54 protein-coding genes and 1 pseudogene (1 of these 55 only partly in view) are annotated in these 54,795 nt (G+C 71.9%); 35 read left to right on the plus strand and 20 right to left on the minus strand.

Annotated features, from left to right (window positions below):
- Positions 1 to 114 precede the first annotated feature (114 nt).
- From ACFW47_RS05150 to ACFW47_RS05185, 8 genes are all read left to right on the plus strand, one after another.
- Positions 115 to 762, plus strand: coding sequence for an HAD family hydrolase (locus ACFW47_RS05150; protein ID WP_386282128.1), 648 nt, complete (start codon positions 115 to 117; stop codon positions 760 to 762).
- A gap of 73 nt (positions 763 to 835) precedes the next feature.
- Positions 836 to 2,083, plus strand: coding sequence for an MFS transporter (locus ACFW47_RS05155; RefSeq protein ID WP_386304848.1), 1,248 nt, complete (start codon positions 836 to 838; stop codon positions 2,081 to 2,083).
- Positions 2,034 to 3,206 carry an acetoin utilization protein AcuC gene (locus tag ACFW47_RS05160; RefSeq protein ID WP_386304850.1) on the plus strand — a complete coding sequence of 391 codons (1,173 nt, stop codon included), beginning with the start codon at positions 2,034 to 2,036 and terminating at the stop codon, positions 3,204 to 3,206. The genes ACFW47_RS05155 and ACFW47_RS05160 overlap by 50 nt, the downstream gene beginning before the upstream one ends.
- Before the next feature lie 243 nt (positions 3,207 to 3,449).
- The gene (locus ACFW47_RS05165; protein WP_386282121.1) at positions 3,450 to 4,265 is read left to right on the plus strand and encodes a phosphatase; all 816 of its coding nucleotides are present in this window, start codon (positions 3,450 to 3,452) and stop codon (positions 4,263 to 4,265) included.
- A gap of 129 nt (positions 4,266 to 4,394) precedes the next feature.
- Positions 4,395 to 4,607 (plus strand): helix-turn-helix domain-containing protein, encoded by a 213-nt coding sequence (locus tag ACFW47_RS05170; protein WP_004984898.1) that lies wholly within the window; start codon positions 4,395 to 4,397, stop codon positions 4,605 to 4,607.
- 108 nt (positions 4,608 to 4,715) lie between these two features.
- Positions 4,716 to 4,814, plus strand: coding sequence for a 30S ribosomal protein bS22 (locus ACFW47_RS05175; protein ID WP_003948845.1), 99 nt, complete (start codon positions 4,716 to 4,718; stop codon positions 4,812 to 4,814).
- 211 nt (positions 4,815 to 5,025) lie between these two features.
- Complete coding sequence (locus tag ACFW47_RS05180; RefSeq protein ID WP_386304851.1) at positions 5,026 to 6,087, plus strand: NAD-dependent epimerase/dehydratase family protein; 1,062 nt, start codon at positions 5,026 to 5,028, stop codon at positions 6,085 to 6,087.
- A gap of 14 nt (positions 6,088 to 6,101) precedes the next feature.
- Complete coding sequence (locus ACFW47_RS05185) at positions 6,102 to 7,187, plus strand: lysophospholipid acyltransferase family protein (protein WP_386304853.1); 1,086 nt, start codon at positions 6,102 to 6,104, stop codon at positions 7,185 to 7,187.
- A gap of 42 nt (positions 7,188 to 7,229) precedes the next feature.
- On the opposite strand, the gene ACFW47_RS05190 is transcribed toward ACFW47_RS05185, so the two are convergent.
- From ACFW47_RS05190 to ACFW47_RS05200, 3 genes are all read right to left on the minus strand, one after another.
- Positions 7,230 to 8,474, minus strand: coding sequence for a DUF5667 domain-containing protein (locus tag ACFW47_RS05190; protein WP_386304854.1), 1,245 nt, complete (start codon positions 8,472 to 8,474; stop codon positions 7,230 to 7,232).
- 244 nt (positions 8,475 to 8,718) lie between these two features.
- Positions 8,719 to 9,510 carry an ECF subfamily RNA polymerase sigma factor, BldN family gene (locus tag ACFW47_RS05195; protein WP_386282109.1) on the minus strand — a complete coding sequence of 264 codons (792 nt, stop codon included), beginning with the start codon at positions 9,508 to 9,510 and terminating at the stop codon, positions 8,719 to 8,721.
- A gap of 333 nt (positions 9,511 to 9,843) precedes the next feature.
- Positions 9,844 to 10,773: an HAD family hydrolase gene (locus ACFW47_RS05200; protein ID WP_386304856.1), complete on the minus strand. Its 930-nt coding sequence runs from the start codon at positions 10,771 to 10,773 to the stop codon at positions 9,844 to 9,846.
- A 105-nt stretch (positions 10,774 to 10,878) separates the two neighbouring features.
- Between ACFW47_RS05200 and ACFW47_RS05205 the strand changes: the two genes are divergently transcribed.
- The 5 genes from ACFW47_RS05205 (at position 10,879) to ACFW47_RS05225 (ending at position 16,651) form a co-directional block, all read left to right on the plus strand.
- Positions 10,879 to 11,229: a glutaredoxin family protein gene (locus ACFW47_RS05205; protein WP_386304858.1), complete on the plus strand. Its 351-nt coding sequence runs from the start codon at positions 10,879 to 10,881 to the stop codon at positions 11,227 to 11,229.
- A 274-nt stretch (positions 11,230 to 11,503) separates the two neighbouring features.
- Positions 11,504 to 12,274 (plus strand): redox-sensing transcriptional repressor Rex, encoded by a 771-nt coding sequence (locus ACFW47_RS05210; protein WP_386282102.1) that lies wholly within the window; start codon positions 11,504 to 11,506, stop codon positions 12,272 to 12,274.
- Positions 12,271 to 14,001 (plus strand): glutamyl-tRNA reductase, encoded by a 1,731-nt coding sequence (locus tag ACFW47_RS05215; protein ID WP_386304859.1) that lies wholly within the window; start codon positions 12,271 to 12,273, stop codon positions 13,999 to 14,001. Before ACFW47_RS05210 ends, ACFW47_RS05215 begins: the two co-directional genes overlap by 4 nt.
- Entirely contained in the window at positions 13,998 to 14,957 is a 960-nt protein-coding gene (gene hemC / locus ACFW47_RS05220) for a hydroxymethylbilane synthase (protein WP_386282098.1), read from the plus strand. Before ACFW47_RS05215 ends, hemC begins: the two co-directional genes overlap by 4 nt.
- Positions 14,954 to 16,651 (plus strand): uroporphyrinogen-III synthase, encoded by a 1,698-nt coding sequence (locus ACFW47_RS05225; RefSeq protein ID WP_386304861.1) that lies wholly within the window; start codon positions 14,954 to 14,956, stop codon positions 16,649 to 16,651. Before hemC ends, ACFW47_RS05225 begins: the two co-directional genes overlap by 4 nt.
- A gap of 148 nt (positions 16,652 to 16,799) precedes the next feature.
- Here ACFW47_RS05225 and ACFW47_RS05230 read toward each other — a convergent pair whose 3' ends face one another.
- Positions 16,800 to 17,258, minus strand: coding sequence for a MarR family winged helix-turn-helix transcriptional regulator (locus ACFW47_RS05230; RefSeq protein WP_386304863.1), 459 nt, complete (start codon positions 17,256 to 17,258; stop codon positions 16,800 to 16,802).
- A gap of 111 nt (positions 17,259 to 17,369) precedes the next feature.
- Here ACFW47_RS05230 and hemB point away from each other — a divergent pair, with 111 nt between their 5' ends.
- Positions 17,370 to 18,362, plus strand: a complete 993-nt coding sequence (gene hemB, locus ACFW47_RS05235) for a porphobilinogen synthase (RefSeq protein ID WP_386282089.1) — start codon at positions 17,370 to 17,372, stop codon at positions 18,360 to 18,362.
- A gap of 46 nt (positions 18,363 to 18,408) precedes the next feature.
- Here hemB and ACFW47_RS05240 read toward each other — a convergent pair whose 3' ends face one another.
- Positions 18,409 to 19,134, minus strand: a complete 726-nt coding sequence (locus ACFW47_RS05240) for a DUF4232 domain-containing protein (RefSeq protein ID WP_386282086.1) — start codon at positions 19,132 to 19,134, stop codon at positions 18,409 to 18,411.
- A gap of 207 nt (positions 19,135 to 19,341) precedes the next feature.
- Here ACFW47_RS05240 and ACFW47_RS05245 point away from each other — a divergent pair, with 207 nt between their 5' ends.
- From ACFW47_RS05245 to ACFW47_RS05255, 3 genes are all read left to right on the plus strand, one after another.
- A complete protein-coding gene (locus tag ACFW47_RS05245; RefSeq protein WP_386282083.1) occupies positions 19,342 to 20,658 on the plus strand; it encodes a helix-turn-helix domain-containing protein in 1,317 nt (438 codons plus the stop codon).
- A gap of 90 nt (positions 20,659 to 20,748) precedes the next feature.
- Positions 20,749 to 21,651, plus strand: coding sequence for an SAM-dependent methyltransferase (locus tag ACFW47_RS05250; protein WP_386282081.1), 903 nt, complete (start codon positions 20,749 to 20,751; stop codon positions 21,649 to 21,651).
- 77 nt (positions 21,652 to 21,728) lie between these two features.
- On the plus strand, positions 21,729 to 22,943 hold the full coding sequence (locus ACFW47_RS05255; RefSeq protein ID WP_386304864.1) for a PLP-dependent aminotransferase family protein: 1,215 nt from the start codon (positions 21,729 to 21,731) through the stop codon (positions 22,941 to 22,943).
- A gap of 46 nt (positions 22,944 to 22,989) precedes the next feature.
- On the opposite strand, the gene ACFW47_RS05260 is transcribed toward ACFW47_RS05255, so the two are convergent.
- On the minus strand, positions 22,990 to 24,195 hold the full coding sequence (locus tag ACFW47_RS05260; protein ID WP_386304866.1) for an acyltransferase family protein: 1,206 nt from the start codon (positions 24,193 to 24,195) through the stop codon (positions 22,990 to 22,992).
- Positions 24,196 to 24,528: 333 nt separating this feature from the next.
- Between ACFW47_RS05260 and ACFW47_RS05265 the strand changes: the two are divergent.
- Together ACFW47_RS05265 and ACFW47_RS05270 are read left to right on the plus strand one after the other, a co-directional pair.
- A pseudogene (locus ACFW47_RS05265) lies at positions 24,529 to 24,764 on the plus strand (hypothetical protein); the annotation flags it as partial.
- A gap of 31 nt (positions 24,765 to 24,795) precedes the next feature.
- Positions 24,796 to 25,635, plus strand: coding sequence for an arylamine N-acetyltransferase (locus ACFW47_RS05270; protein ID WP_386304867.1), 840 nt, complete (start codon positions 24,796 to 24,798; stop codon positions 25,633 to 25,635).
- Positions 25,636 to 26,028: 393 nt separating this feature from the next.
- On the opposite strand, the gene argS is transcribed toward ACFW47_RS05270, so the two are convergent.
- Positions 26,029 to 27,786 (minus strand): arginine--tRNA ligase, encoded by a 1,758-nt coding sequence (gene argS, locus ACFW47_RS05275; protein ID WP_386282171.1) that lies wholly within the window; start codon positions 27,784 to 27,786, stop codon positions 26,029 to 26,031.
- A 153-nt stretch (positions 27,787 to 27,939) separates the two neighbouring features.
- On the opposite strand from argS, the gene lysS reads away from it, so the two are divergent.
- On the plus strand, positions 27,940 to 29,679 hold the full coding sequence (gene lysS, locus ACFW47_RS05280; protein WP_386304868.1) for a lysine--tRNA ligase: 1,740 nt from the start codon (positions 27,940 to 27,942) through the stop codon (positions 29,677 to 29,679).
- A 37-nt stretch (positions 29,680 to 29,716) separates the two neighbouring features.
- On the opposite strand, the gene ACFW47_RS05285 is transcribed toward lysS, so the two are convergent.
- From ACFW47_RS05285 to ACFW47_RS05300, 4 genes are all read right to left on the minus strand, one after another.
- A complete protein-coding gene (locus tag ACFW47_RS05285) occupies positions 29,717 to 30,100 on the minus strand; it encodes a hypothetical protein (protein ID WP_386282073.1) in 384 nt (127 codons plus the stop codon).
- A gap of 62 nt (positions 30,101 to 30,162) precedes the next feature.
- Positions 30,163 to 31,485, minus strand: coding sequence for a DUF2637 domain-containing protein (locus ACFW47_RS05290; protein WP_386282071.1), 1,323 nt, complete (start codon positions 31,483 to 31,485; stop codon positions 30,163 to 30,165).
- 89 nt (positions 31,486 to 31,574) lie between these two features.
- Positions 31,575 to 32,405, minus strand: a complete 831-nt coding sequence (locus tag ACFW47_RS05295) for a DUF3558 family protein (RefSeq protein ID WP_386304869.1) — start codon at positions 32,403 to 32,405, stop codon at positions 31,575 to 31,577.
- A gap of 117 nt (positions 32,406 to 32,522) precedes the next feature.
- Positions 32,523 to 33,395, minus strand: a complete 873-nt coding sequence (locus tag ACFW47_RS05300; RefSeq protein ID WP_386282066.1) for a DUF3558 domain-containing protein — start codon at positions 33,393 to 33,395, stop codon at positions 32,523 to 32,525.
- 203 nt (positions 33,396 to 33,598) lie between these two features.
- Here ACFW47_RS05300 and ACFW47_RS05305 point away from each other — a divergent pair, with 203 nt between their 5' ends.
- Positions 33,599 to 34,792, plus strand: coding sequence for an RtcB family protein (locus tag ACFW47_RS05305; RefSeq protein WP_386282062.1), 1,194 nt, complete (start codon positions 33,599 to 33,601; stop codon positions 34,790 to 34,792).
- 12 nt (positions 34,793 to 34,804) lie between these two features.
- Here the strand turns inward: ACFW47_RS05305 and ACFW47_RS05310 are convergent, their stop codons facing one another.
- Both ACFW47_RS05310 and ACFW47_RS05315 read right to left on the minus strand, forming a co-directional pair.
- The gene (locus tag ACFW47_RS05310) at positions 34,805 to 35,584 is read right to left on the minus strand and encodes an SDR family NAD(P)-dependent oxidoreductase (protein ID WP_386282059.1); all 780 of its coding nucleotides are present in this window, start codon (positions 35,582 to 35,584) and stop codon (positions 34,805 to 34,807) included.
- 53 nt (positions 35,585 to 35,637) lie between these two features.
- Positions 35,638 to 35,976 carry a YnfA family protein gene (locus ACFW47_RS05315; RefSeq protein ID WP_386304871.1) on the minus strand — a complete coding sequence of 113 codons (339 nt, stop codon included), beginning with the start codon at positions 35,974 to 35,976 and terminating at the stop codon, positions 35,638 to 35,640.
- 104 nt (positions 35,977 to 36,080) lie between these two features.
- Between ACFW47_RS05315 and ACFW47_RS05320 the strand changes: the two genes are divergently transcribed.
- From ACFW47_RS05320 to ACFW47_RS05340, 5 genes are all read left to right on the plus strand, one after another.
- A complete protein-coding gene (locus ACFW47_RS05320; protein ID WP_386304873.1) occupies positions 36,081 to 37,181 on the plus strand; it encodes an LLM class flavin-dependent oxidoreductase in 1,101 nt (366 codons plus the stop codon).
- Positions 37,178 to 37,792: a CE1759 family FMN reductase gene (locus ACFW47_RS05325; protein WP_386282051.1), complete on the plus strand. Its 615-nt coding sequence runs from the start codon at positions 37,178 to 37,180 to the stop codon at positions 37,790 to 37,792. The genes ACFW47_RS05320 and ACFW47_RS05325 overlap by 4 nt, the downstream gene beginning before the upstream one ends.
- A gap of 61 nt (positions 37,793 to 37,853) precedes the next feature.
- A complete protein-coding gene (locus ACFW47_RS05330; RefSeq protein ID WP_386282049.1) occupies positions 37,854 to 38,597 on the plus strand; it encodes a response regulator transcription factor in 744 nt (247 codons plus the stop codon).
- Positions 38,598 to 40,025, plus strand: coding sequence for an ATP-binding protein (locus ACFW47_RS05335; protein WP_386282047.1), 1,428 nt, complete (start codon positions 38,598 to 38,600; stop codon positions 40,023 to 40,025).
- Between the two features lie 149 nt (positions 40,026 to 40,174).
- On the plus strand, positions 40,175 to 40,465 hold the full coding sequence (locus ACFW47_RS05340; protein WP_386282045.1) for a heavy-metal-associated domain-containing protein: 291 nt from the start codon (positions 40,175 to 40,177) through the stop codon (positions 40,463 to 40,465).
- A gap of 81 nt (positions 40,466 to 40,546) precedes the next feature.
- On the opposite strand, the gene ACFW47_RS05345 is transcribed toward ACFW47_RS05340, so the two are convergent.
- From ACFW47_RS05345 to ACFW47_RS05355, 3 genes are all read right to left on the minus strand, one after another.
- The gene (locus ACFW47_RS05345) at positions 40,547 to 41,002 is read right to left on the minus strand and encodes a DUF4396 domain-containing protein (protein ID WP_386304875.1); all 456 of its coding nucleotides are present in this window, start codon (positions 41,000 to 41,002) and stop codon (positions 40,547 to 40,549) included.
- Positions 41,003 to 41,100: 98 nt separating this feature from the next.
- Positions 41,101 to 41,748: a DUF305 domain-containing protein gene (locus tag ACFW47_RS05350; protein WP_386304877.1), complete on the minus strand. Its 648-nt coding sequence runs from the start codon at positions 41,746 to 41,748 to the stop codon at positions 41,101 to 41,103.
- A gap of 86 nt (positions 41,749 to 41,834) precedes the next feature.
- Positions 41,835 to 42,251, minus strand: coding sequence for a DUF6153 family protein (locus tag ACFW47_RS05355; protein WP_386282036.1), 417 nt, complete (start codon positions 42,249 to 42,251; stop codon positions 41,835 to 41,837).
- A 189-nt stretch (positions 42,252 to 42,440) separates the two neighbouring features.
- On the opposite strand from ACFW47_RS05355, the gene ACFW47_RS05360 reads away from it, so the two are divergent.
- The gene (locus tag ACFW47_RS05360; protein ID WP_386304879.1) at positions 42,441 to 43,718 is read left to right on the plus strand and encodes an APC family permease; all 1,278 of its coding nucleotides are present in this window, start codon (positions 42,441 to 42,443) and stop codon (positions 43,716 to 43,718) included.
- 6 nt (positions 43,719 to 43,724) lie between these two features.
- Here ACFW47_RS05360 and ACFW47_RS05365 read toward each other — a convergent pair whose 3' ends face one another.
- Positions 43,725 to 44,054, minus strand: a complete 330-nt coding sequence (locus ACFW47_RS05365) for a PadR family transcriptional regulator (RefSeq protein WP_386282031.1) — start codon at positions 44,052 to 44,054, stop codon at positions 43,725 to 43,727.
- A gap of 325 nt (positions 44,055 to 44,379) precedes the next feature.
- Here ACFW47_RS05365 and ACFW47_RS05370 point away from each other — a divergent pair, with 325 nt between their 5' ends.
- The 7 genes from ACFW47_RS05370 to ACFW47_RS05400 all read left to right on the plus strand — a co-directional run bounded on the left by ACFW47_RS05370 (position 44,380) and on the right by ACFW47_RS05400 (position 50,772).
- Positions 44,380 to 44,805, plus strand: a complete 426-nt coding sequence (locus ACFW47_RS05370; RefSeq protein ID WP_386282168.1) for a fluoride efflux transporter FluC — start codon at positions 44,380 to 44,382, stop codon at positions 44,803 to 44,805.
- Positions 44,802 to 45,176, plus strand: a complete 375-nt coding sequence (crcB, locus tag ACFW47_RS05375; protein WP_386282028.1) for a fluoride efflux transporter CrcB — start codon at positions 44,802 to 44,804, stop codon at positions 45,174 to 45,176. The genes ACFW47_RS05370 and crcB overlap by 4 nt, the downstream gene beginning before the upstream one ends.
- A 245-nt stretch (positions 45,177 to 45,421) precedes the next feature.
- Positions 45,422 to 45,511 carry a K(+)-transporting ATPase subunit F gene (kdpF, locus tag ACFW47_RS05380; protein ID WP_386282025.1) on the plus strand — a complete coding sequence of 30 codons (90 nt, stop codon included), beginning with the start codon at positions 45,422 to 45,424 and terminating at the stop codon, positions 45,509 to 45,511.
- Positions 45,512 to 45,519: 8 nt separating this feature from the next.
- Positions 45,520 to 47,184 (plus strand): potassium-transporting ATPase subunit KdpA, encoded by a 1,665-nt coding sequence (kdpA, locus tag ACFW47_RS05385; protein WP_386304881.1) that lies wholly within the window; start codon positions 45,520 to 45,522, stop codon positions 47,182 to 47,184.
- On the plus strand, positions 47,181 to 49,301 hold the full coding sequence (gene kdpB / locus ACFW47_RS05390; protein ID WP_386304883.1) for a potassium-transporting ATPase subunit KdpB: 2,121 nt from the start codon (positions 47,181 to 47,183) through the stop codon (positions 49,299 to 49,301). Before kdpA ends, kdpB begins: the two co-directional genes overlap by 4 nt.
- A gap of 5 nt (positions 49,302 to 49,306) precedes the next feature.
- The gene (locus tag ACFW47_RS05395; protein ID WP_386282016.1) at positions 49,307 to 49,993 is read left to right on the plus strand and encodes a potassium-transporting ATPase subunit C; all 687 of its coding nucleotides are present in this window, start codon (positions 49,307 to 49,309) and stop codon (positions 49,991 to 49,993) included.
- A gap of 59 nt (positions 49,994 to 50,052) precedes the next feature.
- Positions 50,053 to 50,772 (plus strand): hypothetical protein, encoded by a 720-nt coding sequence (locus ACFW47_RS05400; protein ID WP_386304885.1) that lies wholly within the window; start codon positions 50,053 to 50,055, stop codon positions 50,770 to 50,772.
- Positions 50,773 to 50,898: 126 nt separating this feature from the next.
- Here the strand turns inward: ACFW47_RS05400 and ACFW47_RS05405 are convergent, their stop codons facing one another.
- From ACFW47_RS05405 to ACFW47_RS05415, 3 genes are read right to left on the minus strand one after another with little or no spacing between them, the layout of a single operon-like run.
- The gene (locus tag ACFW47_RS05405; protein ID WP_386282012.1) at positions 50,899 to 51,603 is read right to left on the minus strand and encodes a phosphodiesterase; all 705 of its coding nucleotides are present in this window, start codon (positions 51,601 to 51,603) and stop codon (positions 50,899 to 50,901) included.
- 8 nt (positions 51,604 to 51,611) lie between these two features.
- Positions 51,612 to 52,787: a zinc-dependent alcohol dehydrogenase gene (locus ACFW47_RS05410; RefSeq protein ID WP_386282010.1), complete on the minus strand. Its 1,176-nt coding sequence runs from the start codon at positions 52,785 to 52,787 to the stop codon at positions 51,612 to 51,614.
- Positions 52,784 to 53,248 carry a hypothetical protein gene (locus ACFW47_RS05415; protein ID WP_386282008.1) on the minus strand — a complete coding sequence of 155 codons (465 nt, stop codon included), beginning with the start codon at positions 53,246 to 53,248 and terminating at the stop codon, positions 52,784 to 52,786. The genes ACFW47_RS05410 and ACFW47_RS05415 overlap by 4 nt, the downstream gene beginning before the upstream one ends.
- Positions 53,249 to 53,547: 299 nt before the next feature.
- On the opposite strand from ACFW47_RS05415, the gene ctaD reads away from it, so the two are divergent.
- On the plus strand, positions 53,548 to 54,795 hold the 5' portion of the coding sequence (gene ctaD / locus ACFW47_RS05420) for a cytochrome c oxidase subunit I (RefSeq protein ID WP_386282006.1). 465 nt of this gene lie beyond the right edge of the window; the window shows 1,248 of its 1,713 coding nt (coding positions 1-1,248); its start codon is at positions 53,548 to 53,550; its stop codon lies off the right edge, out of view.

Consider the following 54,795-nt stretch of genomic DNA (forward strand, 5'->3'; position numbering starts at 1 on the left):
CAGGGGGGACCCTGTGGGAGAGTAGGACGCCGCCGAACAATTATTGCGAGAGAGCCCCGCACCGGGAACGGTGCGGGGCTTTCTGCATTTCAGGGTTCGTTTAGTGTCTCCCGTATGCGCTACGACCTGGTTATCTTCGACAACGACGGCGTCCTCGTCGACAGCGAGCCGATTTCGAACCGGCTCCTGGCCGGCTACCTGAGTGAGCTGGGGCACCCGACGTCGTACGAGGACTCCCTGCGGGACTACATGGGTGCCGCGATGCACCGGGTGCATGACCTCGTACTGGAGCGGACGGGGCGAAAGCTGCCCGAGGACTTCGACGATGTGTTCCACCGCCGGGTCTTCGCCGCTTTCGAGGAGGACCTGGAGGCCGTGCCCGGGGTTGTCGGCCTGCTGGAGAAACTGGCGGTGGACGGGGTGCCGTACTGCGTGGCGTCCTCCGGGAGCCACGAGCGGATTCGGGTGGGGCATCGGAAGACCGGGCTGGACCGGTGGTTCGGCGAAGAGCGCATCTTCAGCTCCCAGGACGTGGGGCGGGGGAAGCCCGCCCCGGACCTCTTCCTGTACGCCGCGGAGCGGATGGGCGTCGCGCCCGAGCGGTGCGTCGTCGTGGAGGACAGTCCGCTGGGCGTGCGGGCGGCGGTCGCGGCCGGGATGGACGTGTACGGGTTCACGGCGATGACGCCAGCCGGGAAGCTGGCCGGGGCCACCCGTCTCTTCCAGGACATGGGGGAGTTGGCTGGGTTGCTGACGACCTGACCGAAAAAGCTGAGCAGAATTCATCTCTGGCTGGATCTACCCACGGGTAAGCGGGAGCTCTACGCTCGCCGCCATGACGGATGTGCTGCGGCGCGGCAGGGTCTCGTTGGCGTTCGGCTTCTTCGCCCAGGGCGTCGCCTTCGCTCTGCTGGTGACGCGGATCCCGGCCATTCAGGACCGGTACGGCGTCTCCGACGCGGTGCTGCCCGTCTTCCTGGCTGCCGTTCCCGTCCTGGCGGGGGTCGGAAGTGTAGTGACCGGGCGCCTGGTGCGGCGGGTGCGGGCGAGCGGGCTGCTGCGGTGGTCCCAGCCGGTGGTGCTGCTGGCGCTGCTCGGCGTCGGGGCGGGGGACGGGGTGGCGGCGCTGGCCCTGGCGCTGGGCTTCTTCGGGCTCGCCGTGGGGGCGCTGGACGCCTCGATGAACATGCTCGGGGTGAGTCTCCAGCGGGCGTACGGGCGCAGCATCATGCTGGGGTTCCATGCGGCGTACAGCCTGGGCGGGATCCTGGGGGCCTCGCTGGCCTGGGCGGGGGCGCACTGGGACCTGGCGTTGTGGGTGTCGTACCTGCCGGTCGTGGTGGTGCTGTCGCCGCTCGCACTGGTGGGGAGCCGGTGGTACGTCGACGGGGAGGGTGGCGGCCCCGGCGAGGCCGGGGCGGAGGGGCCGCGGAAGGCGGTGGGTGCGGGCGTCGGGTTCAAGGTGCTGCTGCCGTTGTGCCTGGTGATGACGTTCGCGTACATCGGGGACTCGACCGTTTCCAATTGGAGCGCCAAGTACCTCCAGGACGTGCTGGGGAGTTCGGAGCAGCTCGCCACCGTGCCGTACAACGTGTACATGGTGACCACGCTGGTGGGAAGGGCCGTGGGGGACTTCGGAGTTCGGCGGTTCGGGGCTGTGGCGGTGGTGCGGGGTGGGGCCGTGGTCGCGGCGGGTGGGTTCGCCGTGGTGGCGGGGGCGCCGGGGGCCTGGGCGGGGATGCTCGGGTTCACGTTGCTGGGACTGGGGTTGTGCGTGCTGGTGCCGCAGACGTTCGCGGCGGCGGGGCGGCTGGCCGAGGAGCGGGACGGCCGTCCGGGGGCGTCCGACGCGGCGGTGGCGCGGCTCAATGTGTTCAACTACGTCGGTTTCCTGATCGGTTCGCCGTTGGTGGGGGCGCTCGGGGACGCCTGGAGCTATCGCGGGGCGATGCTCGTGCCGATGGTGTTGGTGCTGGTGACGGTCGTGTACGCCAGGTCGTTCGAGTCTCAACCGGACCGATACGGTGGCGGGCATGAGCGGCCGCGCACAGCTGATGTGGGACGAGGCAGTAACGGGCTATGACTTCGGTCCGGAGCATCCGATGGATCCGGTCCGGCTCGCCCTGACACGCAGTCTGGTCGGTGCCCTGGGGCTCGACCGGGAGGTGGAGGCCGTCGCGGCGCGCGCGGCGGGGGAGTCGACGCTGCGGCTCGTGCACCGGCAGGACTACATCGAGGCGGTGAAGGCGGCGTCGCTGGAGCCGGGCACGGCGGACGTGTCGTACGGGCTCGGGACGGTCGACGACCCGGCCTTCGCGGGGATGCACGAGGTGTCCGCGCTGATCGCCGGGCAGTCGGTGGGGGCGGCGGAGGCGGTGTGGCGCGGGGACGCGCCGCACGCGGTGAACTTCGCGGGCGGGCTGCACCACGCGATGCCCGGGGCGGCATCCGGTTTCTGCGTGTACAACGACGCGGCGCTGGCGATCGCGCGGCTGCTGGAGCTGGGGGCCGAGCGGGTCGCGTACGTGGACGTGGACGTGCACCACGGGGACGGGGTGCAGGCGGCGTTCTGGGAGGACCCGCGGGTCCTGACGGTGTCGCTGCACGAGCACCCGCGGACGCTGTTCCCGCAGACCGGGTGGCCGGAGGAGACGGGGGCGGAGAGCGCGGAGGGGACGGCGGTGAACGTCGCGTTGCCGGCCGGGACCGGGGACGCGGGGTGGTTGCGGGCGTTCCACGCGGTGGTGCCGGAGGTGCTGGCGGACTTCCGGCCGCAGGTGCTGGTGACGCAGCACGGTGCGGACACGCACTTCGAGGATCCGCTGGCGCACCTGGCGGTGTCGCTGGACGCGCAGCGGGCGGTGCAGGTGGCGTGTCACGAGCTGGCGCACGAGTACGCCGGGGGGCGGTGGGTGGCGCTGGGGGGCGGAGGTTACGCCGTGGTGGATGTGGTGCCGCGGTCGTGGACGCATCTCGTGGGAATCGCGGCGGGGCGGCCGGTGGAGCCGGAGACGGTGATTCCGGAGGGGTGGCGGCAGGAGGTGTTCGCGCGGACGCGGCAGCTCGGGCCGATGCGGATGACTGATGGGCGGTGGCCGGTGGGGTGGGCGCCGTGGGAGGCGGGGTACGACCCCGCGGATCGGTTGGATCAGGCGGTGCTGGCGGCTCGGCGGGCGGTGTTTCCGTTGCGGGGGCTGTTGGCGTAGCGGGGGCTGAGTTGTCGGTTGCGTGGTGTTGGTGCCGGCCGGGGGCGTCGCAGCCCGGCGTGGCGGCGTGCCGCTGCGCCCACCCTCCCGCACTCTCGGCTTCGCTCGAGCGGGGCGGGGGACCCCCATCGCCCCAGCGGCACGACTGCCCGCGGCTGCGGGGAGCGGGAACGTTACGCCGACCGTGGGTAGATTGCCGCGTTCCTCACCCGCAAGACGGGTGGACCCGGCAGCATCGGGTTCGTGCTGACCCGCCGAGCTCTTCGGGCTCATCTTCTCGACGCTCGTCTTGCCGGGGTGGTGGCGACTTCCCGGGAGGTGAGCCTGCGGAGCTACCGGTTGTTCGCGGCGCGGGACCCGCGGGTGCTGATCGGGATCGATCCGGAGCGGGACTGGGGGCACCGGGAGCTGCTCGGGCTGATGGCGGACAGGTGCGGGGTCTCCGCCGATCCGCGGCAGACCGCGGGTCAGGACGTGATCGATCCGGACCGGACGCTGGCGGCTCTGGACGCGTTCGCCGGACGGCTCGCGGCCGTCGCTCAGCGTCGCGGGCCGGTGCTCCTCGGTACCGGGCACCCGCACCGGCTGCTCGGCTTCTACGTCGCCTTGGCCGAGGCGTTGTCGGCGGCGGGATGTGCTGTCCTCACCCCGGCGCAGGGTCGCTGTGTCGACATAACGACCCGGTTCGGTCTACGCACGTACAACCTCGACTACGTCCGGGGAGTCGCGTTGGTGCGGGAACCCGGCGCCGGGCGCGCCGGTGGTGAGCCGGGCGCACACACGCATTCTCCGCTCCCGGTTCGTACCGCGCTGGCTGCCGCCGTCGAGGCCGGAGGACCGCTTCCCGAGCTGGTGATCGGGGACCATGGTTGGGCCTGCGGTGCAGGTCAGCTGGGATTCGAGGCGATCGGGCCGGCCGATACGGACGATCCCGCGCTCTTCGTCGGGCAGGCCGAGGGGTCCGTGTCCGTCGTCGTTCCACTTGATGACGCCGTGCGGTCTGAGTACTACCGGCCGCTTACCCGCTACGTACTCAATCGGGCGTGTCTGTCACGGTAGGGAAGCGATGGGTGCACCTCTTCCCCATTCGCATCACCCGCCCCTACATTGGGGAGTGAGCACGCAGCGACGAAGAGTCACCGGAAGGGGAAGCCGGTGGCCGTCGAGTGCGGAAGGTTCAGGTGTGTCATGGCTGCAGCTGGCGAAAGGCCTCTGAACGAGGTTCAGTTCCTTACCGTGGCGGAGGTCGCCTCGGTGATGCGCGTGTCCAAGATGACCGTGTACCGGTTGGTGCACAGCGGTCATCTGCCCGCGATCCGGGTGGGACGGTCGTTCCGCGTCCCGGAGCAAGCGGTTCACGAGTACCTCCGGGAGAGTTACGTGGGGGTGGAAACGGCCTGACGACCTCGATTACGACCTCAGCGCTCGGGCGGGTAGGCTGGCCCCTCGTAGGTCGTGTGGGCCCATGGCGCTCACCAACCGAGTGATGAGAAGTGAGCGAGGGTAGTCGTGGGCTCTGTTATCAAGAAGCGGCGCAAGCGGATGGCCAAGAAGAAGCACCGCAAGCTGCTGAAGCGCACGCGCGTTCAGCGTCGCAACAAGAAGTAAGCGACGCTGCGCCGTCAGCGTGGTCTGTGGCCCCCCACCGCATCCGGTGGGGGGTCACAGTCGTCTTCGGGGGCGGGAGCGCGGGGTGACCGCGAAATCTCGTCACTTGCCGCGTCCGTCGGTCATCACAGCGCAACACCGACCGGCTAAGTTGGCCCGCAGGCGGGGAACGCGGCAGGGTACGCAGCAGGGCGGAAGGAAGGCGCTGATCTTGGGCAAGGTCGTGCTCGTGACCGGAGTGGCCCGTCAGCTGGGCGGCCGGTTCGTCCGGCGCATCCAGCGTGACCCCGACGTGGACCGGGTCGTCGGCGTGGACGCCGTCGCGCCGGAGCACCATCTGGGCGGCGCCGAGTTCGTCCAGGCCGACATCCGCCAGTCGGCGATCGGGCGCATCCTCGCGGAGACGGGTGCCGACACGGTGGTCCACCTGGACGTCACGGGCACCCCATTGGGCAGCGGCAGCCGTACGTCGGTCAAGGAGACCAACGTCATCGGCACGATGCAGCTGCTCGGTGCCTGCCAGAAGTCGCCGGCCGTGCAGCGGCTCGTGGTGAAGTCCAGTACGAACGTCTACGGGTCCGCGCCGCGTGACCCGGCCGTCTGCACGGAGACCACCGCGCCCAAGTCGCTGCCCAGCGGGGGCTTCGCCAAGGACGCCGTCGAGGTCGAGGGGTATGTGCGGGGCTTCGCCCGGCGCCGTCCCGACGTCGCGGTGACCGTGCTGCGGTTCGCCAACATCCTCGGTCCGGCCGCGGACACGCCGCTCGCCTCGTACTTCGGGCTGCCGGTGCTGCCGACGGTGTTCGGTTACGACCCGCGGCTGCAGTTCGTGCACGAGGACGACGTGATCGAGGTGCTGCGGATCTCCTCGCACGAGCCGCGGCGGGGCACGCTGAACAGCGGCACCTTCAACATCGCGGGCGACGGTGTCCTGACGCTCTCCCAGTGCTCGCGCCGGCTGGGCCGCCCGACGGTGCCGTTGCTGCTGCCCGCGGTCACCTGGGCGGGCTCGCTCGTGCGTACGCTGGGGATGACGGACTTCTCCCCCGAGCAGATCCGGCTGCTCACCCACGGGCGGGTGGTGGACACCACGCAGATGCGCGAGACCCTGGGTTTCCGGCCGAAGTACTCGACGGCCGGGGCGTTCGCGGACTTCGCGAGCGGCCGTGGCGCGGGTCTGCTGCCGCCCGAGGCCCTCGCGGGGGCCGTCGACCGGCTCGCGGAGCTGTCCCTGCGGGGCAGCGGCCACCTCCCGACGCAGAGCGCCAACTGAGGAGCGCATCAACGATGGCGGACGCCAAGGTCATTCCGTTCGACGACGACCGGTCGCGGGGGAGCGGCGGCAGCGGGGGGAACGCGGCCCAGCGCCCGGCCCGGCGCCGCGGCGCGGGGAGCCGGCGCAAGAGCTCGGCGGAGTCCGTGCCGGTCCGGGAGGTGCAGCCGCTGCCGGTGCGGGGGGCCGCCGAGGACGGTGACGCCGTGACGCCCGAGCCGCGGTCGTCCGAGGACGGGGGCGTGGGCTTGGGCGCGGACGGCGGGCTGGAGCGGCGCATCGCGGGCGGCCTGGCCTTCCTGCGCCGCCGGCTCACCGGTGACTACGAGGTCGACGACTTCGGCTACGACGCCGAGCTCACCGACCAGGTGCTGATGTCCATGCTCCGCCCGGTGTACGAGAAGTACTTCCGGGTCGAGGTGAGGGGCGTGGAGAACATCCCGGCCGAGGGCGGGGCCCTGATCGTGGCGAACCACTCGGGGACGCTGCCGCTGGACGGCCTGATGATGCAGGTGGCCGTGCACGACCACCATCCGGCCGACCGGCACCTGCGGCTGCTGGCGGCGGACCTGGTGTTCGTGCTGCCGGTGGTCAACGAGCTGGCCCGCAAGCTGGGGCACACGCTGGCCTGCGCGGAGGACGCCGAACGGCTGCTCGCCCAGGGTGAGCTGGTCGGCGTGATGCCGGAGGGCTTCAAAGGCATCGGCAAGCCGTTCAGCGAGCGTTACAAGCTCCAGCGTTTCGGGCGGGGCGGCTTCGTGTCGACGGCGCTGCGGCAGGGGGTGCCGATCATCCCGTGCTCGATCGTCGGTGCGGAGGAGATCTACCCGATGATCGGAAACGCGAAGACGCTGGCGCGGCTGCTGGGCTTCCCGTACTTCCCGCTGACGCCGACCTTCCCGTGGCTGGGGCCGCTGGGAGCCGTGCCGTTGCCGACCAAGTGGACGATCCAGTTCGGTGAGCCGATCCCGACGGACGGCTACCCGGCGGAGGCGGCCGAGGATCCGATGCTGATGTTCAACCTGACCGACCAGGTGCGGGAGCAGATCCAGCACACGCTGTACAAGTTGCTGGTGCAGCGGAGGTCGGTGTTCTTCTGAGGCGGTGACGGGGGCGCCCCGGGTGCCGGGGCGCCCCCGTGCTCACTCCGCGTCGTCCGCCTCGATCCCCAGGCCGGGCAGGAGGCCCGGGAGGAGGGGCGGGAGGGTGACGTCCGGCTCCGCGGGCGGGGTGTTGCCGCCCGTGGAGGGGGAGGCGGGGCTGCTGTCCTTGGGCGGGTCGAGCAGGCCGCCCGTGCCGCCGCCGAGCAGGCCGTCGTTCTCCTGGCCGGAGCCGGTGGACTCGCTGGGCCGGCCGCTGTCCGTGCGCCCGCGCTCGGAGGTGCCGTCGTCGCCGGTGCTGGGCGCCGACGAGTGCCCGCCGGAGCCGGGGGCGTCGCTGGTCGCCGATCCGGAGCTGCCCGGGCGGCCGTCGTCCGCGCCGCCGGTTTCCTGGTCCGGCGGCTGCGGCAGCATGGACCGCAGCGGCGCCACGTCGTCCTCTATGGCGTCGAACACCGACGACACCTGCTCGCTCACGTCCCCGAGCTGCACGGGCAGCCGGTCGCGCAGGGCTCCCCAGGTCTCCCGGTGGGAGCGGGAGAAGGTGGAGAGGGCCTGCATGGGGGCCAGGGAGTCGGGGTCGCGGGCGTACACCGCGCTGAGCAGCCGGTGGCCCTCGGAGGCGTCGTGCCGCATGCCGGAGAGGGCGCGGCGGATCTCGCCGAGGGACTCGTGGTCGAGGGAGCCGCTGCGGCCGCGCTCCATCAGCCTGCGTGCCTCGTTCAGCCGGGTGGACGCCAGGTCCAGGTAGGCCCGGCCGCGCTCGTCGTCCCCGTCGGCGAGGCCGAGGCGGAAGTCCTCTATGCCGCGCTTGAGGCCGTAGAGCGAGTCGCCGGGCAGGGCGTCCGAACTGGCTGCGGCGACTCCGCCGAAGGCTCCGGCGGCCACGCTCACGCTCAGCCCGCCCGCGGTGAGGCCCTTCGCCAGCCGCGAGCGCGGCCGGAACCTCTTCAGCGGGGCCGCCCGGTGGGTGCCGCGCGCCCGGCGCTGTTCGGGAACCGAAGGGTCCGCCGCTCCGCCCGCGGTGCCCTCCTGGAGCATGGCCTCGAACGCGGCCACCAGCTGGGCCCGCTGGACGACCTTGACCTCGGGATCAAGCTCGGGCCGGGGCAGCGTCTCCAGGCCGGCGGCGAGGGTCAACAGACGACCCTGCTCGGTCTGTTCCCCGGTGGTTCCGGCGGCTGCCGGACCTCCGGACTGCTCGGCCGCCGCCCCGGGATCGGACTGCTCCTCCAGAGCCTGGGCGAAGGCGTTCGCCCGCCGGTGTGCCGATACGTTCGCGATCACTGGCGGCACCTCCTCTCGTCATGACGGTCGACTCCCCAGGGGGTCCTGAGGGTTGCACACCCTGATCGGAACCACCCGATCGTGTGATCGGAGTCGGCCAGGGGGTGACCACAGGGAGCCTGCATCCCGCACAACGAGTGGCGCGGCACTTGGGTTACGGACGGTGGATGATCGGACCGCTGTCTCAACGGACTTTCACCAGGGGTGACTTGGGGAACGCGTAGGGTGAGTGTCGGGAGGGCTCTCAGCGTGCGTCGTCCGGGAGGAGCCGGGCGAGGGTGCGTACGGCGCGGTACTGGAGCGTCTTGATGGCGCCCTCGTTCTTGCCCATGACCCGGGCGGTCTCGGCGACCGAGAGGCCCTGGAGGAAGCGCAGGGTCACGCACTCCTGCTGCTGCGGGTTGAGTCGTCGTACGGCGTCCAGGAGGGCGGCGTTGGACAGGGACTCCAGGACGGAGTCCTCGGGGGACCGCTCGACCTCGTTGGCGTCGAGCATCTCGCCGGTGGTGACCTCCAGCCGGAAGCGGCTGGACTTGAAGTGGTCGGCGACGAGGTTGCGGGCGATGGTCACCAGCCAGGCGCCGAAGTCGCGGCCCTGCCAGGTGAAGGTGCCGATGCGCCTGAGGGCGCGCAGGAAGGTCTCGCTGGTGAGGTCCTCCGCGGTCGCCTTGCCGCCCACCCGGTAGTAGATGTAGCGGTACACGGTGTCGCTGTACTGGTCGTAGAGCCGGCCGAAGGCGTCGGCCTCGCCGGCCTGGGCCCGTTCGACCAGGTCCATCATGCGGGCGCTGTCGCTGTCGGCGGCGGGGCGCCGGTGGGTGGCGGCGGCCCCGGACGAGGACGACCGCGCCCGTCTGCCGACGGCGGCGCCCGAGTCGGCCAGTGCGTAGCAGGGGCCGACGGGGACGGTGGCCGTGGCGAGGGCGGGGACGGCGTACGCGGTGGGGACGAAGCCGCGCAACAGGTCTTGGGCTGATTTGACCGTTGCGCGCAGCGTAGCCAGGCCCGAGGCGTCAACCCCGACGTGTGGGTACACGGGACTCCCAGAGGCAGAGCTTCCATCACGTGCAGTACGGAACCATTCACCCGTCGTAGCGAAGGTGGGGTGCCGGAATGCGTCTGAGGAGAATAACGCTTCGTGCAGGCACTGCTACGCCCAGTTGCTCAAATCATCGATTACGTCGCTTCCGTGCCCGATTGACGCCCGATCAGCTGCGACAGAGTGACCGATTGATGACCGGATCGGTTCGAATTCCGTGTGACTACAGAGCGTGTTGTGGTCGATGTGAGAAAAGGGGACTGGAGAGGCTGCCTCAGGGGTACGTCACATCGATTGGCCCAACGGCATTGGCTGATCGGCGGGGCGCGGTCAGCGGCGGCGGCGGTGCAGCGCGATGGCCGCCGCGGTGCCGCCGGCCACGGCGCCGACGCCTGCGGCCGCCGGGATGCCGACCTTGGCCGCCTTGCGGCCGGTGCGGTAGTCCCGCAGCCGCCACTCCAGCTCCCGGGCGTGCTTGCGCAGCTTGGAGTCCGGGTTGATCGCGTACGGATGGCCGACCAGCGACAGCATCGGGATGTCGTTGTGGGAGTCGCTGTAGGCGGCGCAGCGGGACAGGTCCAGGCCCTCCGCCGTCGCCAGCGCCCTTACCGCCTCCGCCTTCGCGGGGCCGTGCAGGGGTTCGCCGACGAGCTTGCCCGTGTAGACGCCGCCGATCGACTCGGCCACCGTGCCCAGCGCTCCGGTCAGACCCAGGCGGCGGGCGATCACCTGGGCGATCTCCACCGGGGCCGCGGTGACTAGCCAGACCTTCTGCCCGGCGTCCAGGTGGGCCTGGGCGAGGGCGCGGGTGCCGGGCCAGATCCGTTCGGCCATGTACTCGTCGTAGATCTCCTCGCCGATCGACTTCAGCTCGGAGACGCGGTGGCCCTTGACGATGGACAGCGCGGAGTCGCGGGCGTCCTGCATGTGCTCGGGGTCCTCGAACCCGGCGAGCCGGAACCACGCCTGCTGCCAGGCGAACCGGGCGAGGTCGCGGGTCTCGAAGAACTTCCGCTTGTACAGGCCCCGGCCGAAGTGGAAGATCGCGGCACCCTGCATCACGGTGTTGTCGAGGTCGAAGAAGGCGGCCGCCCGCTCGTCGCCGTGGACCGGGAACTCGGGCTCCGTGCCCGTGTCGGGAGCGGTCGCCTCCGCGGACTGCGCGGATTTGCGGGCTGCCTCCGCCGAGGCCTCGCCTGCCAACACGCTCCGCGCCGTGGCGGAGCGCCTACGGGGGGTGAGCCATCGAAGAGCGGCCATGTCCGTGAGCATAGCCAGTTTGTTCGGGGGCTTCGGAGTCGAGAGGTTCGGAGGCTGTGAACTCTGGACGACCGCACCGTTAAGGGGGCGGCCGCGCGCGGGAGAATGGCCGGCATGAGTCCCCTCTTCCGCCGAAAGCCCGCGACCGGCCCGCAGGACCCGCAGACGCACGGGGCCCCGCAGCCCGCTCAGCCCCCCGAGCACTCCGAGAACCATCTCGTCACCCTCATCCGCAAACCCGGCTGTCACCTGTGTGATGACGCACAGCTCGTCGTCGAGAAGGTCTGTGCCGACCTCGGTGTCCCCTGGGAGGGGAAGGACATCACCGAGGACCGCCAACTCCACGACGAGTACTGGGAACAGATCCCGGTCGTCCTGGTCGACGGCAGGCAGCACACCTTCTGGCGTGTGAACGAGGAACGCCTGCGCAAGGCACTGACCGACGAGTCCAAGTAGTCCGGATGGTCGCTTAGGATCGATGGTGACTTGGTCTCGGGGGCGTTGATCGTGAGGAGCGTGTGCGGCTTTGCCCTCGATGGGAGAGGAACGCGTGCGTGTACGCGCCGGTTCCCGGTTCGTGCGCCGGGCGTGCGTGAGCCCGGTCACGTTGGCCGGGCAAATCGGACACCATCTTTGTGCACGCGTTCACAAAGACATAGCCTGCATTCGACGGGGCGGTCATGTAGGGACGTATGACCGCCTACAGCCCCGCTCTACCCGCAGGAGCACCGTGGCAACTGGCCGAACACACCGACCGGCGACCCGCAGCCGAGGGATTCCCGAGGCCACCGTCGCCAGGCTTCCGCTGTACCTCCGCGCGCTGACCGCGCTCTCCGAGCGCTCGGTGCCCACGGTCTCCTCCGAGGAGCTGGCGGCGGCGGCGGGAGTCAACTCCGCGAAGCTGCGCAAGGACTTCTCCTACCTCGGCTCCTACGGGACGAGGGGCGTCGGCTACGACGTCGAGTATCTCGTGTACCAGATCTCGCGCGAACTGGGGCTCACCCAGGACTGGCCGGTTGTGATCGTCGGTATCGGTAACCTCGGCGCCGCGCTCGCCAACTACGGCGGCTTCGCCTCCCGCGGTTTCCGCGTCGCCGCGCTGATCGACGCCGATCCGGGAATGGCCGGAAAGCCCGTCGCGGGCATCCCGGTGCAGCACACCGACGAGCTGGAGAAGATCATCCAGGACGACGGTGTCTCCATCGGCGTGATCGCCACCCCCGCCGGCGCCGCCCAGCAGGTCTGCGACCGCCTCGTGGCCGCCGGTGTCACCTCCATCCTGAACTTCGCGCCGACCGTGCTGAACGTCCCCGAGGGCGTCGACGTGCGCAAGGTCGACCTCTCCATCGAGCTGCAGATCCTCGCCTTCCACGAGCAGCGCAAGGCGGGCGAGGAGGCCGTGGCCGACGCCGGCGCCGTGCCGCCCGCCGTCGCCCGCAAGCAGCAGCCCGCCACCGACCAGGGACCCGACGGGGACGTGCCCGCCGTGATGCCGGCATGAGCCTCCTCGTCGTCGGACTCAGCCACCGCAGCGCGCCGGTCAGCGTGCTGGAGCGGGCGTCCCTGAACGCGGACGCGCAGCTCAAGCTGCTCCAGGACACGGTCGCCGCCGAACCGGCCGCCGAGGCCGCGGTGCTGGCCACCTGCAACCGCATCGAGCTCTACGCCGACGTGGACAAGTTCCACGCCGGTGTCGCCGAGCTGTCCACGCTGCTCGCCCAGCACAGCGGGGTCGGCCTGGAGGAGCTCACTCCTTATCTTTACGTGCACTACGAGGACCGGGCCGTCCACCACCTCTTCTCGGTGGCCTGCGGGCTCGACTCGATGGTGGTCGGCGAGGGCCAGATCCTCGGTCAGATAAAGGACTCCCTGGCCCGCGCCCAGGACCTGCACACCGCCGGGCGGCTGCTGAACGACCTGTTCCAGCAGGCGCTCCGGGTCGGCAAGCGGGCCCACTCGGAGACCGGCATCGACCGCGCCGGGCAGTCCCTGGTCACCTTCGGCCTGGAGCAGCTCGCCGCGGGCGCCGACGTGCAGCAGTGGGCGCGGGGCAAGAAGGCCCTGGTCATCGGCGCCGGTTCGATGTCCTCGCTGGCCGCCGCCACGCTGGCGCGGTCCGGGGTCGCCGAGATCGTGGTCGCCAACCGCACCTTCGAGCGGGCCGAGCGGCTCGCACAGATCCTTGCCGAGGGCGACGACACGGACGTGCTGGCCCGCGCGGTACCGATGGACGCGGTGCCGGCCGAGCTGACACGTGCCGACCTGGCCGTCTCCTGCACCGGCGCGACCGGGCTGGTCCTGACGGCGGACGCCGTGGCGGCGACGGTGGAGGGCCGCACGGGCGCGCCCGCCGCCGAGCGGGCCGCGGGAGCGCCGGCCGCGGACACCGCCGTACGGGAGAGCGCCGTACGGGAGGCAGCCGAAACGCCTCTGCAGGCCGCCGGTGGCGACGAGAACTGCCCCCTGGACCTGTCCGCGGTCCCGTCCGGCTTCTCCGTCATGGGCGAGGCCGCCGTCGCCGGCATGGACGCGGCCACGCTGGAGCAGCACGGGGCCTGGGCCGCGAGCGGTACGACGGTGGACCGGCCGCGCGAGACCGGGCGGCCGGGCGCCGAGGCGGACGCCGAGCTGATCACCGCGCTCGCCGCGACGGCGACGCGTGTCGGCCGCATCCCCGAGCGCCGCCGCCCCGAGCCGGTCGCCGAGGTGCCGCGCCCGCAGCCCGTGCTCTTCCTCCTCGACCTCGCGATGCCGCGCGACATCGACGCCGCCGTGCACCGCCTGGCCGGGGTGCGTCTGGTGGACATCGAGTCGCTCGCCGAGGCCTCCGCGGACGCGCCGATGGCCGCCGACGTCGACATGGTCCGCCGGATCGTCGCCGACGAGGTCGCGGCGTTCGGCGCCGCCCAGCGGGCCGCCCACATCACGCCGACCGTCGTCGCGCTGCGCAGCATGGCCGCCGACGTGGTGGCCGGCGAGATCGTCCGCCTGGAGGGGCGGCTGCCGGGGCTCGACGACAAGCACCGCGCCGAGATCACCCAGACCGTCAAGCGTGTGGTCGACAAGCTGCTGCACGCGCCGACGGTACGGGTCAAGCAGCTCGCCGCCGAGCCCGGCGGCGCCGGGTACGCGGACGCGCTGCGCACCCTGTTCGACCTCGACCCCGAGACGGTGGCCTCCGTCTCCCGCGCCGAGAACAGCACTGAGAAGAACCGAGGGCCGGCATGACTGAGAAGGCACTGAGGCTGGGGACCAGGCGCAGCAAGCTCGCCATGGCCCAGTCCGGGCAGGTGGCGGACGCCGTGAGCCAGGTGACCGGTCGGCCCGTTGAGCTGGTCGAGATCACCACGTACGGCGACGTGTCGCGCGAGCACCTGGCGCAGATCGGCGGCACGGGCGTGTTCGTGGCCGCGCTGCGCGAGGCGCTGCTGCGGGGAGAGGTGGACTTCGCGGTTCACTCGCTGAAGGACCTCCCCACCGCGCAGCACGAGGGCCTGGTGGTGGCCGCGATCCCCGAGCGCGAGGACCCGCGGGACGTGGTCGTCGCCCGGGACGCGCGCAAGCTGACCGACCTGCCGCGCGGCGCCCGGATAGGGACGGGCGCGCCGCGCCGCATGGCGCAGCTGAACGCGTACGCCCGCACCCACGGCATGGAGATCGAGACGGTCCCGATCCGGGGCAACGTCGACACCCGCATCGGATACGTCCGCAGCGGCGAGCTCGACGCGGTCGTGCTGGCCGCCGCCGGGATGAACCGGGTGGGCCGCATCGACGAGGTGACCGACTTCCTGTCGGTCGACACGGTTCTGCCGGCTCCCGGCCAGGGGGCCCTGGCGATCGAGTGCCCCGCGGACAACGCGGACCTGATCGCCGCGCTCGCCGAGCTCGACGACCCGTTCACGCGGGCCGCCGTAACGGCCGAGCGGTCACTGCTCGCCGCCCTGGAGGCCGGCTGCAGCGCCCCTGTGGGCGCGCTGGCCGACCTTCTGGCCGACGGGCAGACTGTCAAGGAAATGCGCCTGCGCGGCGTCGTCGGCACGACCGACGGCTCGACGCTGGTGCAGCTGTCCACCACCGGTCCCGTGCCCCAGACGCACGATGCGGCGATGGCACTCGGTCGCGAACTCGCCACCGAGATGCTCGCCCAGGGCGCGGCCGGTCTGATGGGGGAGCGAGCACATTGAGCCCCACCACCCTTCCCGCCGGTCCGGAACAAGGGCACGTCACCTTCCTCGGTGCCGGACCCGGAGATCCGGGACTGCTGACTCTGCGCGCCGTGGAGGCGCTGGCGCACGCGGACGTCCTCGTCGCCGAGCACGAGGTGCTCGACGTCGTACGCACGCATGCGAGGCAGGGCGTGTCCGAAGTGCACACGGATGCCGATCCGTCGGATCCGGGCACAGGCGCGCCCCAGCTGAAGGTAGTTGACGGCACGTCAACGACCTCTGGTGTCCCCGCTGTGCGGGATGCCGCACATCTTGTCATGGAGGCCGCGCGGGGCGGCAGGCGGGTCGTGCGTGCGGTGACCGGGGACCCCGGGCTCGACGCGTACGCCGCCGAGGAGATGCTGGCGTGCGCCGCGGCCGGGGTGCCCTTCGAGGTCGTCCCCGGCATCGCGAACGCCGTCGGCGTGCCCGCGTACGCCGGTGTTCCGCTGCGCGACGCCGAGGGCGCCGACGTGCGGTTCGTGGACGCCCGTACGGCGTCGGCGCGGTGCTGGACGGAGGTGGGTGCCTCCGACGGGACGGTCGTGGTCTCGACGACGCTCGACTCGGTGGCCGCGGCGGCCGGTGAGCTGGTGTCGGCGGGCCGCAAGCCGGACACGCCGCTGACGGTCACGATCGCCGGTACGACGACGAGGCAGCGCACCTGGTCCGCCACCCTCGGCACGGTCGCCCAGACCCTGAAGCAGGCCAAGGTGCTGCCGTCGCCGGACGGTGGCCGCCCGGTGATAGCCGTGGTCGGCGAGCGTTCCGCGTCCGCCCGGCGCGACCAGCTGTCGTGGTTCGAGTCCAAGCCGCTGTTCGGCTGGAAGGTCCTCGTGCCGCGTACGAAGGAGCAGGCGGCGTCGCTCTCCGACCAGCTGCGGTCCTACGGGGCCGTGCCGAGCGAGGTCCCGACCATCGCGGTGGAGCCCCCGCGCACCCCGCAGCAGATGGAGCGGGCGGTCAAGGGCCTGGTGACGGGCCGCTACGAGTGGATCGCGTTCACGTCGGTCAACGCGGTGAAGGCGGTCCGGGAGAAGTTCGAGGAGTACGGGCTCGACGCCCGTGCCTTCGCGGGCATCAAGGTCGCGGCGGTCGGTGAGCAGACCGCGAAGGCGCTCATCGCCTTCGGCGTGAAGCCGGACCTGGTCCCGAGCGGCGAGCAGTCGGCGGCGGGCCTCCTGGAGGACTGGCCGCCGTACGACCCGGTATTCGACCCGATCGACCGCGTCTTCCTCCCGCGGGCGGACATCGCCACGGAGACCCTGGTCGCCGGTCTGATCGAGCTGGGCTGGGAGGTGGACGACGTCACCGCCTACCGCACGGTGCGCGCCTCGCCGCCCCCGGCCACCACCCGGGAGGCCATCAAGGGCGGCGGCTTCGACGCGGTGCTCTTCACCTCGTCGTCCACGGTCCGCAACCTGGTGGGCATCGCGGGCAAGCCGCACAACGTCACGGTGATCGCGTGCATCGGCCCGGCTACCGCCAAGACGGCGGAGGAGCACGGGCTGCGGGTCGACGTCATGTCCCCCGAGCCGTCCGTCACCAAGCTGGCGGAGGCCCTGGCCGACTTCGGCGCCCGCCGCCGCGCGGCGGCCGTGGAGGCCGGCGACCCGGTGACGCGGCCGAGCGAGCGGCGGCCGGGGGCTCGTCGACGGCGGTCCTCCACGTGAGGGACGTCAGGTGACGTGAGGCGGGGCGCTCCTCGGAGCGCCCCGCCTTTCCGCGCTCCGCCTGGCCGCCGCGCCGCAGGCCGAACCGGTGGTCGTGTGGTTCCACAGGCGAACGCGGGAGCCGCGCACGGCAGGGCCGGGCGGCGGATCAGTGGTGCCAGGCCTCGCCGCCCGTGTTGTGGATGAGGCGCTGGAGCACCTTCACGGTGGTCAGGTACTCGTCGTCGGAGATCCCGGCGTGGCGTTGTGCCCACAGGTCGTCCTGGAGGGCGGCGGCCTTGTCGAAGAACGCCCTGCCCGCGGGGGTGAGGGTCAGGTGACCGTCGGGGGTCTGAGCGGTCCAGCCGTTGGAGATGGTCGCGTCGATCTCCGACTCCATCGACTCCGGGCCCGTGTCGAGGTAGTCGCGCAGGAGGGCGGAGATCTCGGCACGGGTCTTCGGGGAGCCGGCGCGGGCCACCTGGGCCAGCACCCACCACTGCGGCTGGGTCGTGCCGAGTTCGGCGAGGGCGGCGCGGGTGCGGGTGACGACGGCCTTGTAGGCGGCCCAGGTCCAGTAGCCGGCGGGCTGGCGGATCAGTTCGGCGTCGCTGTGCGAGTAGTCCATGGCGACGACCGTAAAAACTGAAGTTTGGTTGAGGTCAAGGGCGCCAGGGGCCGTCCCGGGCCGACTCGCCGTCGGCAAAGGCACGGGTGGGGCGGGCGTAGCGTAGGTGGTATGTCGACGTACGGATCCTTTCCCGGTACGCGGCCCAGGCGGCTGCGGAGCACTCCTGTCATGCGTCGGATGGTCGCCGAGACCCGGCTGCACCCGGCCGACTTCATCCTCCCGGCCTTCGTGCGCGAGGGCGTGAGCGAGCCGGTGCCGATCGCGGCGATGCCCGGGGTCGTGCAGCACACCCGGGACACGCTGAAGAAGGCCGCCGCGGAGGCGGTCGAGGCGGGGATCTCCGGGATCATGCTCTTCGGGGTGCCGGCGGAGGAGAAGAAGGACGCGGCCGGCACGGTCGGGACGGACCCGGACGGGATTCTGCAGGTCGCGCTGCGGGACGTGCGGGCCGAGGTCGGGGACGAGCTGCTCGTCATGTCCGATCTGTGTCTCGACGAGTTCACCGACCACGGGCACTGCGGGGTGCTGGACGCCGAGGGGCGGGTCGACAACGACGCCACCCTGGAGCGGTACGCCGAGATGGCGCAGGTCCAGGCCGACGCGGGCGCCCACGTGGTCGGACCCAGCGGGATGATGGACGGGCAGATCGGGGTCATCCGCGACGCCCTCGACCAGATCGGGCGGGAGGACGTCGCGATCCTCGCGTACACCGCCAAGTACGCCTCCGCCTTCTACGGCCCCTTCCGGGAGGCCGTCGGGTCCTCGCTGAAGGGCGACCGGAAGACCTACCAGCAGGACGCCGCCAACGTGCGCGAGTCCCTGCGGGAGCTGGCGCTCGACCTCGAGGAGGGCGCCGACATGGTGATGGTCAAGCCGGCCGGTCCCTACCTCGACATCCTCGCCAAGGTCGCCGAGGCGGTGGACGTGCCCGTAGCCGCCTACCAGATCTCCGGCGAGTACTCGATGATCGAGGCCGCCGCCGAGAAGGGCTGGATCGACCGCGACCGGGCCATCCTCGAGGCCCTCACCGGCATCAAGCGGGCCGGTGCGCGCACCATCCTGACCTACTGGGCCACCGAGGTCGCTCGCACCCTCCGCTGAGCGGCGACCTCGCCCGGTGTTCCGCGCAGGGGGTGCGGGCGCCCCTTCAGTGGCCGAGGGCGGCGTCCATGTCGGTCTGCCAGTAGGTGACCGTCAGCGCGGTGTCGACGTACACGCCGCCGGCGGGCAGGGCGACGGTGGCGATGGAGCCGTCCTCGAAGGGGACGGTGAGGGTGTCCGTCTCGTAGCCGTTCTCGCCGCTGCCGTCGCCGGAGGACAGCACCACGCCCGCGTAGCCGGACTTGCCGGGCTCGACCCCGGTCAGGGACTGCGGCCTGGTCGCCTCCGCGACCGGCGGCACCGACTGCGCCTCGCCGAAGCGGGCCGCCGGGTACGGCGGCAGCACGCACGTCTTCGAGCCGGTGTTGGTGGCGGTCAGCAGCAGGTGGTTGAGGGGGCGGGTCACCTTCGTCGCCGTGATCTTCACGTCGGCGGCGGAGCACTTGCCAGGCATCTCCGAGTCGTCGTCGCCGGTGCCGCCCGTCGACTTGTCGGAGGAGCCCGAGGAGCCGGAGCCGGAGGAATCGCGCGCGCCGGACGAGCCGGCGGAACCGTTCGTGCCCTTCGAGCCGTTGGCCTCGGTGGTGTCGCCCGACTCCTTCCCGTCGGTGGGCGGCTGCTCGCTGCTTCCGCCGGCCGGAGCGGAGGAGGACGGGGCCGCGGCGCCCGTGTCGGCGCCGTCTCCGCTCTCGCAGGCCGTCAGGGCGAGTGCGGCCAGGGCGACCGTGGTGGCGGCGAACAGGCGGGTGCGGCGGGCGGTGCGTGTGGACATGAGTGGACCCCTTCGGGTGGAGTTGAGGTGAGCCGCTCGACCGTTCGCCGGGAGCGGCTGCTTGGATGACCACAGCTTGGGGCCGGGGCCGTCCCGGTCGCCAGCGATGCCGGAGCATGCGGGACGCTGGGATGCCGAGACGGCCCTGACCTGCGGGTACGGCATTCCGCTGGGATGCGGTACGGGGATGCGGGAGAGGGAGAAACGGTGGCGGGGGACGACTTCGCGGGACTGCTGAGGGAACTCAAGGAGCGGTCCGGGCTGAGCTACGGGGCACTGGGCAAGCGGCTGCACATGAGCGCGTCGACCCTCCACCGGTACGTCAGCGGGGAGGTCGTACCCGTCGAGTTCGCCCCCGTCGAACGTCTCGCCCGCGCGTGCCGGGCCACCCCCGAGGAACTGCTCGAACTCCACCGCCGCTGGATCCGCGCGGACGCCCTGCGGGGCGTGAAGAAGGGTGAGAGTGAGAGCGGGGCCGAGGGCGAGGAGCACACCGGCCGTTCCGCGGAGCCGGGCCCTCCGGTCGCCGCCGAGGAGGCACCGCCCGCGCCCTCGGAACCGGCGCCGGCCCAACCCGCGTCGCCCCAACCCCCGCTGTCCGAGCCCGCGCCGCCCGCTCCCCGTCGCCGCGTCCCCCGCGCCGCCCTCTACGCCGCCTCCGGTGTCGTCGCCGTGAGTGTCGCCGTGGCGCTCGTGGCCAACCTCGTGTCGGGCTCGGGCGACGACGGGCGGCGCGGTCCCGCCGGGGCCGCCGGGGCGGTGCCGCCCGCCCTGTCGGCGTCCGGGAGCGCCACCCCGCCGGTGACTCCGAGCGGCAGCGCGTCCGCGTCGGCGTCCCCCTCGACGTCCGAGTCCGTGACCCCCTCGGCGTCCGCGACGGGCGCCGGTGCCGCCGCGTCCCCGAGCCGCCGCGCGCCCGCCGACGGCCCGATGCTCACCGTCTCGACCACCCCGTACTACTGGGACTCCCCCTGCGACCACGCCTTCCTCGTCGACCGCAGCCCGAAGAACGTGCTGAAGCCCCCCGCCCAGCAGGACGCGGTCGGCTGGGCCACGGCCTACGGCGCGGTCTCCGCGAACCGGCAGACGGCCGTCCTCACCGTGCAGGGCACCGGTCCGCAGACCGTCGTCCTGAAGGCCCTGCACGTACGCGTGGTGAGCAGCGAGGCGCCGCTGGACTGGAACCAGTACGTGATGGGCAACGGCTGCGGCGGCGAGGTGAGCGTGAAGGCCTTCGACGTCGCGCTCGACATGGGCACCCCCCTGGCGATGCCGATCGGCGGACAGCGGGACTTCCCGTACTCCGTCAGCGAGTCCGACCCCGAGGTCTTCCACGTCAACGCGCACACCAGCGGTCACGACGTCAGCTGGTACCTGGAGCTGGAGTGGTCGAGCGGCGGCCGGGAGGGCATCCTGCGCGTCGACGACCACGGCAAGCCGTTCCGCACCAGCGCCGCCAAGGACGGCTCCTACTACGCGTACCCGCTGGGCAGCGACGCCTGGGAGCTGGTCGAGGGCGACTGAACCGGGGTGGCCGCGGGTGCCGGGCACGGTCAACTCGTCCGGAGCGTTAGGTTGTTGACCACACAACGGTTCGCTCGTCAGGAGACGCCCATGCCCGGTGACGCCCTCAGCCAGGACCCCGCGGAGCTGAGAAGGAGGATCGACAGCAGCAAGGCGCACCCGGCCCGCGTCTACGACGTCTTCCTCGGCGGCAAGGACCACTACCCCGCCGACCGCGACGCGGCCGCCGCCGGGCTCGCCGCCAACCCGCGCGGCTACCTCGACGTGCGGCACAACCGCGACTTCCTGCGCCGCGCCGTCACCGCGCTGGCCGAGAAGGACGGCATCCGTCAGTTCCTCGACATCGGCACCGGTCTGCCGACCGCGGAGAACGTGCACCAGATCGCCCAGCGCGCCGCCCCCGAGTCGAGGGTGGTCTACGTCGACAACGACCCGGTCGTCCTCGCCCACGCCCGCGCGCTGCTCACCAGCGGCCCCGAGGGTCGCACGGACTACATCGACGCCGACCTGAAAAGCCCGGCGCGGATCCTCGAACAGGCCGCCGGGACACTCGACTTCGGGCGTCCCGTCGCGCTCTGCCTGGTCGCCATCCTGCACTTCGTCGAGGACGAGGAGGCCTACCCGATCGTCCGCGAGCTGATGGACGCGCTGCCCTCCGGAAGCCGGCTCGTCCTCAGCCACCTCACCGAGGACCTCAACCCGGAGAACATCCGCGCGGTCCAGCGGACGTACACGGAGCGGGGGTTCACCTTCGTGCTGCGCTCGCGCGAGGACGTCGAGCGCTTCTTCACCCAGAGCGGGCTGGAGCTCGCCGAGCCGGGGGTCGTCCCGGTGCACCACTGGCGCCCGGACCACGCGGCCCCCGTGCCCGAGCAGCCCGAGGAGTCCTACCTGGCCGGCCTCGACGACATCGAGAAGGTCCGGTACAAGGACATCAACGACGTCACGGACGCCGACATCAACGTGTACGGAGGGCTGGGCGCCAAGGGCTGACCGGGCCGAGCGCCGCGCGGACGTCCGGATCACGGAAAGGCGCTTGTAGGCGCCACGTATTTCTCTAGGGTGCGGGCATGACCGTGACCGAGAACGCGACCGCCCCCGCCGCTCCCCTCCCGCCGCTCGCCGCGCGGACCCGTTCGATCGGCGGTTCGCCGGTACGGGACATCCTGGCCGTCACCGCCCGCTCCGAGGTGATCAACTTCGCGGGCGGGCTCCCGGCCCCGGTGCTGTTCGACGCGGAGGGCATCGCCGCCGCCTACCAGGCCGTGCTCACCGAGACGCCCGCGCGGGCACTCCAGTACTCCACCACCGAGGGCGAGCCCGCCCTGCGCGCCGCGCTCGCCGCCCGCACCACCGCGCGCGGACTCGGCACCGGCCCCGACGACCTCCTCGTCACCACCGGCTCGCAGCAGGCCCTGTCCCTGCTCGCCACCGCCCTGATCGAACCGGGTGACACCGTCCTCGTCGAGGACCCCTGCTACCTGGCCGCCCTCCAGGCCTTCGGCTTCGCGGGCGCCCGGGTCGTCGCAGTGCCGGGCGACGAGCGGGGGATGGACCCTCAGGCGCTGGAGGAGCTGGTGGTGCGCGAGCGGCCCAAGCTGCTCTACACCGTGCCCACCTTCTCCAACCCCACCGGCCGCACCCTGCCCGCCGACCGCCGGGCCGCCGTCGCGGAGACGGCCGGGCGGCGCGGGGTGTGGATCGTCGAGGACGACCCGTACGGGGAACTGCGCTTCGAGGGCGAACGGGTGCCGTGGATCGCCTCCTACGACGGCGCCCGCGACCGCACCGTGCTGCTGGGCTCCTTCTCCAAGGTCATGGCGCCCGGCCTGCGCCTGGGCTGGCTGCGGGCGCCCGCCGAACTGCGCCGGGCCTGCGCGGTCGCCAAGCAGGCCGCCGACCTGCACACCCCGACCGTCAACCAGCTCGCCGCCGCCCGGTACCTGGCCGACCGCGATCTGGACGCCCACGTCGCGCGCGTCGCCGCCGCCTACGGCGCACGGCGGGACGCCATGCTCGCCGGCCTCGCGGACGCGCTCCCGGCGGGGTCGGCGTGGACCCGTCCCGAGGGCGGCATGTTCGTGTGGGTACGGCTGCCGGAGCGGTACGACACCACGGCCCTGCTCCCCGAGGTGGTCCGGCACGACGTGGCGTACGTCCCCGGCGCCCCCTTCCACGCCGGCGAACCCGACCGCGCGACCATGCGGCTGTGCTTCGTCACACAGACGCCGGACGAGATCGCGGAGGGGCTGCGGAGGCTGGGGGAGGGGCTGCGGGCCGGGTGAGCCGCGGAGCCGTGCCCCGCGGCGGAACGCCGCGGGGCACGGCCGCTCAGGCGCGGGTGTGGTCGTGGCTCTGGCCGTCCGGCGCCTGGACGGGGAAACCGGCGCCGGTGACCTGGAGCCCGGGGGCGCCGGCCCCTGGTGCGAGCGGTTCGGAGACCGGGCGGCCGGGTCCCGGACGCGCAGGCCCGCCGTGCGCGGGGGTGCGGTCGTGGCCCGTGGCCCCCTCGGCACGGATCTGCTCGAAGGCCTTGGTCAGGGCCACCTTGAGGCGCTTGGCCGCGGGCTTCTCCACCCACCGGTGCACCAGGTAGGACAGCACCAGGACCGCCGCCAGCGTCCCGCCGGCCAGGACCCACTGGTTGACGCGGGACTGGTAGTGGTGGAACACCTCCCAGCCGATGGACTCGTGAAGGAGGTACAGGGGGTAGGTGAGCGCGCCCGCGGTGGGCAGCCAGCGCCAGTTGATGCCGCGGAACCAGCCCAGGGACACGCCCGCCATCGTCACGAAGAAGACGGTGAGGACGACCGCCACGCCCCAGCCGGGGACATTGTCTCCGACCTTGTCCAGCGTCGCCCGCCAGGTCTTCATCGCCGTGTAGTTGCCCATGGCGAAGCAGAGGGCGATCATGCCCCACAGCAGCAGGTTCTGCCCGAAGCGGTACATCAGGTAGAAGGCCAGACCGGCGATGAAGAACCAGCAGTCCTGCGCCATCAGCAGGTCACTGATCGGACTGGCCCCGCTCCGTGTCGCCAGCACCGCGGCGACCGCCCAGACCCAGCAGAAGACGACCACCCGCCGATAGGTCACGCCCCGCCACACGACCAGCGCGAAGAGCAGGTAGAAACGCATCTCGGCCCAGAGGGTCCAGTACACGCCCTCGACGTCCTCGACCCCCATGGGCCGCTGCAGCATGGTCATGTTGACCAGCACGTCGCGCCACGGCAGCGGGGCGATCCCGCCGGGCATCAGGAAGACGACGGCGGTCGTCACGATGATGGCCAGCCAGTAGGCGGGGAAGAGCCGGATCACGCGTGAGGTGAAGAAGTGGGAGATGCTGCGTCCCCACGAGCTCATGCAGATGACGAAGCCGCTGATCATGAAGAACAGCTCGACGCCGAGCCACCCGTAGGCGGAAGGCCGGAAGAGCACCGGGAACAGCTGCGCCTGGGAGCCCTCCCAGCCCTCGCCGAACGCCACGTAGTGGTAGAGGACGACCATGAGGGCCGCACAGAGCCGCAGTCCGTCCAGCACGCCGATCCGGCCGGCGGGCCCTCGCCTGCCTGCGTCCTCCCGGCGCGCGCCGGCAGTCCTCCGCCCGGCGGATGCCATACCTATTCGCACTCAGCTCTCCAGAACGGTGTTCGTGTACGACCGCGGAACGCGGGGCGACAGGCAGGTGTCCCGATGCCATCGGTGATTGTGCCACTGAGCGTCGCCGGCCTACGCGGGGCGGCCCGCCCCCTCCTCGGTGGAGAGGACGGGCCGCCTGCCTGTGTTGCGTCGGCAAAGACGGCAGAGACCCGGCGCCTTGGCGGCGGCGGGCCATACCCGGTCCAGGGTGCGGGCCGTGAGACCGCACACGTGGCGCGGCTGCCGGAGCGGTACGACACCACGGCCCTGATCCCCGAGGTGGTCCGGCACGACGTGGCGTACGTCCCCCGGCGCCCCCCTTCCACACCGGTGAGCCCGACCGCGCGACCATGCGGCTGTGCTTCGTCGCGCAGACGCCGGACGAGATCGCGGATGGGCTGCGGAGGCTGGGGGCGGGCGGCTTCGGCGGACGAGTCGTAGGCCGCAGGTCTAGGTCCAGGAGCCGATGACGGGCGGCGCGCCCGTACGTACGGTGAAGCCATGCCTGACAGCGCACGGACAACGCCGCACCTCGACCTCGACGCCTACCTCGGCCGGATCGGCTGGGGCGGGGAACGGCGGCCGGACGCCGACACCCTGCGCGGCGTCCACCTGGCCCACGCGAGGACCGTCCCGTTCGAGAATCTCGACGCCCTCGGCGGCACCGCCCCTTCCCTGGACCTGGCAGACCTCACGGCCAAGCTGGTCCACGGCCGTCGGCGCGGCGGTTACTGCTACGAGCACAACACCCTGTTCGCGGCGGCCCTGGAGGCGCTCGGTTTCCGGCTGACGCGGCTGGTCGCACGGGTCGTCGTCGGCGCCGAGCGGTTCGAGGACCGGCCGCGCACCCACATGGCCCTCCTGGTCGAGGTGCCCGGCGATCCGACGCCGTACCTGGCCGACGTCGGTTTCGGCGCGATCGGCTCCCTGCTGGAGCCGGTGCCGCTGCTGGCGGACACCGAGTTCCACGGTGCCGGGCGCCGGCACCGGCTGGTGCACGCGCCGCACCGGGGGCCGCTGGAGATGTGGGTGCTGGAGGCACACGTCACGGGCAACTGGGAAGGCCAGTACGCCTTCACCCTGGAGCCGTTCGAACCGGCGGACTTCGAGATGATCAACTGGCACGTCGCCACCAACCCGCGCTCCCCGTTCTCCCGGCGCCCCTACGCCCAGCGCCTGCTCCCGTCCGGGCACCTGCTGCTCGACGGCGACCGCGTCACCGAGACCCGCGACGACGGCACGGTCACCGAGCGGAAACTGGCGGGCGAGGCGGACGTCCGCCGGGTGCTGGCCCGCGAACTGGGTCTCGACGTTCCGGAGGGGCTGACGCTGCTGAGGTGACGGCGTCCGTGCAGTGGCCGCGGCCCCGCCCACGCGCGCTTCGACACAGTCCCGTTCGCCGTCGGCGGCCGCCGCGGGCCGGACGCGGGCCCGCAGGACGGCTCCGGGACGCACCTGGCCCATGACGGCGCAGACGCACGACACCGCGTCCGCGATCTCGGCGCGGCGGGTCGGACCGCACGCCGTCACCTCCGGCCGGTCGCCGGCCCGCCCACGCCGCGTACGGCCCGGCCGGCGCCGCGCGCCGCGTGGCCGAAGGGATCACCGGGCCGCGCACCTGGGCCGCCTTCCGGGACCACGTGGGCGCCTGCTGAGTCCTCGCTGGACCGCCACGACGCCGCGACCCGTCCGCTCACGGGCGAGAGGACGGGCCGCGGCGTGCGTCTGCGGGCCTCACAGCCGCTCGGGCGTCCTGATCCCCAGCAGCGCCATGCCCCGGTGCAGGGTGCGGGCCGTGAGGTCGCACAGGAAGAGCCGGTTCTCCACCTGCTGGGGCGTCTCGGCCTTCAGCACCGGGCACTTGTCGTAGAACGACGTGTACAGGGACGCCAGCTGGTACAGGTACGCGGTCAGCTTGTGCGGGGCGTACTCCGCGGCCGCCTCGAAGACCGTGTTCCCGAACGCGTCCAGGTGCAGGCCCAGCGCCCGCTCCGCCTCGTGCAGGTCCAGCTCCGGGTGGGCGGCGGGGCGGACCTCGCCGGCCTTGCGGAGGATCGACTGGATACGTGCGTAGGCGTACTGGAGGTACACGCTGGTGTCACCGTTGAGCGAGACCATCTGGTCCAGGTCGAACTTGTAGTCGCGGCTCGGCGACGTCGACAGGTCCGCGTACTTCACGGCACCGATGCCGACCTGCGCGGCCCGCTCCTGGATCTCGGCCTCGGTGAGGTCCCGCGCCTTCTCCCGTACGACCTCGGCGGCGCGCTGCACCGCCTCGTCCAGCAGGTCCTCCAGCCGCACGGTCTCGCCCTCGCGGGTCTTGAACGGCTTGCCGTCCGCGCCGAGCACCGTGCCGTAGCCCATGTTGTGCGCGGTGACGTCCTCGTTCAGCCAGCCGGCCCGGCGGGCCGTCTCGAAGACCATCTTGAAGTGCAGCGACTGGCGCACGTCGACGACGTACAGCAGCGTGGTGGCGTGCAGGTCCTGGACCCGGTTGCGGATCGCGGTCAGGTCGGAGGCCGCGTAGCCGAAGCCGCCGTCGGCCTTCTGCACGATCAGCGGGACCGGCTGGTCGTCCTTGCCGCGGATCTCGTCGAAGAACACCACGAGCGCGCCCTCGGAGCGCACCGCGACACCCATCTCCTCCAGGAGGCGGGCGGTCTCGGGCATGCCCTCGTTGTACGCCGACTCGCCGACGATCTCCTCGTCGCGGATCTCCATGTCGAGCTTCTCGAAGACGGAGTAGAAGTAGACCTTCGACTCGTCCACGAACTGCTGCCACAGCTCGAGCGTCTCCTTGTCGCCCGACTGGAGCGCGACGACCCGCCTGCGGGCCCGCTCCTTGAACTCCTCGTCCGAGTCGAAGAGCGCACGCGACGCCTTGTACACCCGGTTCAGGTTCGACATGGCCTGCTCGCCGTCGACGTCCTCGGCCGGGGCCAGCTCGCCGGGGTGCTCGAACAGGTACTGGATGAGCATGCCGAACTGGGTGCCCCAGTCGCCGATGTGGTGCCGGCCGATCGTCCGCTCGCCGGTGAAGTCGAGCATGCCGCGCAGGGCGTCGCCGATGACGGCCGACCGCAGGTGGCCGACGTGCATCTCCTTCGCCACGTTCGGCTGGGCGTAGTCGACGACCGTGACGCCCGCGTTCTCCTTCAGCGGCACGCCGAGGCGCTCGCCGTCCGCGTACCGCGCGGCCAGGTTCCCGGTGATCGCCCGGTCGGCGACGGTGATGTTGAGGAAGCCGGGCCCCGAGACCTCGACGTCCTTGACCAGGTCGCCGGTGGTGATGTGCGCGACGACCTCGGCGGCCAGCTCCCGAGGGTTCGCCTTGGCCTTCTTGGCCAGGGCGAGGATGCCGTTGGCCTGGTAGTCCGCCCGGTCGCTGCGTCGCAGCAGCGGGTCCGCGCCGGCGGCCTCCGGCCGGGTGGCCGTGAGGGCGGACGCGAGGTGCTGCTGGACGGAGTCGCTGAGGGACGTGACCGAGGCCATGGAGTGGCTGCCGTTCTGCTCGGGTTCCTGGAGTACTACGGAAACCGAGTATCCCACGCGGTGAAAAGCGGTTTTCGCGGATGTGGGCCGGGCTGGGAGAATGGAGCGGTCAGCCGTGCGACCGTACCGGCTGCCCGAGTCAGAAAGAAGGACGTGCCGATCGTGGCTCAGAGCACAGAGACCACCGACTGGGTCTCCCGTTTCGCGGACGAGGTCATCGCCGAGGCGGAGCGCCGTGCCCCGGGCAAACCGGTCGTCGTCGCCTCCGGGCTCTCCCCCTCCGGCCCCATCCACCTGGGCAACCTGCGAGAGGTCATGACCCCGCACCTGGTCGCCGACGAGGTCCGCCGCCGGGGCCACGAGGTCCGGCACCTGATCTCCTGGGACGACTACGACCGCTACCGCAAGGTCCCGGCCGGCGTCGCGGGCGTCGACGAGACGTGGGCCGAGCACATCGGCAAGCCGCTGACGTCCGTCCCGGCCCCCAAGGGCTCCCCGTACCCGAACTGGGCCGAGCACTTCAAGGCCGCCATGGTCGACTCGCTCGCCGAGATGGGCGTGGAGTTCGACGGCATCAGCCAGACCGAGCAGTACACCTCCGGCGTCTACCGCGAGCAGATCCTGCACGCCATGAGGCACCGGCAGGACATCGACGCGATCCTCGCCCAGTACCGCACCAAGAAGGCACCGGCGAAGAAGTCGCAGAAGCCGGTCGACGAGGCCGAGCTGGAGGCCGCCGAGGGCTCCGGCGCCGCCGCCGAGGACGACGGCAGCTCCGGCTCCGCCGGGTACTTCCCGTACAAGCCGTACTGCGGCAACTGCGAGAAGGACCTGACGACCGTCACCGCCTACGACGACGGCTCGACCGAGCTGACGTACGCCTGCACCGCCTGCGGCTTCTCCGAGACCGTCCGGCTGAGCGAGTTCAACCGCGGCAAGCTGGTCTGGAAGGTCGACTGGCCGATGCGCTGGGCCTACGAGGGCGTCATCTTCGAGCCCAGCGGCGTCGACCACTCCTCGCCCGGCTCCTCCTTCCAGGTCGGCGGGCAGATCGTCGGGATCTTCGGCGGCAAGCAGCCCATCGGCCCGATGTACGCCTTCGTCGGCATCAGCGGCATGGCGAAGATGTCGTCGTCGAAGGGCGGGGTGCCCACTCCGGCCGACGCGCTGCAGATCATGGAGCCGCAGCTGCTGCGCTGGCTGTACGCCCGCCGCCGCCCCAACCAGTCCTTCAAGATCGCCTTCGACCAGGAGATCCAGCGGCTCTACGACGAGTGGGACCGCCTCGACGCGAAGGTCGCCGACGGTTCGGCGCTCCCCGCCGACGCCGCCGCCCACTCCCGCGCCGTCCGCACGGCCGCCGGTGAGCTGCCGCGCACGCCCAGGCCGCTGCCGTACCGCACCCTCGCCTCGGTCGCCGACATCACCGCCGGCCACGAGGACCAGGCGCTGCGCATCCTCAGCGAGCTGGACCCGTCCGACCCGCTGGGCACGCTGGCGGAGGCCCGTCCCCGGTACGACAAGGCCGAGGCGTGGATCAACACCCACGTCCCCGCCGACCAGCGCACCATCGTGCGGGACGAGCCCGACGCCGAGCTGCTGAAGTCGCTGGACGAGCAGGGCCGGGCCTCGCTGCGGCTGCTGCTCGACGGACTCGCCGACCACTGGTCCCTGGACGGGCTCACCCACCTCGTCTACGGCGTGCCCAAGGTCCAGGCCGGCTTCTCCGCCGACGCCACGCCCAAGGAGCTGCCGCCGGAGATCAAGACCGCCCAGCGGTCTTTCTTCGCGCTGCTCTACCACCTGCTCGTCGGCCGCGACACCGGCCCGCGCCTGCCCACGCTGCTGCTGGCGGTGGGGCAGGAGCGGGTGCGCGGTCTGCTCGGGGAGTAGGAGATCCCGGTGCCCGCCGCGGGGCGGGCACCGGTTCTCAGCGGGTCAGCGCGAAGCCGGCCAGTGAGACGCCGACGACGGTGACGACGAGGAAGGCGAGATGCCCGCGCGGGACCTTGATGTGATCCGTGGGCTCGCCCCTGCGCCACCGCTCCAGCACTTCCCTGAACAGCTTCCGCTGGGGCAGCATGCCCAGCGTCAGGCCGATGTGGGCGCAGGAGTACATCACGAGCGCCTCGGACAGGCCGAAGCCGTTCAGCTGACAGACGACGATCAGGAGCCCGCCGCCGGTGACCATGGTCAGCGGATAGGCGATGCGGAACTTCCGCAGCGGTATCCAGCTCCCCAGCAGGCAGCTGGACAGCGCGGTGGAGGCCGCGGCCAGCAGCCACAGCCACGCGACGGGCACGGACGTGAGCACAGGGGGTGTCCTTCCGTCTCCGGCGCAGCCTTCGGCCGCGCGGCGCGCTGACACCACACCGCCTACGCGATGTGGTCCTCCTCCAGCTCCGCGCTGTGGCGGTTGGTGAAGTGGGTGACCAGGCGCTTCGTCTCGTGGTCGGGAAGCTGCGTGCCGAACGTCGCCTCCACGTTGTCGCCGAACTCCCGCGGCGTCGGGTAGCTGCCGTTGATCGACTGCTTGAAGACCTGGTAATAGGCGTCCTCGTCCGGCCCCTGCCCCTGCGCCGAGGGCTCGGAGGGCTCGGAGGGCTCGGAGGGCGCCGCCGGGGTGCCGCCGCCCTCACCCAGCTCGCGGGTACGGCCCGGAACGACGGGTATCGGGAAGCTGCCGGTCTCCTCCGGCGAGGGCTCCTGGAGCGGAGGCTCCTCCTCGTACTGGTCCCGGTACTGGTCGGCCCGCCGCTGCTCCTCGTACCACTCGGCGTAGTGCTCCGCGGGGTCGTAGGCGGGGTCGTAGCCACCCTGGTACTCGACCTGGCGGGTGTTGAACCAAGGACTCTGCTCGTCGGGTTCGCCGCCCGCCTCCGGGACGGCGCGCGAGGCCGGCGTCCCGGCTTCGGGGGCCTTGACCAGTTCGGGACGCTGCTCCGCCGCGGGCGCGACGGGCTGCGGTTCCTCGCTCTGCTCCCTGGGCGCCGGCGGCAGCAGCGCCGGTTCGATCCCCGCCGCCGCCAGGCCCGCCGGGGCCGTCTGCGCCAGGGGCACGCCGTACCGGGCCAGGCGCAGCGGCATCAGCGACTCCACGGGCGCCTTGCGGCGCCAGCCGCGGCCGAACCGCGAGCGCAGCCGCGCCTGGTACACCAGCCGCTCCTGCTCCAGCTTGATCACCTGCTCGTAGGAGCGCAGCTCCCACAGCTTCATGCGCCGCCAGAGCAGGAAGGTCGGCCCCGGCGAGAGGATCCAGCGGGTGAGGCGGACGCCCTCCATGTGCTTGTCGGCGGTGATGTCCGCGATCCGCCCGATCGCGTGCCGGGCGGCCTCGACGGACACCACGAACAGCACCGGGATCACGCCGTGCATGCCCACACCCAGCGGGTCGGGCCAGGCCGCCGCGCCGTTGAACGCGATCGTCGCAGCCGTCAGCAGCCACGCCGTCTGCCGCAGCAGCGGGAAGGGGATGCGGATCCAGGTCAGCAGCAGGTCGAGGGCCAGCAGCACGCAGATGCCCGCGTCGATGCCGATCGGGAAGACGTAGCTGAAGTTTCCGAAGCCCTTCTGCAGGGCCAGTTCCCGCACCGCCGCGTACGAACCCGCGAAGCCGATCCCGGCGATGATGACGGCACCGAAGACGACCATGCCGATGAGAACGCGATGTGTCCGGGTCAGCTGTAGTGGCGCGGCCACCCGTACTCCCCTCCCAGTGCCAGTTGTTGCGCGCAACAGGGTGGCACATGTGTGCGGGGGACGGGTGGCCGGTGGGCCGATACGGCCCGTCAGCTCGTCTTCGAGGACGACGACGGCGACGACTCGGACGACTTGGACGGCGACGGCGAGGTGCTCGACGTGCTGCCGTTGGCCTTCATCACGGAGGCCACCGCCTCCTTGGCCGCCTTCTGCGCGTCCTCGGCGAGATCGGCGGCGTCCGGCGTCTTGTCGCCGGCCAGGCCGGCACCGTTGTAGTCGACCGTGACGACGACGTTCTCGACGCGCGTCACGACCGTCTGCTGCTTGAAGGTGCCCTCCTTCTTCTTCAGCTCGTAGCTGACGGCGGAGGCCTCGTCGCCCGTGCGGCTCACCGGCGTGGTCTTCACGCTCTTCGCGTTCTCGGTGCCCTGGGCGTCCTGCAGCTGCTTCGTGTAGTAGTCGTGCGCCAGCTTGTCGCCCGCGCCGCGCGTCTGGTCCGACTCGAAGCGCAGCATCGACACGCTCAGCCAGCGGAACTGGGAGCCCTTCACGCCGTTGTCGTCGAGGCTGTCCCAGGAGCAACTGCCGCGCGTCGCCGTGTCGTTCGAAGCGCCCTCCTTGCCCTTCTCCGCCTCGGGCACCAGGTCTTCCAGCGTCTTCTTCGCCAGCACGGAACACGGCTCCGGAAGCTTCCCGTACGCCGCCGCCCGGACTGTCGGGGACGGCTTCGCGGACTCGGAGGCGGCCGTCTTCTCCGCCGCCTTGTCCTTGCCGTCGTCGGAGCCGGAGTCCGAGGAGCAGCCGGCTGCCACCAGCATCACGGGGACGGCGGCCGCGCACACAAGGGCGCGGGTGAGTCGCTTCGCACGCGGATTCTGCTGGTCACGCTGGGCTCGTCGCTGCATGGTTCCTTCACTCATGGCACTCGTGGTTCCTGCGTTCGGAACGGGTCCGAGGGGTCACCGTACGCGGTGGGGAAACCGTGCGGTTCCTCTTCAGGTCCTCCACACGCGGCCGCCGGGGAGCCCCGAGCGGGCTCAGCCGCCCAGTGAACCGGCCAGCCGGGAAGCCAGTTTCCGCGCCTTGTCCTGCATTTCCTCGCTGTCCGGCACGACTCCGAGCGTCGCCGACTGCTCCGCGTACTCGACGGTCACCACGACGTTCGACGTGCGGAACGCCACAGTCACCGTGCGCCGCTTCGCCGTGGAACCCGAGCTGCTCAGCTCGTCGTCCACGAACGCCTCGTCACCCAGGTCGTCCAGGAGCCGGGGCTGGAGTTCGGCGGGCGTGGCGTCGGCGGACGCGCTCGACGAGGGCGCGGTGGCGGAGCCGGAGGCGGCGGGGGCGGAGGACGTGCCGCTCGGGCCGGAGCTCGGCTCCCCGGACGACGGGGCGCCGGAGGAGGGAGTTCCGGACGGGGACGCGGAGTCCGAGGCGGACTCGGAGTCCGAGACCACCGGTTCGGGGAGGTCGGCCCCCTCCACCTGCTTCGCGAAGAGCTGTTCGGCCTCGCTGTCGTCACTCACGGCGCTGTCGTACGACACGACCCGCTCGAAGTTCACGAAGAGGTGGTTGGTGGCGTCCGCCGACTCCACCTTCCAGCGGCAGCCGACCTTGCGGTCCGTGTCGTAGGCGAGCGTCGGCTCACCCGCGTACGCCTTCTCGCGCTGCCGCTCGTCCGCGATCTCCTCGATGCCGGGCAGCAGCGAGTCGAGCGCCTTGTCGCCGACCGCGCCGCACGGCTCCGGGAGGGTGCGGTACTTGCCGGGCTCGGCCGCCTCGGTCGTGACGCCGGGCCGGCCCGGGTTGGAGTCGTCCGCCGTGGCGCCGTCACCCGAGCCGCCGGTGCAGCCGGCCAGCAACGCCGCCAGGCAGGCGGCGACGCCGGGTACGTAGGCCTTCCGCTGCACGGTGCGGCTCCTCTCGCCGGTGTGGCTGTGGTCGGTACTCCAGTGTCCCCGCTGGTTATTCGCTTGCCGCGCGGGGGCGTCCCCTGCAGACAATGTGTATCGCACGCGCCGCCGTGAGCGCCGGTCAGTCGTCCTTTTGGCTGCCCTTGGCGCCGGTTTTGCGCTTTGAGACTTCTGTTTGTTTCCGGGGGAATGAGGACGATATGTCGTACGTGGAGATGCCGGGCGCGAAGGTGCCGATCCGGATGTGGGCCGACCCGGCGACGGTCGAGGAGGGCGCGCTCCAGCAGCTGCGCAACGTCGCGACCCTGCCGTGGATCAAGGGCCTCGCGGTCATGCCGGACGTGCACTACGGCAAGGGTGCGACGGTCGGGTCCGTGATCGCGATGCGGGGCGCGGTGTGCCCGGCGGCGGTGGGCGTGGACATCGGCTGCGGGATGTCGGCGGTGAAGACGTCCCTGACGGCGAACGACCTGCCGGGCGACCTGTCGCGGCTGCGCTCGAAGATCGAGCAGGCGATTCCGGTGGGGCGGGGGATGCACGACAGTCCCGTCGATCCGGGGCGCTTCCACGGGCTGGCGACGGCCGGGTGGGACGACTTCTGGGGGCGGTTCGACGGGGTGGCCGAAGCGGTCAAGTTCCGTCAGGAGCGGGCCGGGAAGCAGATGGGAACGCTCGGAAGCGGGAATCATTTCGTCGAAGTCTGCACGGACACGACCGGTTCCGTGTGGCTCATGCTTCACTCCGGTTCCCGCAACATCGGCAAGGAACTCGCCGAGCACCACATCGGCGTCGCCCAGAAGCTCCCGCACAACCAGGGCCTGATCGACCGCGATCTCGCCGTGTTCGTCGCGGACACCCCGCAGATGGCGGCGTACCGCAACGACCTGTTCTGGGCGCAGGAGTACGCGAAGTACAACCGCACCCTCATGATGGCGCTCCTCAAGGACGTGGTCCGCAAGGAGTTCAAGAAGGCCAAGCCGGTCTTCGAGCCGGAGATCTCCTGCCACCACAACTACGTGGCGGAGGAGCGGTACGACGGCATGGACCTGCTCGTCACCCGCAAGGGCGCGATCCGCGCGGGGTCCGGGGACCACGGCATCATCCCCGGTTCCATGGGCACGGGTTCGTACATCGTCAAGGGTCTCGGGAACGACAAGTCCTTCAACTCGGCCTCCCACGGCGCCGGCCGGCGCATGAGCCGGAACGCCGCCAAGCGCCGCTTCTCCACGAAGGACCTGGAGGAGCAGACGCGTGGCGTGGAGTGCCGCAAGGACTCCGGTGTCGTGGACGAGATCCCGGGCGCCTACAAGCCGATCGAGCAGGTCATCGACCAGCAGCGCGACCTCGTGGAGGTCGTGGCGAAGCTGAAGCAGGTCGTCTGCGTGAAGGGCTGAGGCGCGGCCCCCCTACGACTCCCGGTGCACCTTCGTGTTCGAGGCCTGGGCGCGGGGGCGGACCACCAGGAGGTCGATGTTGACGTGGGCGGGGCGGGTGACCGCCCACGTGATGGTGTCGGCGACGTCGTCGGCGGTCAGGGGGTCCGGGACGCCGGCGTAGACCTTGGCCGCCCTGTCCTCGTCGCCGCTGAAGCGGGTGAGGGCGAACTCGTCGGTCTTGACCATGCCGGGCGCGATCTCGACGACGCGGACCGGGCGGCCGACGATCTCCAGGCGGAGGGTCTCGGCGAGGACGTGTTCGGCGTGCTTGGCGGCGACGTAGCCCGCGCCGCCCTCGTAGGTGGCGAAGCCGGCGGTGGAGGAGACGACGACCACCGTGCCGTCGCCGCTCGCCTCCAGCTTGGGCAGGAGGGCCTGGGTGAGGTTGAGGGTGCCGAGGACGTTCGTCTCGTACATGCGGCGCCAGTCCTCGGGGTCGCCGGTGGCGACCGGGTCGGCCCCGAGCGCGCCGCCCGCGTTGTTGACGAGGACGCCGACCGTCTTGAAAGCGGTGGCGAACTCGTCGACGGCCGCGCGGTCGGTGACGTCCAGCGGGTACGCCGTGGCCTTGTGGCCGGCCGCCTGGATCTCCTCGGCCAGCGCCTCGACGCGGTCCTTGCGGCGGGCGGTGAGGACGACGCGGTAACCGGCGGCGGCGAGCTGCCGGGCCGTGGCGGCGCCGATGCCGCTGCTCGCACCGGTGACGACGGCGATGCGGGAGGCGGCGGACGGGGCGGCTGCGGTGGCCATGGGCTGCTCCTGGTTCGTGACGGGGGCGGTGCGGACGGTCGCGCCCAGCGTAGTCAGCCGCCGTTGCGCGGCGCCCACATGATCACGGCCATCCCGGCGAGGCAGACCAGGGCCCCCGTGATGTCCCAGCGGTCGGGCCGGTAGCCGTCCGCGACCACGCCCCACAAGATGGAGCCGGCGACGAAGATCCCGCCGTACGCGGCGAGGATGCGGCCGAAGTGGGCGTCGGGCTGGAAGGTGGCGACGAAGCCGTACGCGCCGAGGGCGAGGACGCCGCCGACGGCCCACAGCCAGCCGCGCTGCTCCCGCACCCCCTGCCAGACCAGCCAGGCGCCGCCGATCTCGAAGAGGGCGGCGACGACGAACAGCGCGGCGGAGCGGAGGACCAGCATGGGGGCAGCTTGGCACGGGGCGGGTCGCGGGACGGAATAAGGTCCGGCGGCCGACCGTTGGGCGGGTATAGTTGAACCGTCAACAAAGCGGAGGTTGAGCGACCATGCAGTTCGGCATCTTCACCGTCGGCGACGTCACCCCGGATCCGACCACGGGCCGGACGCCGACCGAGCGTGAGCGCATCAAGGCCATGGTCGCCATCGCGCTGAAGGCCGAGGAGGTCGGCCTGGACGTCTTCGCGACCGGCGAGCACCACAACCCGCCCTTCGTGCCGTCCTCCCCGACCACGATGCTCGGCTACGTCGCGGCCCGCACCGAGCGGCTGATCCTGTCCACCTCCACCACCCTGATCACCACGAACGACCCGGTGAAGATCGCCGAGGACTTCGCGATGCTCCAGCACCTGGCCGACGGCCGCGTGGACCTGATGATGGGACGCGGCAACACCGGCCCGGTGTATCCGTGGTTCGGCAAGGACATCCGGGAAGGCATCAACCTCGCCGTCGAGAACTACGCCCTGCTGCACCGCCTGTGGCGCGAGGACGTCGTGAACTGGGAGGGGAAGTTCCGCACCCCGCTCCAGGGCTTCACCTCCACGCCGCGCCCGCTGGACGGCGTCGCGCCGTTCGTCTGGCACGGCTCGATCCGCTCGCCGGAGATCGCCGAGCAGGCCGCGTACTACGGCGACGGCTTCTTCCACAACAACATCTTCTGGCCCGCCGACCACACCAAGCGCATGATCGAGCTCTACCGGGCCCGCTACGCCCACTACGGGCACGGCACCCCCGAGCAGGCGATCGTCGGCCTCGGCGGCCAGGTGTTCATGCGGAGGAACAGCCAGGACGCGGTGCGCGAGTTCCGGCCGTACTTCGACGTCGCGCCGGTCTACGGGCACGGGCCGTCGCTGGAGGACTTCACCGCGCAGACGCCGCTGACGGTGGGCTCCCCGCAGCAGGTGATCGAGAAGACGCTCGCCTTCCGCGACTACGCCGGCGACTACCAGCGCCAGCTGTTCCTGATGGACCACGCGGGGCTGCCCCTGAAGACCGTCCTGGAGCAGCTCGACCTGCTCGGCGAGGAGGTCGTGCCGGTGCTGCGCGAGGAGTTCGCCAAGGACCGCCCGGCCGATGTGCCGGACGCGCCGACCCACGCGTCCCTGCTGGCCGCCGCCCGCAAGGAGCGCGAGGAAGGAGTGCGGGCATGAAGCTCGTCGTCGTCTCGGCGGGACTGAGCGTCCCGTCCTCCACCCGGCTGCTCGCCGACCGCCTGGCCGCCGCCACCGCCGAGCGGACGCCGGCCGAGGTCCAGGTGGTCGAGCTGCGCGACCTCGCGGTGGAGATCGCGCACACCTTCACCAACGGCTTCCCGGGCCCGGACCTCGCCGCCGCCTTCGACGCGGTCGCGGCCGCCGACGGCCTGATCGTCGTCACACCGGTGTTCTCCGCGTCGTACAGCGGGCTGTTCAAGTCGTTCTTCGACGCGCTGAGCGTGACCGACGAGAACGCCCTCGCCGGGAAGCCGGTGCTGACCGGCGCGACCGGCGGCACGGCCCGGCACTCCTTGGTCCTGGACCACGCCCTGCGTCCGCTCTTCGCCTACCTGAAGGCCGTCGTCGTCCCGACCGGCGTGTACGCCGCCTCGGAGGACTGGGGTGCCGAGGGGCTGGACGGGCGGATCGAGCGGGCGGCCGGCGAGCTGGCCGCGCTGATGGGCGGGCCGGCGGCGGCCTCGGAACCGGTCGGGAAGCCGGCCGGTGACGCCTTCGAGGTCGTGCCCTTCGAGGAACGGCTCGCGGCGCTGCGACCCGCCGGGTGAGATCTCGGTAAGAAGACCGGCCGTCCGGTCGCGGGCCCGGTCGCCTTGGCAGACTGGTCGGGTGCCCCGGACTGTTCTGCTCGCCGAAGACGACCGCGCGATCCGGCACGCCCTGGAGCGCGCCCTCACCCTGGAGGGCTACCGGGTCACCGCGGTCGCCGACGGCGCCGAGGCGCTGGCGCAGGCCCACAGCGGCCGGCCGGACGTGCTCGTGCTGGACGTGATGATGCCGGGCGTCGACGGCCTCCAGGTCTGCCGGGAGCTGCGCGCCGAGGGTGACCCGACGCCGATCCTGATGCTGACGGCGCTGGTGGAGACCGCCGACCGGATCGCGGGCCTGGACGCGGGCGCCGACGACTACGTGGTGAAGCCCTTCGACGTCGAGGAGGTCTTCGCGCGGCTGCGCGCCCTGCTGCGGCGTACGGACCGGGAGGGCCGGGAGGACCGGGAGGACGCGGACACCTCCTCTCCGGCCGCGGAGGCGCCGGAGGAGCCGGACGCCGCCCGTTACCTGGAGGCGGCCGGGCTGCGCATGGACCCGCGGGCCCGCCGCGCCTGGCGGGACGGGCGCGAGCTGGAGCTGACCCGCACCGAGTTCGAGCTGCTGGAACTGCTGGTGCGCAACGCGGGCGTCGTCCTCGACCACTCCACGATCTACGACCGCATCTGGGGCTACGACTTCGGGCCCGGCTCCAAGAACCTCGCCGTCTACGTCGGCTACCTGCGCCGCAAGCTCGACCAGCCCGGCGCTCCGCAGCCGATCCAGACCGTGCGCGGGGTGGGTTACGTGCTGCGGGAGGACTGAGTGGGCCCGTCCCCGCTCGGGCGCCGGCCCCGGCTGCTGTCGTTGCGGACCACGTTCGCGGTGTCCTTCGCGACGGTCACCGCCGTGGTCACCGTCCTCGTCGGGGTGCTGTCGTACAACGCGGCTGCCCGGCTGGTGCGGGTCGACCAGGAGACCGTCTTCGCCCAGGTCGTGCAGGACCTGCGGGCCGAGGTGCGGCAGCGGCGGATGTCGCCCGGCGACTTCGCCTCCTCCGCGCCGGGCCACGAGATCGTCCGCCCGGCCCGCACCGACGTGCAGGTCCTCGGGCCGGACGGCGAGATCTCCGACCCGGCCGGTCCCCGGCTGCCGGTCACCGACGCCGACCGGCGCACCGCGCACGCCGCCGTGGCCGGGCGGACGGTCGAGCACGAGGACGTCGGGGTCGGCGACGACGTCTTCCGGGTCGCGACGGTGTCGCTGGGTGGCGGCCGGGGCGCGGTGCAGGTGGCGCAGGAGTTCAGCGACACGGAGGAGCTGCTGCGGGCGCTGCAGCGCCGGACGCTGCTGCTGATGGCCGCGGTGGTGACGGCCGCCGGGCTGTTCGGCTGGTGGCTGGCGCGGCGCATCACCCGTCGGCTGGTGCTCCTGACCTCCGCCGCCGAGGACGTCGCCCGCACCCGCCGGCTGGGTGTCCAGGTGCCGGTGACCGGCCCGGACGAGGTGGGCCGCCTCGGCCGCGCCATCGACCTGATGCTGGTCCGCCTCGCGCAGTCGGAGGAGGACCAGCGGCGCCTGGTCCAGGACGCGGGGCACGAGCTGCGGACTCCGCTGACCTCGCTGCGGACCAACATCTCGCTGCTGCGCCGGATCGACGAACTCCCGCCCGAGGCGCGCCGGGAACTGGTCGCCGACCTCGGCCAGGAGGCCCGTGAACTGACCGACCTGGTCAACGAGCTGGTCGAGCTGGCGGCCGGGCAGTCCGCCGGGGAGCCCCCGCAGCGGGTCGACCTGGCGAGGGTCGCGCGCGACGTGGCGAGCCTGGCGCGGCGCCGTACCGGGCGGGACATCGGGGTGAGCGTCCGCGGGGAGACGGTGACGGAGGGGCGGCCCGCCATGCTGACGCGGGCGCTGTCCAACCTGGTGGAGAACGCCGCGAAGTTCGACCCGGGCGGCACCGGCCCCATCGAGGTCGCGGTCGCCGGGCCGGCCCTGGAGGGCCCGATCCGCGTGGAGGTCCGCGACCGCGGCCCGGGCATCGCCGAGGCCGATCTGACCCGGGTCTTCGACCGCTTCTACCGCGCCACCGACGCCCGCTCCCGGGCCGGTTCCGGCCTCGGCCTGTCCATCGTGCGGGAGGTGGCGCTGGCGCACGGCGGGGCGACGTTCGCCTTCCGGCGGGACGGGGGCGGGTCGGTGATCGGGTTCACGGTGGGCGGGGGCCCTGTGGCGGGCGGGGACGGGGACTGAGGACCGGACGGTGCGGCGCGTCGCCCACGAGGCTTACGTATATACCCCCACGGGGTATAGATTGGCGGAGCGGTCTCGCACACCCCTGGGGGGTACCTCGTCGTCCCAGTTGGCTCCGGTGCCCCCTCCATCACTCCCCAGGAGGAAAGATGTCCTGCTGCACCCCTGACGGCAGCTGCTCGACCACCACCGCCACCACCGACGCCACTGTGGCGGTCGCCGGGCGTGTCACCACCGTCTACGCCGTCTCCGGCATGACCTGCGGGCACTGTGAGGCCACGCTCGGCAAGGAGATCGGCGCCCTGGGCGGCGTACGGGCGGTCGAGGTCGACCGCGAGGCCGGCCGGGTCTCCGTCACCACCGAGGGGGAGCCCGACGACGCGCTCCTGGCGAAGGTCGTCGACGAGGCGGGCTGCGAGCTCACCGGCCGCGCCGCCTGAGGATCTCCGTACGCCGCCGGACGGCCCCCGGAACATCGGGGGCCGTCCGGCGGCGCGGGCGGGCGGCCGCGGAGGCGCCCGTCAGTGGTAGGCGTGGACCACGGCGTGGCCCTTGCCGCGGCCGATCATCCACTTGTTGACCGGCGTGGTGATCAGGAACGCCACGGCGAAGCCGCCGAGCAGCGCGTACCAGAACAGCCCGTCCGACAGGTGCGCGTCCATCGCCCCCGGCGTCAGCGCGATGATGGTGTTGTCGACCAGTTCCATCACCGCGATGGACACCGTGTCGGCGGCCAGCGCCACCTTCACCGCTGCCTTCAGGGACACCCCGGCGCGCACCACCGCGAAGAGGGTGAACGAGTAACCGAAGACGAAGGCGAGGCTGATCGCGAGGATCATCGTCGGCACGTTGCCCCACAGCAGGGCGGTGCCGATGACCATGCCGAGGATCTCGCCGATGGCGCACCCGGTGAGGCAGTGCAGGGTCGCCCGCACCGCCGTCGCCCAGGTCGCGCCGTGCGCATGCTGATGCTCCATGACGTGTCCACCCCAATCGACGTGTCCGACCGTGGGGTCCGGCCCGGGCCCCACGGTCGGGAACCAAATACCCCTGTGGGGTATTCCGGCGGCCCGGCTCAGTCCTTGCCGAGCAGTCGGTTCATGCGCTCGATCTCGGCGCTCTGGGACGTGATGATCTCGTCGGCCATCTTCTTGGCCGGGGCGAAGGCGCCGTCGGCCTGCTCGGTCCTCGCCATCGTGACCGCGCCTTCGTGATGCTTGATCATCAGCTCCAGGAAGGCGGTGTCGAACGCCTCGCCCGAGGCGTCCTCGAGTCCGCTCATCTCCTGGTCCGTCATCATGCCGTCCATGCCGCCCGTGCCGTGCCCGGCGTGGTCCATGGCGGCGCCCTCGGCGGGCACCTCCTCGCCCCAGGCCGTGAGCCAGCCGGACAGCGTCCTGATCTCCGGGTCCTGGGCCTTCTTGATCTCCGTGGCCAGCTTCTCGACCTCGGGCGAGGCCGCCCGGCCGGGCGCGAGGCCGGCCATCTCGACGGCCTGGCGGTGGTGGGGGATCATCCCCTTCGCGAACGCCACGTCGGCGGCGTTGTGCCTGCCCTGCGAGGACGGTGCGGAGGCGGAGGCCGTCGCGTTGTGGCCGCCGTGTCCGGCGGAGCCGCCGGTGCCGCCGTCGTCGGCCCCGCCGCAGGCGGCCAGGGTGAGTGCCGCCGCTCCGGCGGCGATCGCGGCGGCGGTACGGCGTACGAGGGAACGCTTGTGCTTCATGCTGGGTGCAACTCCTTCACGCGCGCCTGATCGCGGCGCGCGTCCGAGTGGGTGTGCCTGGTGGACGAGAGGGCGTGCGGGCCGCTCTATATCCGCAGGAGTTGCAGTTCGGAGAGGTCGGGCGGGCCCCGCCCGTCCTGGGTCGTTCCCGTGGCCGCCCCGGCCGGGGAGGCGGTGGCGGGCGCGTCGGCGGTGCCGCCGGTCAGCGGCGGCGGCGTGTAGGCGGAGGCGGTCCCGGCGGCCGCACACGTACCGTCGGCGTGATCGACGTGCCCCGATCCGCCGTCCGAGTGCCCGCAGGCACGGTCCGCGAGGGTGTCGGCACCGTCCGCGTGAGCTGTGGCTTCCGTGTGGTGTGCACCGGATGTTCCGGTGCCGGCGTGCGCCGTCGGCACCCCGGGAGCCAGGCCGTGCATGCCGAGCAGGCCGGCCAGTACCGCCGTCACCAGCAGCGTGAGCAGCCGCCCGGCCGGGCGGCTGATCGACGGGGTGCTCCTGGTCACGCTCGTCATGCTACGGGTTCGGGCGGGAACGAACGCGGCGGCCTGGCGCGGGGAGCGGCAATCCCGGTCCGGCGCCGCGAATTCACCGCCGCGTCACCCGGCTCCTATATCGTCTGCCGATATCGAGAACCGTAAGCCAGGAGCGTAAGCCAGGTGGCCGGGCCGCGCGGAGTGGGACGGAGTGGGCTGATGGGTGGGTCTTCGACCGCCGCGGCGGGGACGCCGGACGAACTGCGGCGGCGGCTGGGCGTGCCCGACGCGGTGACGATCGGGCTCGGCTCGATGATCGGCGCGGGGATCTTCGCGGCCCTCGCCCCGGCCGCCCGCGCCGCCGGCTCCGGGCTCCTGCTGGGGCTCGCGGTGGCCGCCGTGGTGGCGTACTGCAACGCCACATCGTCCGCCCGGCTCGCCGCCCGACACCCCGCCTCCGGCGGCACCTACGTCTACGGCCGGGAGCGGCTCGGCGACTTCTGGGGCCACCTCGCCGGCTGGGCCTTCGTCGTCGGCAAGACCGCCTCCTGCGCGGCCATGGCCCTGACCGTGGGCGCGTACGTCTGGCCCGGTCAGGCGCACGCCGTCGCCGTCGCCGCGGTGGTGGCGCTGACCGCCGTGAACTACGCCGGGGTGCAGAAGTCGGTGTGGCTGACCCGAGTGATCGTCGCCGTGGTCCTGGCGGTGCTGGCGGCGGTGGTGATCGCGTCCCTCGGCTCCGGCGCGGCGGACGCCGCCCGCTGGGACGTCGGGGGCGGCGCCGACGCGCGCGGGGTGCTCCAGGCCGCGGGCCTGCTGTTCTTCGCGTTCGCCGGATACGCGCGCATCGCCACCCTGGGCGAGGAGGTCCGCGACCCGGCCCGCACCATCCCCCGCGCCGTTCCGCTCGCCCTGGGCATCGCGCTCGCCGTGTACGTCCTCGTGGCACTCGCCGTCCTGTCGGTGCTCGGCCCCAAGGGGCTGGCCGAGGCCACCGCGCCGCTGTCGGACGCGGTGCGGGCCGCGGGCGCCGACTGGCTGTCGCCGGTGGTCCGGGCCGGGGCGGCGGTGGCCGCGCTCGGCTCGCTGCTGGCGCTGATCCTGGGCGTCTCCCGTACCACCCTGGCCATGGCCCGCGACCGGCACCTGCCGCACGCCCTGGCCGCCGTCCACCCGCGGTTCAAGGTGCCGCACCGGGCCGAACTGCTGGTGGGCGCCGTGGTGGCCGTGCTCGCCGCGACGGCGGACCTGCGCGGCGCGATCGGCTTCTCCTCGTTCGCGGTCCTGGTGTACTACGCCGTGGCCAACGCCTCCGCATGGACGCTGACCGCCGAGGAGGGCCGCCCGCCGCGCCTCGTCCCGGCGGCCGGGTTCGCGGGCTGCCTGCTGCTGGCGTTCACCCTGCCGGTCTCCTCCGTGGTCTCCGGGGCGGCCGTGCTCGCCGTCGGCGTCACCGCCTACGGCGTCCGCCGGGCCCTGGTCTCCCGCGGCGCGTAGCCGACGTCAGCTCCCTGGTGCGCGCTCAGGGCGGTGCCGCTCGTCGCCGAGCACCTCGCGGGCCAGTTCCTCCAGGGCCCTGCGGTCCTCGGCGAGGGCCGCCTTCCCGGCCCCGGTCGCCCGGTAGACGCGGCGTGTACGGCCGTCCACCACGCGCTGCTCGGAGGTGAGCAGGCCGTCCGCCTCCAGGCGGTGCAGCGTCGGATACAGGGTGCCGGGGCTGATCCGGTACCCGTGCCGGGCCAGTTCCGCGGTCATCCAGGCACCGTGGATCTCCTCCCGGGCAGCGTGGTGCAGGATGTGCAGCCGCACCGCGCCCCGCTGGAACTCGCGCACCCGGTCCACCTCCGACAGTGACGCAACCGATATCGGCCGTCGAGTCTACGAGGCCGGACGGTCCGGGACGGGACTCGCGCAGGCGCCGCTGGGCTACCCTGGGCGGCAGCGACCGGCCCCTGTCCGGGCGGTCGCGCGGCGGTGGGGCTCGCCGTACCCGAACCGCGGCACCGATGCCGCCAACAGTCCCTACTGGTGACCACGACCGTCCGCACGCCCGGGCGGCCGCACGAGTAGGAGACCCGCGTTGCGGAACACCCCGCGCAAGCCACTGCCGGTGGACCCCGAGGGCCGCGAGCCCGTCGACCCCGACGTCGATCTGTCGATGCCCGCCCAGCGGCGCGAACTCGCCGACGGACAGGCGCCCGTCCTCCTGGCGGTCGCGGCCGGCGGCGCCCTGGGCGCCACGGCCCGCTACGGTGCCTCGCTGCTGTGGCCCACGGTGCCCGGCACCTTCCCCTGGACCACCCTGCTGGTCAACGCGGCCGGCTGCGCGGTGATCGGCGTCTTCATGGTGCTCGTCACCGACGTGTGGTCCGCGCACCGCCTGCTGCGCCCGTTCTTCGGCACCGGCGTCCTGGGCGGCTTCACCACCTTCTCCACCTACGCCGTCGACATTCAGCGCCTGCTCCGGGACGGCGATCCCGGCACCGCCCTCGCCTACCTGGCCGCCACCGTGTCGGCCGCCCTCGCCGGCGTGTGGGGCGCCGCGAGCCTCACCCGACGCCTGATCACCCGGAGGCCCAAGTGAACTGGCTTCTCGTCGTGACCGGCGCCATGATCGGGGCGCCCCTGCGGTACCTGACCGACCGCGCGGTCCAGGCCCGGCACGGCACCCTCTTCCCCTGGGGCACCTTCACCGTCAACGTCGTCGGCTGCCTGGTCCTCGGCACGCTCACCGGCGCTGCCGCCCACGGCGCCGCCGCCGACCCGGTGCGGCTGCTGGTCGGCACCGGCTTCTGCGGAGCGCTGACCACCTACTCCACGTTCTCCTACGAGACGCTGCGGCTGGCCGAGACCGGCGCGAGGTTCCTGGCCGCCGCCAACGTCGTCGTGGGAGTCGTCACCGGCCTGGGCGCGGCCTTCCTCGGCGCCGCGCTCGCGGACGGGGTCTGGGGCTGACCGGGGCGCGGGAGCCCGCACATCACGCGTTCACCGGCGCCGTAAGAGACGCATCAAAGCCGCTCGGGCCGCCGTAAGGAAGCCATCAACAGCGGCCGAAACCGGTCGGACCGGGGTTCTCATCACGTTGTCAGACTCCCGTTCGAACCTCACTAGGAGCTCGCGATGGCCGACGTGGCCTTCGTCGTCACCACGATCGCGGTGTTCGCGCTCGTGGCTCTCGTCGCCAAGGGGGTGACGAAGCTGTGACCGCAGAGAACGTCGTCGGCCTGATCGTGGCCGTCTTCCTGCTGGGTTACCTCGTCCTCGCCCTGATCCACCCGGAGAGGTTCTGAGCACCCTCATGAGCCCCGTCCTCGCCGGCGTGCTCCAGATGCTCGCCCTGATGGCCGCGCTGGCGCTCGCCCACGCCCCCCTCGGCACCTACATGGCCCGGGTCTACTCCTCCCCCCGGCATCTGCGGGTCGAGAAGTGGATCTACAAGGGCATCGGCGCCGACCCCGACACCCGGATGGGCTGGACCGCGTACCTGCGCGGCGTCCTCGCCTTCTCCTTCGCGGGCGTCCTCTTCCTCTACCTGCTCCAGCGGCTCCAGGGCGTGCTGCCCGGCTCGCTGGGCTTCGCCTCCATCGACCCGGACCAGGCGTTCAACACCGCCGCGTCCTTCGTGGCCAACACCAACTGGCAGTCGTACTCCGGCGAGCAGGCCATGGGCCACGTCGTGCAGACCGCCGGGCTCGCCGTGCAGAACTTCGTCTCCGCGGCCGTCGGCATCGCCGTCGCCGTCGCCCTCGTACGCGGCTTCGCGCGGTCGCGCACCGGTGAACTGGGCAACTTCTGGGCGGACTTGGTGCGCGGCGTCGTCCGGGTCCTGGTGCCGCTCGCGGTGGTCGGCGCGGTGGTGCTGGTGGCCTGCGGCGTCATCCAGAACTTCTCCGGCATCCACGAGGTCGGCCAGTTCACCGGCGGTTCGCAGCAGTGGAACGGCGGTGCGGTCGCCTCGCAGGAGGTCATCAAGGAGCTGGGCACCAACGGCGGCGGCTACTTCAACGCCAACAGCGCCCACCCCTTCGAGAACCCCACCCCGTTCACCAACCTGTTCGAGATCTTCCTGATCCTGCTGATCCCCGTCGCCATCACCCGGACCTTCGGCGTCATGGTCGGCTCGGTGCGTCAGGGCTACGCGATCCTCGCGACCATGGCCACCATCTGGGCCGGTTTCGTCGCGCTGATGATGTGGACCGAGTTCGCCCACCACGGCCCCGCCCTGCAGGCGGCCGGCGGTGCGATGGAGGGCAAGGAGCTGCGCTTCGGCATCGGCGGCTCGTCGCTCTTCGCGGTCTCCACCACCCTGACCTCAACCGGCGCGGTGGACTCCTTCCACTCCTCCTTCACCGGCCTCGGCGGCGGCATCGCCATGCTCGGCATGATGCTGGGCGAGATCGCGCCCGGCGGCGTCGGGTCCGGGCTCTACGGAATGCTGGTCATGGCGGTCGTCGCGGTCTTCATCGCCGGGCTCATGGTCGGGCGCACCCCGGAGTACCTGGGCAAGAAGATCGGCGGCCGCGAGATCAAGTTCGCCGCCTGCTACATCCTCGTCACCCCGACGCTGGTGCTGGTCTTCACCGCCGCGGCGATGGCCCTCCCCACCCCGGGCGACTCGATGACCAACACCGGCGCGCACGGCTTCTCCGAGATCCTCTACGCCTACACCTCCGCCTCGAACAACAACGGCTCGGCCTTCGCCGGCCTCAACGCCGACACCCAGTGGTTCAACACCACCGTGGGCCTGGCCATGCTGCTCGGCCGGTTCCTGCCGATGGTGTTCGTCCTGGCGCTCGCCGGCTCCCTGGCCGGACAGCAGCCCGTCCCCGCCACCGCGGGCACCCTGCGCACCGAGAAGCCGCTGTTCACCGGCCTGCTCGTGGGCGCGATCCTCATCATCACCGGTCTGACCTACTTCCCGGCGCTCGCCCTGGGCCCGCTCGCCGAAGGACTGGCGGCATGACCACCGACACGCGGAAGCACGAGGACTCCATGTCCACAGCCACCGAGACCCGGGCGCCGCACGGCGACGCACCGACCGGGCACAAGCCCGAGGGCCGCGTCGGCGCGGGCCTCTTCGAACCGAGGCAGCTGGTCAGGTCGCTGCCCGACGCGCTGCGCAAGCTCGACCCACGGGTGATGGTGAAGTCGCCCGTCATGTTCGTCGTCCTCGTCGGCTCCGTCCTGACCACGGTGTCCTCCTTCACCGACCCCGGCGACGGGTTCGGCTGGACCATCAGTGCCTGGCTCTGGCTGACCGTGATCTTCGCCAACCTGGCCGAGGCCGTCGCCGAGGGCCGCGGCAAGGCGCAGGCCGACACGCTGCGCAGGGCCAAGACCGACACCGTCGCCCGCCGGGCGGACGGGAGCACGGTGGCCGGCACCGAGCTGCGCGTCGGCGACCTGGTGGTCTGCGAGGCCGGGGACGTGATCCCCGGCGACGGCGACGTCGTCGAGGGCGTCGCCTCGGTCGACGAGTCGGCGATCACCGGCGAGTCCGCGCCCGTCATCCGCGAGTCCGGCGGCGACCGCAGCGCCGTCACCGGCGGCACCAAGGTGCTCTCCGACCGCATCGTCGTCCGGATCACCACCAGGCCGGGCGAGACCTTCATCGACCGGATGATCAACCTGGTCGAGGGCGCGGCCCGGCAGAAGACGCCGAACGAGGTCGCGCTGAACATCCTGCTCGCCTCGCTGACCGTCGTCTTCCTGCTGGCCTGCGCGACCCTCCCGCCCTTCGCCCACTACGCGGGCACCGAGCTGACGATGGTCGTGCTGGTGGCGCTGCTGGTGTGCCTGATCCCCACCACGATCGGCGCGCTGCTCTCCGCGATCGGCATCGCGGGCATGGACCGCCTGGTGCAGCGCAACGTGCTGGCGATGTCGGGCCGCGCGGTCGAGGCCGCCGGCGACGTCTCCACGCTGCTGCTGGACAAGACCGGCACCATCACGCTCGGCAACCGGCAGGCCGCCGAGTTCGTGCCGGTGCGCGGCACCACCGCGGCCGAGGTCGCGGACGCCGCCCAGCTCTCCTCGCTGGCCGACGAGACGCCCGAGGGCCGCTCCGTGGTCGTCCTCGCACAGGAGAGGTACGGCCTGCGCGAACGCCACCAGGGCGAGCTGACGGGCGCCGAATGGATCTCCTTCACCGCCCAGACCCGTATGTCCGGCGTCGACGTCGACGGCCGGCGCGTTCGCAAGGGCGCCGCGGGCTCCGTCATCGCCTGGGTCCGGGAGCGCGGCGGCACGGTGGCCGAGGACGCGGACACGGCCGCCGAGCGCGTCTCCGCCGCGGGCGGCACGCCGCTGCTGGTCGCCGTCGAGGACGAGCGAGGCGCCCGCGTCCTCGGGCTGATCCGCCTCAAGGACGTCGTCAAGCAGGGCATGCGCGAGCGGTTCGCGGAACTGCGCCGCATGGGCATCAGGACCGTCATGATCACGGGCGACAACCCCCTGACCGCGAAGGCGATAGCCGACGAGGCGGGCGTCGACGACTTCCTCGCGGAGGCCACCCCCGAGGACAAGATGGCCCTGATCAAACGCGAGCAGGCCGGCGGCAGGCTGGTCGCGATGACCGGCGACGGCACCAACGACGCGCCCGCCCTCGCGCAGGCGGACGTCGGCGTGGCGATGAACACCGGCACGTCGGCCGCCAAGGAGGCCGGCAACATGGTCGACCTCGACTCCGACCCGACCAAGCTCATCGAGATCGTCGAGATCGGCAAGCAACTCCTCATCACCCGGGGCGCCTTGACGACGTTCTCCATCGCCAACGACGTGGCCAAGTACTTCGCGATCATCCCGGCGCTGTTCGCGGCCGTCCATCCGGGTCTGGACAAGCTCAACATCATGCGCCTGTCCTCGCCGGACTCGGCGATCCTCTCCGCGGTGATCTTCAACGCGCTGATCATCGTCGCGCTGGTCCCGCTCGCCCTGAAGGGGGTGCGCTACCGGCCGGTCAGCGCCGACCGGCTGCTGCGCCGCAACCTCACCGTCTACGGCCTCGGCGGGCTGATCGCCCCGTTCATCGGCATCAAGCTCATCGACCTGATCGTCTCGCTCTTCCCCGGAATCGGTTGACCGTCATGAACACGTCCGTAACCAACACCGCCCGGCTGCTCGTGGCGGGCCTGCGCGCCCTCCTCGTCCTGACCGTCGTCACCGGAATCGCCTACCCGCTGCTGGTCACCGGCATCGCCCAGGGCCTCTTCCCCGACCGGGCGAACGGCTCGGAGATCGAGGCCGACGGCAAGGTCGTCGGCTCCTCCCTGATCGGCCAGCAGTACAACCTCCCCCTGAAGGACGGCCAGGAGACCCCGGAACCCGACCTGAAGTGGTTCCAGGGCCGCCCTGCGGGCGGCCTCGGCACCAACAGCGTCAACACCCAGTACGACCTCATCGTGTCCGGGGCCACCAACCGCTCCGCCGACAACGCGGAGCTGGTCCAGTGGGTGAAGGACGCCAAGGCCGCCGTCATCGAGGACAACTCCGTGGCCGGCTACACCGTCAACCCCTCCGACGTGCCCGCCGACGCCGTGACCTCCTCCGGCTCCGGCCTGGACCCGCACATCTCCCCCGAGTACGCGGACCTCCAGGTGCACCGGGTCGCCGACCGCAACGGACTGCCCGCCGAGCGCGTCCAGAAGCTGGTGGACGAGCACACCGTGACCCGCACGCTCGGCTTCATCGGCGAGCCGCGCGTGAACGTGCTGGAACTGAACGTCGCGCTGAGGGAACTGGCGGCCGGCACCCCGTCGGGCCCGGACCACTGATCCGCTCACGCCCAGAAAGCCAGTACCCGGCCGCACAGGGTCACCCCCATCATGTGTGTGTGGACGACCGACCGACGATCAGTACCCTGACCCTGCGGCACAGAATCCCGGACGACTGGGCGGCGGACCCCTGGGCCGAGGTGCGGCCCTTGATCGACGGCGTGGACGTCCTGAAGGAGGTCCACCCGGCGGGGCTGGCACCAAGCCGCCGGTACTGGACTGGCCCGGCGGAGACCTGGCCCCTGACGGCCACGGAGACCCCCCGCAGAGTCATGATCACCGAGCCCGCGTGTACGTCCGGCCGCTGCGGTGCCCTGTACGTCACCGTGCGCCGCGTGGGCGACCGGGTGACGTGGGAGGCCTGGGAGAACACCGGCGACGTCACCGCCGTGCCGCCGGACTTCCGGTTCGACGCCGCTCAGTACGAGGCCGGACTCGCGCGGGCGGCCGCGGACCGCGACTGGGAGGAGCCGGTGGACACCGTCGCCCGGCTCCTCGAGCGCACCCTGGCGGCCAGCGGCTGGTTCGAACGCTGGGGCTGCGTCCTCACGGGTGTCTCCCCCCGACGCGAGGAGCCGGGCCTCCCCGAGGAACTCACCAGCCCCGAGGGCGTCGACGTCGAGTTCCGCCAGGACCGGGGACCGGGTGCGGGCACCAACCGCTACGGGTACGAGCTGTTCGTCGTCCGCGACCAGCCGGCCGAGGAACAGGCGCGACGCCTCGCCGACCGCATCCTGTCCGACGATCCACGAAAGACCGCTGAACTCCAGGAAGGCTGAGGACTCCTGCGGTCGTCGAGGTCAGGCGACCGTGGCGGGGCGCGGTGCTGCTGTTCATGCGGCTGCGTCCGGTAGTCGGCGCTTGTCATCTGCCGGTCGTCGGTACCCGCCGCCGGAGGACCCGCCTCACTTGTCGCGATCGTCGGCGGTTCGTCCGTGGCGGGAACCGGTGTACGCGGCGTCGCGGAGGCCGCGCAGCCGTTCGGTGGGGTGCAGGCGAGGCAGGTTGTGCGCGTAGGGGTCGTAGGACACGGTGCTGGCGGGCGGAGCGGTGTGCGCTGCCTCCAGGCTCAGGGTGGCGAAGGTGCGCCAGGGCTCGTCCGGGGCAGCCGCCCGCAGTGCGAACCGGACGGGCCGGTCGGCGAGTTCCTGCCACAGCGTCGGCCGCACGTCCTCTCGGCGTGCGTCGGGGTCGTGCACCGGGAAGGCCGCCAGCACGCGTTCGCGATCACCCACCCGGTACGACAGCAGGGTCGAGTACGGCCCCTTCAGGGCGTCGGGGCGGGGGAGAGGCAGGTGGCGGCCGAACCGGCCGGGGCGGCTGGACGTGAACAGCAGGTCGAGGGTGCTGCCCGGACCGTCGGCGCCCTCGACGCGGACAGCCAGTCCCAGACCGTCCGGCAGCCATCGGGGGAGGCCCAGCGCCCGCGACCAGCGCACCGTCACCGGGTAGGAGCCGGGCCCGTCCAGCCACGGGACCCCCCACCCGGTCCCCGCGTCGGCGACGGTCAGCGTCCCCGTGCACAGCACCCCGTGGGGGTGCAGGGCCGGTGCCGACCGCAACCGGGCCAGGCGCCGGGCGAGTCCGTGGGCGATCCTGCTGACGATCATGCGGTCCTTCAGGGCTGAGGACGGATGACGGCACGTACACAGCCGTCGGTCTTCTCCTTGAACATGTCGTACGCCGTCGGCGCCTCGTCGAGCGAGAGGCTGTGGGTCGCCAGATGCGCCGTCTCGATCTCACCCGCGGCCAGCCGGTCCAGCAGCATGGGGATGTAGCGCTGCCCGTGCATCTGGGCGCCGCGCACGGTGAGCCCCTTGTTGATCACGGCGCCGAGCGGGAACTTGTCGACGGCGCCCGCGAAGACACCCAGGACGAAGACGGTGCCGGCCTTGCGGCAGGCGTGGATGGCCTGGCGTACGGCGGTGGGCCGGTCGGTCTGGAGGCGGAGCTGCTGCTTGGCCTGGTCGTACAGGTGCGTCGGACCGTCGCTGTGCGCCTCCATGCCCACGGCCTCGATGCACACGTCGGGGCCGCGTCCGCCGGTGCGTTCGCGCAGTTCGGCGGCGACGTCCGTGCCGGTGTAGTCGATGGTCTCCGCGCCGGCGTACCGTTCGGCCATGGCCAGGCGCTCGGGGACGCGGTCGATGGAGATCACCCGCTCGGCGCCCTTGAGGACCGCGGCCCGGGCAGCCATCTGTCCCACGGCGCCGCACCCCCAGACGGCGACCACGTCACCGGGCTTCACCCCGGCCAGGTCGGCGCCCATCCATCCGGTGGGCACGGAGTCGGAGACGAACAGGGCGCTGGTGTCGTCGATGCCCTCGGGGACCTTGAAAGCGCCGTAGTCGGCGAAGGGCACGCGGACGTACTCGGCGTGGCTGCCGCGCAGGCCGCCCATGGCGTGCGAGTAGCCGAAGATGCCGGCGGTCTCGTAGCCGAACAGGGCTTGGCCGATGCCCGGGTTGGTGTTGGTGTTGTCGCACAGGGACCACAGGTCGTTGGCGCAGTACCAGCAGCGTCCGCAGCCGACGAAGGAGCAGACGACGACCCGGTCGCCGACCTTGTGCCTGCGCACGGCGGAGCCGGTCTCGACGACCTCGCCGACGAACTCGTGGCCGATCACGTCACCGGCGCGCATCGCCGGGATGTAGCCGCCGATGAGGTGCAGGTCGGAACCACAGGTTGTGCCCGCGATCAGCCGCACGATGACGTCCTGGTCGTTGCGCAGCTCAGGATCGGGGACCTGCTCGACGGACAGCTTGTTCACGCCTTCCCAGCACAGCGCCTTCACAGCACTCCCTCCCCACCGGAGCGACGGGTGAACACCTCGACCAGCCTGCCGCCCAGCGTGGAGCGGGTCGTGGGCGGCGCGTCGGGCCGCAGCGCCTCACCCGCCTCCAGCAGGGACTTCGCGTCCCGCAACGCGCGCCGCAGCTCCTGACGTGGGTCCTGCCCGGCCAGCCGCCCGGGCACGGAGGCGGACGCTGCGGACACGGGCTCCTTGAAGCGCGCGGCCAGTTCCGTGCCGCGGTCGCCCGGTGCCGGCCGGATCTGGACATCGATCCGTTCCGCGAGGTCGTCCAGGGGCGGGGGCGGCTTCCCTGCCGAGCCCACGTCCATGGGCGGCCGGTTGACCGTCACCGTGAGCCACCGGTCGCCGGCCCGCTCGTCGGCCCCTTGCGACGGCCGGGACCGCCGTACGGCCGCCGCCCCGACGGCCGCGACCGGAACCGCCCACCACAGCTTCCTCATCGAACGCCCTCCGCTTCCGGTGTCCCGGCGGTCACCGTCCGGCGCCGGGTTTCCGCAGCCCCGCGGACGAAACGGCCACGGTGACCGAGGCCGGTACTCAGCGCTGCCCCCGTCGTCACCCGTACGACTGGAAGATGGGGCCGTTCGGCCTGCGATCGGCCGGCTGCGGGCGCGGACCCGTACCGGGAGAACTACCTTCCACGAGGGCTGGACACACCTGCCCGAGACACAGGGCCGGAGAGGCGGACCGGCGCCGTCCAACGGCCGACCACCAGGCGCTCCGCCGAGTGAGGAACGTGATGGCGACCCATACCGAGCCGGTGGCTCCCGTCCCCGTGGCCGAGCGACGTGGCCGGGGCCACGTCGTGGTCACCTGGCTGACCACGACCGACCACAAGAAGATCGGCCACCTCTACCTGATCACGTCGTTCGCGTTCTTCCTGATCGGGGGAGCGCTGGCCATGGTGGTGCGGGCGGAGCTGGCGCGGCCCGGTCTCCAGATCGTGTCGGCGGAGCAGTACAACCAGTCCTTCACCATGCACGGCACGATCATGCTGCTGCTGTTCGCCACTCCGACGTTCGCCGGGTTCGCCAACGCGATCATGCCGTTGCAGATCGGGTCCCCGGACGTCGCGTTCCCGAGGCTGAACATGCTGTCGTACTGGCTGTTCGCCTTCGGTGGCCTGATCGTGCTCGGCAGTTTCCTCACCCCGCAGGGTGCCGCCGACTTCGGCTGGACCGCCTATCCACCGCTCAGCGGCGGTGAGCGCACCCCGTACACCGGCGGTGACCTGTGGATCATGGGGCTGGCGCTCTCCGGGTTCGGCACCATCCTCGGCGCGGTCAACTTCATCACCACCATCATCTGTATGCGGGCGCCCGGCGTGACCATGTTCCGCATGCCGATCTTCACGTGGAACGTGCTGCTGACCTCGGTGCTCGTCCTGCTGGCCTTCCCCGTGCTGGCCGCCGCCCTGCTGGTGCTGGAGGCGGACCGCCAGTTCGGTGCGCACGTCTTCGACCCGGAGAACGGCGGGGCGATCCTGTGGCAGCACCTCTTCTGGTTCTTCGGCCACCCCGAGGTCTACATCCTCGCCCTGCCCTTCTTCGGGGTGATCACCGAGATCATCCCCGTCTTCTCGCGGAAGCCGATCTTCGGCTACATGGGGCTGGTCGGTGCCACCATCGCCATCACCGGCCTGTCGGTGACGGTGTGGGCGCACCACATGTTCGCCACCGGTGCCGTGCTGCTGCCGTTCTTCTCGTTCATGAGCTTCCTCATCGCCGTGCCCACCGGGGTGAAGTTCTTCAACTGGATCGGCACCATGTGGCGGGGCTCGCTGTCCTTCGAACCGCCGATGCTCTGGGCGGCCGGCTTCCTGGTCACGTTCCTGTTCGGCGGACTGACGGGCGTCCTGCTGGCCTCCCCGCCGATCGACTTCCACGTCACCGACAGCTACTTCGTCGTGGCGCACTTCCACTACGTACTCTTCGGCACGATCGTGTTCGCGATGTTCGCGGGGTTCAGCTTCTGGTGGCCGAAGATG

Source organism: Streptomyces sp. NPDC058796, assembly GCF_042745235.1.
Classification (GTDB): Bacteria; Actinomycetota; Actinomycetes; order Streptomycetales; family Streptomycetaceae; genus Streptomyces.

What these genes read in the sequence shown, in the direction of transcription:
- ACFW47_RS05150 (WP_386282128.1), top strand. Translation starts at nt 115, where the DNA reads ATGCGCTACGACCTGGTTATCTTCGACAACGACGGCGTCCTCGTCGAC.
- ACFW47_RS05155 (WP_386304848.1), top strand. Translation starts at nt 836, where the DNA reads ATGACGGATGTGCTGCGGCGCGGCAGGGTCTCGTTGGCGTTCGGCTTC.
- ACFW47_RS05160 (WP_386304850.1), top strand. Translation starts at nt 2,034, where the DNA reads ATGAGCGGCCGCGCACAGCTGATGTGGGACGAGGCAGTAACGGGCTAT.
- ACFW47_RS05170 (WP_004984898.1), top strand. Translation starts at nt 4,395, where the DNA reads ATGGCTGCAGCTGGCGAAAGGCCTCTGAACGAGGTTCAGTTCCTTACC.
- ACFW47_RS05185 (WP_386304853.1), top strand. Translation starts at nt 6,102, where the DNA reads ATGGCGGACGCCAAGGTCATTCCGTTCGACGACGACCGGTCGCGGGGG.
- ACFW47_RS05200 (WP_386304856.1), bottom strand. Translation starts at nt 10,773, where the DNA reads ATGGCCGCTCTTCGATGGCTCACCCCCCGTAGGCGCTCCGCCACGGCG.
- ACFW47_RS05205 (WP_386304858.1), top strand. Translation starts at nt 10,879, where the DNA reads ATGGCCGGCATGAGTCCCCTCTTCCGCCGAAAGCCCGCGACCGGCCCG.
- ACFW47_RS05215 (WP_386304859.1), top strand. Translation starts at nt 12,271, where the DNA reads ATGAGCCTCCTCGTCGTCGGACTCAGCCACCGCAGCGCGCCGGTCAGC.
- hemC (WP_386282098.1), top strand. Translation starts at nt 13,998, where the DNA reads ATGACTGAGAAGGCACTGAGGCTGGGGACCAGGCGCAGCAAGCTCGCC.
- ACFW47_RS05230 (WP_386304863.1), bottom strand. Translation starts at nt 17,258, where the DNA reads ATGGACTACTCGCACAGCGACGCCGAACTGATCCGCCAGCCCGCCGGC.
- hemB (WP_386282089.1), top strand. Translation starts at nt 17,370, where the DNA reads ATGTCGACGTACGGATCCTTTCCCGGTACGCGGCCCAGGCGGCTGCGG.
- ACFW47_RS05240 (WP_386282086.1), bottom strand. Translation starts at nt 19,134, where the DNA reads ATGTCCACACGCACCGCCCGCCGCACCCGCCTGTTCGCCGCCACCACG.
- ACFW47_RS05250 (WP_386282081.1), top strand. Translation starts at nt 20,749, where the DNA reads ATGCCCGGTGACGCCCTCAGCCAGGACCCCGCGGAGCTGAGAAGGAGG.
- ACFW47_RS05255 (WP_386304864.1), top strand. Translation starts at nt 21,729, where the DNA reads ATGACCGTGACCGAGAACGCGACCGCCCCCGCCGCTCCCCTCCCGCCG.
- ACFW47_RS05270 (WP_386304867.1), top strand. Translation starts at nt 24,796, where the DNA reads ATGCCTGACAGCGCACGGACAACGCCGCACCTCGACCTCGACGCCTAC.
- argS (WP_386282171.1), bottom strand. Translation starts at nt 27,786, where the DNA reads ATGGCCTCGGTCACGTCCCTCAGCGACTCCGTCCAGCAGCACCTCGCG.
- ACFW47_RS05295 (WP_386304869.1), bottom strand. Translation starts at nt 32,405, where the DNA reads ATGAGTGAAGGAACCATGCAGCGACGAGCCCAGCGTGACCAGCAGAAT.
- ACFW47_RS05305 (WP_386282062.1), top strand. Translation starts at nt 33,599, where the DNA reads ATGTCGTACGTGGAGATGCCGGGCGCGAAGGTGCCGATCCGGATGTGG.
- ACFW47_RS05310 (WP_386282059.1), bottom strand. Translation starts at nt 35,584, where the DNA reads ATGGCCACCGCAGCCGCCCCGTCCGCCGCCTCCCGCATCGCCGTCGTC.
- ACFW47_RS05315 (WP_386304871.1), bottom strand. Translation starts at nt 35,976, where the DNA reads ATGCTGGTCCTCCGCTCCGCCGCGCTGTTCGTCGTCGCCGCCCTCTTC.
- ACFW47_RS05320 (WP_386304873.1), top strand. Translation starts at nt 36,081, where the DNA reads ATGCAGTTCGGCATCTTCACCGTCGGCGACGTCACCCCGGATCCGACC.
- ACFW47_RS05325 (WP_386282051.1), top strand. Translation starts at nt 37,178, where the DNA reads ATGAAGCTCGTCGTCGTCTCGGCGGGACTGAGCGTCCCGTCCTCCACC.
- ACFW47_RS05340 (WP_386282045.1), top strand. Translation starts at nt 40,175, where the DNA reads ATGTCCTGCTGCACCCCTGACGGCAGCTGCTCGACCACCACCGCCACC.
- ACFW47_RS05345 (WP_386304875.1), bottom strand. Translation starts at nt 41,002, where the DNA reads ATGGAGCATCAGCATGCGCACGGCGCGACCTGGGCGACGGCGGTGCGG.
- ACFW47_RS05350 (WP_386304877.1), bottom strand. Translation starts at nt 41,748, where the DNA reads ATGAAGCACAAGCGTTCCCTCGTACGCCGTACCGCCGCCGCGATCGCC.
- ACFW47_RS05360 (WP_386304879.1), top strand. Translation starts at nt 42,441, where the DNA reads ATGGGTGGGTCTTCGACCGCCGCGGCGGGGACGCCGGACGAACTGCGG.
- ACFW47_RS05370 (WP_386282168.1), top strand. Translation starts at nt 44,380, where the DNA reads ATGCCCGCCCAGCGGCGCGAACTCGCCGACGGACAGGCGCCCGTCCTC.
- kdpA (WP_386304881.1), top strand. Translation starts at nt 45,520, where the DNA reads ATGAGCCCCGTCCTCGCCGGCGTGCTCCAGATGCTCGCCCTGATGGCC.
- kdpB (WP_386304883.1), top strand. Translation starts at nt 47,181, where the DNA reads ATGACCACCGACACGCGGAAGCACGAGGACTCCATGTCCACAGCCACC.
- ACFW47_RS05395 (WP_386282016.1), top strand. Translation starts at nt 49,307, where the DNA reads ATGAACACGTCCGTAACCAACACCGCCCGGCTGCTCGTGGCGGGCCTG.
- ACFW47_RS05405 (WP_386282012.1), bottom strand. Translation starts at nt 51,603, where the DNA reads ATGATCGTCAGCAGGATCGCCCACGGACTCGCCCGGCGCCTGGCCCGG.
- ACFW47_RS05415 (WP_386282008.1), bottom strand. Translation starts at nt 53,248, where the DNA reads ATGAGGAAGCTGTGGTGGGCGGTTCCGGTCGCGGCCGTCGGGGCGGCG.